The 57,671-nt window shown below is 39.5% G+C and carries 60 protein-coding genes (1 of these 60 cut by a window edge); 25 read left to right on the top strand and 35 right to left on the bottom strand.

Going from position 1 to position 57,671, the window contains the following annotated elements:
* From DS737_RS16265 to DS737_RS07570, 17 genes are all read right to left on the bottom strand, one after another.
* Positions 1–7 carry the 5' end (the start) of a type II secretion system protein gene (locus tag DS737_RS16265; RefSeq protein WP_042110486.1) on the bottom strand. It extends 338 nt beyond the left edge of the window, so the window shows 7 of its 345 coding nt (coding positions 1–7); it begins with the start codon at positions 5–7; its stop codon lies beyond the left edge, outside the window.
* A gap of 307 nt (positions 8–314) precedes the next feature.
* Positions 315–926: a type II secretion system protein gene (locus DS737_RS07645; RefSeq protein WP_005080458.1), complete on the bottom strand. Its 612-nt coding sequence runs from the start codon at positions 924–926 to the stop codon at positions 315–317.
* A gap of 14 nt (positions 927–940) precedes the next feature.
* Entirely contained in the window at positions 941–1,546 is a 606-nt protein-coding gene (locus tag DS737_RS07640; RefSeq protein ID WP_017394545.1) for a TetR/AcrR family transcriptional regulator, read from the bottom strand.
* Positions 1,547–1,587: 41 nt separating this feature from the next.
* A complete protein-coding gene (locus DS737_RS07635; RefSeq protein ID WP_113997230.1) occupies positions 1,588–2,361 on the bottom strand; it encodes a TatD family hydrolase in 774 nt (257 codons plus the stop codon).
* Positions 2,362–2,381: 20 nt separating this feature from the next.
* Positions 2,382–2,726, bottom strand: a complete 345-nt coding sequence (locus DS737_RS07630) for a PilZ domain-containing protein (RefSeq protein ID WP_004639306.1) — start codon at positions 2,724–2,726, stop codon at positions 2,382–2,384.
* 322 nt (positions 2,727–3,048) lie between these two features.
* On the bottom strand, positions 3,049–3,357 hold the full coding sequence (locus tag DS737_RS07625) for a hypothetical protein (RefSeq protein WP_004639308.1): 309 nt from the start codon (positions 3,355–3,357) through the stop codon (positions 3,049–3,051).
* A gap of 143 nt (positions 3,358–3,500) precedes the next feature.
* Positions 3,501–4,484: a DNA polymerase III subunit delta' gene (locus DS737_RS07620; RefSeq protein WP_004639309.1), complete on the bottom strand. Its 984-nt coding sequence runs from the start codon at positions 4,482–4,484 to the stop codon at positions 3,501–3,503.
* 1 nt (position 4,485) lies between these two features.
* The gene (kdsB, locus tag DS737_RS07615) at positions 4,486–5,247 is read right to left on the bottom strand and encodes a 3-deoxy-manno-octulosonate cytidylyltransferase (RefSeq protein ID WP_113997229.1); all 762 of its coding nucleotides are present in this window, start codon (positions 5,245–5,247) and stop codon (positions 4,486–4,488) included.
* A gap of 9 nt (positions 5,248–5,256) precedes the next feature.
* Positions 5,257–6,264: a tetraacyldisaccharide 4'-kinase gene (gene lpxK, locus DS737_RS07610; protein WP_113997228.1), complete on the bottom strand. Its 1,008-nt coding sequence runs from the start codon at positions 6,262–6,264 to the stop codon at positions 5,257–5,259.
* A 2-nt stretch (positions 6,265–6,266) separates the two neighbouring features.
* Positions 6,267–7,994: a lipid A export permease/ATP-binding protein MsbA gene (msbA, locus tag DS737_RS07605; RefSeq protein ID WP_005090356.1), complete on the bottom strand. Its 1,728-nt coding sequence runs from the start codon at positions 7,992–7,994 to the stop codon at positions 6,267–6,269.
* The gene (locus DS737_RS07600) at positions 7,991–8,419 is read right to left on the bottom strand and encodes an ExbD/TolR family protein (protein ID WP_005080448.1); all 429 of its coding nucleotides are present in this window, start codon (positions 8,417–8,419) and stop codon (positions 7,991–7,993) included. The genes msbA and DS737_RS07600 overlap by 4 nt, the downstream gene beginning before the upstream one ends.
* 14 nt (positions 8,420–8,433) lie before the next feature.
* Positions 8,434–9,063, bottom strand: a complete 630-nt coding sequence (locus tag DS737_RS07595; protein WP_005090353.1) for a MotA/TolQ/ExbB proton channel family protein — start codon at positions 9,061–9,063, stop codon at positions 8,434–8,436.
* Positions 9,064–9,121: 58 nt separating this feature from the next.
* Entirely contained in the window at positions 9,122–10,009 is an 888-nt protein-coding gene (locus tag DS737_RS07590; protein ID WP_004639315.1) for a ParB/RepB/Spo0J family partition protein, read from the bottom strand.
* On the bottom strand, positions 10,006–10,788 hold the full coding sequence (locus DS737_RS07585) for a ParA family protein (RefSeq protein ID WP_004639316.1): 783 nt from the start codon (positions 10,786–10,788) through the stop codon (positions 10,006–10,008). The genes DS737_RS07590 and DS737_RS07585 overlap by 4 nt, the downstream gene beginning before the upstream one ends.
* 18 nt (positions 10,789–10,806) lie before the next feature.
* Positions 10,807–11,442 carry a 16S rRNA (guanine(527)-N(7))-methyltransferase RsmG gene (gene rsmG / locus DS737_RS07580; protein ID WP_004639317.1) on the bottom strand — a complete coding sequence of 212 codons (636 nt, stop codon included), beginning with the start codon at positions 11,440–11,442 and terminating at the stop codon, positions 10,807–10,809.
* A 154-nt stretch (positions 11,443–11,596) separates the two neighbouring features.
* Positions 11,597–12,286 (bottom strand): N-acetylmuramate alpha-1-phosphate uridylyltransferase MurU, encoded by a 690-nt coding sequence (gene murU / locus DS737_RS07575; RefSeq protein WP_005090351.1) that lies wholly within the window; start codon positions 12,284–12,286, stop codon positions 11,597–11,599.
* Entirely contained in the window at positions 12,286–13,299 is a 1,014-nt protein-coding gene (locus DS737_RS07570; protein ID WP_113997227.1) for an aminoglycoside phosphotransferase family protein, read from the bottom strand. Before DS737_RS07570 ends, murU begins: the two co-directional genes overlap by 1 nt.
* A 118-nt stretch (positions 13,300–13,417) precedes the next feature.
* Here DS737_RS07570 and DS737_RS07565 point away from each other — a divergent pair, with 118 nt between their 5' ends.
* Together DS737_RS07565 and DS737_RS07560 are read left to right on the top strand one after the other, a co-directional pair.
* A complete protein-coding gene (locus tag DS737_RS07565; protein ID WP_113997226.1) occupies positions 13,418–15,889 on the top strand; it encodes an LPS-assembly protein LptD in 2,472 nt (823 codons plus the stop codon).
* Entirely contained in the window at positions 15,889–17,202 is a 1,314-nt protein-coding gene (locus tag DS737_RS07560; protein ID WP_113997225.1) for a peptidylprolyl isomerase, read from the top strand. Before DS737_RS07565 ends, DS737_RS07560 begins: the two co-directional genes overlap by 1 nt.
* 49 nt (positions 17,203–17,251) lie before the next feature.
* Here the strand turns inward: DS737_RS07560 and fba are convergent, their stop codons facing one another.
* The 3 genes from fba to DS737_RS07545 all read right to left on the bottom strand — a co-directional run bounded on the left by fba (position 17,252) and on the right by DS737_RS07545 (position 19,965).
* Positions 17,252–18,289 carry a class II fructose-bisphosphate aldolase gene (gene fba, locus DS737_RS07555; protein WP_005080433.1) on the bottom strand — a complete coding sequence of 346 codons (1,038 nt, stop codon included), beginning with the start codon at positions 18,287–18,289 and terminating at the stop codon, positions 17,252–17,254.
* A 210-nt stretch (positions 18,290–18,499) separates the two neighbouring features.
* On the bottom strand, positions 18,500–19,651 hold the full coding sequence (rhlB, locus tag DS737_RS07550) for an ATP-dependent RNA helicase RhlB (RefSeq protein WP_004639323.1): 1,152 nt from the start codon (positions 19,649–19,651) through the stop codon (positions 18,500–18,502).
* Between the two features lie 101 nt (positions 19,652–19,752).
* A complete protein-coding gene (locus tag DS737_RS07545) occupies positions 19,753–19,965 on the bottom strand; it encodes a cold-shock protein (protein WP_000126912.1) in 213 nt (70 codons plus the stop codon).
* Between the two features lie 377 nt (positions 19,966–20,342).
* Between DS737_RS07545 and DS737_RS07540 the strand changes: the two genes are divergently transcribed.
* The 5 genes from DS737_RS07540 to DS737_RS07520 all read left to right on the top strand — a co-directional run bounded on the left by DS737_RS07540 (position 20,343) and on the right by DS737_RS07520 (position 23,090).
* On the top strand, positions 20,343–20,585 hold the full coding sequence (locus tag DS737_RS07540; RefSeq protein ID WP_004639324.1) for a sulfurtransferase TusA family protein: 243 nt from the start codon (positions 20,343–20,345) through the stop codon (positions 20,583–20,585).
* A gap of 146 nt (positions 20,586–20,731) precedes the next feature.
* Positions 20,732–21,601 (top strand): RNA polymerase sigma factor RpoH, encoded by an 870-nt coding sequence (gene rpoH, locus DS737_RS07535; RefSeq protein WP_113997224.1) that lies wholly within the window; start codon positions 20,732–20,734, stop codon positions 21,599–21,601.
* 107 nt (positions 21,602–21,708) lie between these two features.
* Positions 21,709–22,074 carry a DUF423 domain-containing protein gene (locus DS737_RS07530; protein ID WP_005090342.1) on the top strand — a complete coding sequence of 122 codons (366 nt, stop codon included), beginning with the start codon at positions 21,709–21,711 and terminating at the stop codon, positions 22,072–22,074.
* A gap of 9 nt (positions 22,075–22,083) precedes the next feature.
* Positions 22,084–22,281: a sulfur carrier protein ThiS gene (gene thiS, locus DS737_RS07525; protein ID WP_005080426.1), complete on the top strand. Its 198-nt coding sequence runs from the start codon at positions 22,084–22,086 to the stop codon at positions 22,279–22,281.
* Between the two features lie 23 nt (positions 22,282–22,304).
* On the top strand, positions 22,305–23,090 hold the full coding sequence (locus tag DS737_RS07520) for a thiazole synthase (RefSeq protein ID WP_008941269.1): 786 nt from the start codon (positions 22,305–22,307) through the stop codon (positions 23,088–23,090).
* Between the two features lie 53 nt (positions 23,091–23,143).
* Here DS737_RS07520 and DS737_RS07515 read toward each other — a convergent pair whose 3' ends face one another.
* Genes DS737_RS07515 through yaaA form a run of 4 tightly spaced genes read right to left on the bottom strand, consistent with a single transcriptional unit; the run spans position 23,144 to position 25,324 of the window.
* Complete coding sequence (locus DS737_RS07515) at positions 23,144–23,599, bottom strand: NUDIX hydrolase (protein ID WP_113997223.1); 456 nt, start codon at positions 23,597–23,599, stop codon at positions 23,144–23,146.
* A 30-nt stretch (positions 23,600–23,629) separates the two neighbouring features.
* Entirely contained in the window at positions 23,630–24,247 is a 618-nt protein-coding gene (locus tag DS737_RS07510; RefSeq protein ID WP_113997222.1) for an HD domain-containing protein, read from the bottom strand.
* Positions 24,248–24,256: 9 nt separating this feature from the next.
* Positions 24,257–24,520 carry a hypothetical protein gene (locus DS737_RS07505; RefSeq protein ID WP_004653902.1) on the bottom strand — a complete coding sequence of 88 codons (264 nt, stop codon included), beginning with the start codon at positions 24,518–24,520 and terminating at the stop codon, positions 24,257–24,259.
* 21 nt (positions 24,521–24,541) lie between these two features.
* Complete coding sequence (gene yaaA / locus DS737_RS07500) at positions 24,542–25,324, bottom strand: peroxide stress protein YaaA (protein ID WP_113997221.1); 783 nt, start codon at positions 25,322–25,324, stop codon at positions 24,542–24,544.
* Positions 25,325–25,449: 125 nt separating this feature from the next.
* Between yaaA and DS737_RS07495 the strand changes: the two genes are divergently transcribed.
* Complete coding sequence (locus DS737_RS07495; RefSeq protein ID WP_005080415.1) at positions 25,450–26,079, top strand: alpha/beta hydrolase; 630 nt, start codon at positions 25,450–25,452, stop codon at positions 26,077–26,079.
* Positions 26,080–26,172: 93 nt separating this feature from the next.
* On the top strand, positions 26,173–27,246 hold the full coding sequence (locus tag DS737_RS07490) for a DUF2157 domain-containing protein (RefSeq protein WP_113997220.1): 1,074 nt from the start codon (positions 26,173–26,175) through the stop codon (positions 27,244–27,246).
* 3 nt (positions 27,247–27,249) lie between these two features.
* On the opposite strand, the gene DS737_RS07485 is transcribed toward DS737_RS07490, so the two are convergent.
* The 5 genes from DS737_RS07485 to DS737_RS07465 all read right to left on the bottom strand — a co-directional run bounded on the left by DS737_RS07485 (position 27,250) and on the right by DS737_RS07465 (position 32,203).
* Positions 27,250–28,479, bottom strand: a complete 1,230-nt coding sequence (locus tag DS737_RS07485; RefSeq protein ID WP_113997219.1) for a type II toxin-antitoxin system HipA family toxin — start codon at positions 28,477–28,479, stop codon at positions 27,250–27,252.
* Entirely contained in the window at positions 28,479–28,799 is a 321-nt protein-coding gene (locus tag DS737_RS07480; protein ID WP_005053745.1) for a helix-turn-helix domain-containing protein, read from the bottom strand. The genes DS737_RS07485 and DS737_RS07480 overlap by 1 nt, the downstream gene beginning before the upstream one ends.
* Before the next feature lie 450 nt (positions 28,800–29,249).
* Complete coding sequence (locus DS737_RS07475) at positions 29,250–30,710, bottom strand: aminoacyl-histidine dipeptidase (RefSeq protein WP_113997218.1); 1,461 nt, start codon at positions 30,708–30,710, stop codon at positions 29,250–29,252.
* 103 nt (positions 30,711–30,813) lie between these two features.
* Positions 30,814–31,197, bottom strand: coding sequence for a hypothetical protein (locus DS737_RS07470; RefSeq protein ID WP_004639344.1), 384 nt, complete (start codon positions 31,195–31,197; stop codon positions 30,814–30,816).
* 235 nt (positions 31,198–31,432) lie between these two features.
* Positions 31,433–32,203, bottom strand: coding sequence for a glutathione S-transferase family protein (locus DS737_RS07465; protein WP_113997217.1), 771 nt, complete (start codon positions 32,201–32,203; stop codon positions 31,433–31,435).
* Positions 32,204–32,561: 358 nt separating this feature from the next.
* Between DS737_RS07465 and DS737_RS07460 the strand changes: the two genes are divergently transcribed.
* The 7 genes from DS737_RS07460 (at position 32,562) to ychF (ending at position 40,190) form a co-directional block, all read left to right on the top strand.
* Entirely contained in the window at positions 32,562–33,773 is a 1,212-nt protein-coding gene (locus tag DS737_RS07460) for an SfnB family sulfur acquisition oxidoreductase (RefSeq protein WP_113997216.1), read from the top strand.
* Between the two features lie 13 nt (positions 33,774–33,786).
* A complete protein-coding gene (locus tag DS737_RS07455; protein ID WP_113997215.1) occupies positions 33,787–35,010 on the top strand; it encodes an SfnB family sulfur acquisition oxidoreductase in 1,224 nt (407 codons plus the stop codon).
* A complete protein-coding gene (locus DS737_RS07450; RefSeq protein ID WP_113997214.1) occupies positions 35,010–36,422 on the top strand; it encodes an LLM class flavin-dependent oxidoreductase in 1,413 nt (470 codons plus the stop codon). Before DS737_RS07455 ends, DS737_RS07450 begins: the two co-directional genes overlap by 1 nt.
* Before the next feature lie 24 nt (positions 36,423–36,446).
* Positions 36,447–37,277, top strand: a complete 831-nt coding sequence (locus DS737_RS07445; protein ID WP_008941280.1) for a MetQ/NlpA family ABC transporter substrate-binding protein — start codon at positions 36,447–36,449, stop codon at positions 37,275–37,277.
* A gap of 11 nt (positions 37,278–37,288) precedes the next feature.
* Positions 37,289–38,359, top strand: a complete 1,071-nt coding sequence (locus DS737_RS07440) for a methionine ABC transporter ATP-binding protein (RefSeq protein ID WP_113997213.1) — start codon at positions 37,289–37,291, stop codon at positions 38,357–38,359.
* Positions 38,340–38,999 (top strand): methionine ABC transporter permease, encoded by a 660-nt coding sequence (locus tag DS737_RS07435; protein ID WP_004639351.1) that lies wholly within the window; start codon positions 38,340–38,342, stop codon positions 38,997–38,999. The genes DS737_RS07440 and DS737_RS07435 overlap by 20 nt, the downstream gene beginning before the upstream one ends.
* A 99-nt stretch (positions 39,000–39,098) precedes the next feature.
* Complete coding sequence (ychF, locus tag DS737_RS07430; RefSeq protein WP_004639352.1) at positions 39,099–40,190, top strand: redox-regulated ATPase YchF; 1,092 nt, start codon at positions 39,099–39,101, stop codon at positions 40,188–40,190.
* A gap of 69 nt (positions 40,191–40,259) precedes the next feature.
* Here ychF and DS737_RS07425 read toward each other — a convergent pair whose 3' ends face one another.
* Positions 40,260–40,793 (bottom strand): Mpo1 family 2-hydroxy fatty acid dioxygenase, encoded by a 534-nt coding sequence (locus DS737_RS07425; RefSeq protein ID WP_113997212.1) that lies wholly within the window; start codon positions 40,791–40,793, stop codon positions 40,260–40,262.
* A 107-nt stretch (positions 40,794–40,900) separates the two neighbouring features.
* Between DS737_RS07425 and DS737_RS07420 the strand changes: the two genes are divergently transcribed.
* On the top strand, positions 40,901–41,605 hold the full coding sequence (locus DS737_RS07420) for a Crp/Fnr family transcriptional regulator (protein WP_113997975.1): 705 nt from the start codon (positions 40,901–40,903) through the stop codon (positions 41,603–41,605).
* A 94-nt stretch (positions 41,606–41,699) separates the two neighbouring features.
* Here the strand turns inward: DS737_RS07420 and DS737_RS07415 are convergent, their stop codons facing one another.
* Both DS737_RS07415 and DS737_RS07410 read right to left on the bottom strand, forming a co-directional pair.
* The gene (locus tag DS737_RS07415; protein ID WP_113997211.1) at positions 41,700–42,830 is read right to left on the bottom strand and encodes a CNNM domain-containing protein; all 1,131 of its coding nucleotides are present in this window, start codon (positions 42,828–42,830) and stop codon (positions 41,700–41,702) included.
* A gap of 138 nt (positions 42,831–42,968) precedes the next feature.
* Positions 42,969–43,433 (bottom strand): hypothetical protein, encoded by a 465-nt coding sequence (locus DS737_RS07410; RefSeq protein WP_004639355.1) that lies wholly within the window; start codon positions 43,431–43,433, stop codon positions 42,969–42,971.
* Positions 43,434–43,704: 271 nt separating this feature from the next.
* Here DS737_RS07410 and DS737_RS07405 point away from each other — a divergent pair, with 271 nt between their 5' ends.
* From DS737_RS07405 to dapC, 4 genes are all read left to right on the top strand, one after another.
* Positions 43,705–44,094, top strand: coding sequence for a tautomerase family protein (locus DS737_RS07405; RefSeq protein ID WP_005080383.1), 390 nt, complete (start codon positions 43,705–43,707; stop codon positions 44,092–44,094).
* 120 nt (positions 44,095–44,214) lie between these two features.
* Positions 44,215–45,432: a formate-dependent phosphoribosylglycinamide formyltransferase gene (purT, locus tag DS737_RS07400; protein ID WP_171287606.1), complete on the top strand. Its 1,218-nt coding sequence runs from the start codon at positions 44,215–44,217 to the stop codon at positions 45,430–45,432.
* Between the two features lie 54 nt (positions 45,433–45,486).
* Complete coding sequence (gene glnD / locus DS737_RS07395; RefSeq protein ID WP_113997209.1) at positions 45,487–48,153, top strand: [protein-PII] uridylyltransferase; 2,667 nt, start codon at positions 45,487–45,489, stop codon at positions 48,151–48,153.
* Between the two features lie 80 nt (positions 48,154–48,233).
* Positions 48,234–49,403, top strand: a complete 1,170-nt coding sequence (dapC, locus tag DS737_RS07390; RefSeq protein ID WP_113997208.1) for a succinyldiaminopimelate transaminase — start codon at positions 48,234–48,236, stop codon at positions 49,401–49,403.
* Between the two features lie 54 nt (positions 49,404–49,457).
* On the opposite strand, the gene DS737_RS07385 is transcribed toward dapC, so the two are convergent.
* Complete coding sequence (locus DS737_RS07385) at positions 49,458–50,075, bottom strand: LysE family translocator (protein WP_113997207.1); 618 nt, start codon at positions 50,073–50,075, stop codon at positions 49,458–49,460.
* Between the two features lie 151 nt (positions 50,076–50,226).
* Here DS737_RS07385 and DS737_RS07380 point away from each other — a divergent pair, with 151 nt between their 5' ends.
* The 3 genes from DS737_RS07380 to DS737_RS07370 all read left to right on the top strand — a co-directional run bounded on the left by DS737_RS07380 (position 50,227) and on the right by DS737_RS07370 (position 55,176).
* Positions 50,227–50,679 (top strand): Lrp/AsnC family transcriptional regulator, encoded by a 453-nt coding sequence (locus DS737_RS07380; RefSeq protein WP_004639361.1) that lies wholly within the window; start codon positions 50,227–50,229, stop codon positions 50,677–50,679.
* A gap of 164 nt (positions 50,680–50,843) precedes the next feature.
* Complete coding sequence (locus DS737_RS07375) at positions 50,844–52,034, top strand: efflux RND transporter periplasmic adaptor subunit (protein WP_075315691.1); 1,191 nt, start codon at positions 50,844–50,846, stop codon at positions 52,032–52,034.
* A 1-nt stretch (position 52,035) separates the two neighbouring features.
* Positions 52,036–55,176, top strand: coding sequence for an efflux RND transporter permease subunit (locus DS737_RS07370; protein ID WP_113997206.1), 3,141 nt, complete (start codon positions 52,036–52,038; stop codon positions 55,174–55,176).
* Between the two features lie 52 nt (positions 55,177–55,228).
* Here DS737_RS07370 and DS737_RS07365 read toward each other — a convergent pair whose 3' ends face one another.
* Together DS737_RS07365 and msrB are read right to left on the bottom strand one after the other, a co-directional pair.
* The gene (locus tag DS737_RS07365) at positions 55,229–55,717 is read right to left on the bottom strand and encodes a glutathione peroxidase (RefSeq protein ID WP_004639367.1); all 489 of its coding nucleotides are present in this window, start codon (positions 55,715–55,717) and stop codon (positions 55,229–55,231) included.
* Complete coding sequence (gene msrB, locus DS737_RS07360) at positions 55,714–56,133, bottom strand: peptide-methionine (R)-S-oxide reductase MsrB (protein WP_004639368.1); 420 nt, start codon at positions 56,131–56,133, stop codon at positions 55,714–55,716. Before msrB ends, DS737_RS07365 begins: the two co-directional genes overlap by 4 nt.
* Before the next feature lie 154 nt (positions 56,134–56,287).
* Here msrB and DS737_RS07355 point away from each other — a divergent pair, with 154 nt between their 5' ends.
* Entirely contained in the window at positions 56,288–57,523 is a 1,236-nt protein-coding gene (locus tag DS737_RS07355; RefSeq protein ID WP_004639369.1) for a pyridoxal phosphate-dependent aminotransferase, read from the top strand.
* The last annotated feature ends 148 nt before the right edge of the window (positions 57,524–57,671 follow it).

The following is a 57,671-nucleotide window of genomic DNA, read 5'->3' as shown; positions in this document are numbered from 1 at the left end:
CCACCATCACTTCAAGTAAGGTAAATCCTGAGCGAGGATTAGAGAAACATCGTTTCTCCTGAGCGCAAGACGGAGAGCTATGCTCGATATGGACACGATTAAATCGAGCAACGCTCGATCTGAGAAGCATCGCTTCGCAAGAAGACTGAGAAGCTATGCTTCGAGTTGCAGGATTAGAGAAACATCGTTTCTCCCTGAGAAGCCCAGCTTCGCAAGAAGACGGAGAGCTATGCTCGACGTGAGCAAGATTAAATCGAGCACTGCACGACCGCTCCGCAGAACGAAAAGCATTTTCTGGAAGACCTGATAAAGACTTAATTTTCATTAACCTTCCCCAAGTGATCCAATTCTAATTCATGTCCAATCGGCTGTTGAGCATAGTAAAATTGGATTCGAACAGGTCTCACTTCACCATTTCCAAACCAAATTAACTGTGGTGCTTGGCCACCCAATAAATCATCATTCTGCGCACGAGGGTAATTTTCATTATTTAAACTTTGCACACTAAATGAGACATTATTTGGTAATTGACGAGGTTTAAATTCTGTATATGGTTGCCATATACGATCTGCTTGTCGCACTCGCTCAAAGCTCTGATCATGATATTCAAACAAACTATAACTTAAGGGAGCGACATCTGTAGCATTTTGTATATTCAGAGCAAATACCTTGGCTTGATCTGTTGACTCTTTATTGATTTTCTTTAAATCAAGAATAAACATTTCTCTTGCTTGCATTGCTCGACGTTGGTCAACTCCACCAATATTCAGTACAACCAATGATGTCATAATCGTCATAATAACGATGACAACCATAATCTCAATCAACGTAAATCCTGAGGAGCGATTAAGTCGAGCACTGCTCGGCCGCTCCGCAATACAAGAAGCTTTAGCACTTTTTTTTCGACTAAAAGATTGATAGCTCATCGTTGCTGATCAACTTATGCACTGTATTCAGGAAGTTTCGGCATCGCTAATGCCTGTTCGATATAAGCAACTCGCAATGTATCTCTTGATCCAAGATAACGTTGATAGAAACTCGAATTTAGTATCACGGCAGCTCCATAAGTTAAAGACCAAATAGAAGCAAGATAGTCACGTGTGGTCATTGTGCTATTTATATCAGCTAAATAACTTTCCGTCATACGAATAATAATCCGCAAACGCTGACGTCGAATTTTATAAAGCTCGCTAAATAACAGTTGAATACCTTGAGCCGTTGTCGATAGGCGCTCTTCAATTTGATGAAATAAAGCGGTACGTTCAGGGTGATGTAAATGATGTAACATGAAAAAAGCTAAATGCTCAGGAAATCCCTTCTCCGTATCTTGAATCATCTCAAGCAACATTCTTTCGTTGCGAATAATCAGCAACATATATAATTCATCTTTACTTTGAAAGTGCTTATATAAAGTACCTTTTGCTAGATCCAATTCTGCCGCTAAGGCATCAAGGGTCATGCCCGCTTCACCATTTTCTAATAGGAGTTGCTCAGCGATTTGAAAAATTAATACTTCTCTTGCCCTAAATTGAGCTTGACGATCCATTTTCACGTGATAACTCTCTTTCCTAATACAACATAAACCGTTTATTTAAATTTCAAAAGATTTTCAAAATTTTGAGTCGTAATCAGACCCATTTCTTCAACTGATTTATGATATACATCTGCCAGAGCTTTGGCTACATAAGGAACGTATTTAGGTTCGTTGGTTTTACCACGATAAGGTACAGGAGCCAAATAAGGACTGTCTGTTTCGATAAGCACTCGATCAATCGGTACTTGCTTTGCAACGTCACGAATATCTTGAGCATTTTTAAAAGAAATAATGCCTGAGAAAGAAATATAGTATCCACAATCTAGAACAGCTTTTGCAGTTTCCCAATCTTCAGTAAAACAATGCAAAATCCCATGGGTTGATTGTTCCGCACGAATAATATCGACGGTATCATATTTGGCCGAACGTGTATGGACAACTACAGGTTTTTTTACTATTTTTGATGCTTGAATATGGCGTGCAAAACACCGCTTTTGCTCTGCGATGAAATCTTGGCTGTGATAGTAATCTAAGCCCGTTTCACCCAATGCCCAAACCTTATCAGACTGCGCCAATTCAACTAAATAATCCGTTGTAGCGCGCGCCATGATATGTTCATCCTCACAAGGATGTACACCTACTGTATATCCAACATCATCATGACGAGCAGCTATTTCAGCCAATTTCACATGATCATCAAGATCAACTGAAATTCCCATAAACTTTGAAACACCAGCAAGTCGAGCTTGTGCTAAGGCTTGATCTAAATCTCCATCATAAGGACTGAGATCCAACATGGTTAAATGACAATGTGTATCAACGAACACGCTTTCTTCCTACTCTTTATTTACATCGTATAACTTGGTCGTTCTAAAGCTTTTGAGCCTGCCAATATTCTTTCTGCTTCGTTCTTGTAATACACGCCTTTTTCTCCAACCAACTGGATCGCAAAGCCTTGTGGCTTAAAATGTGTTTGCTTATGTGAAATCCAAATCACTTTACCTGTAAGCGGAATCTTCTGCGCCTGCTCTGGTAAGGTTGCTAAAATAAATACTTCTTGTCCCATAGAAACTGCTTGTTTAGTCGGAACAAATAGTCCACCGCCCACCACAAAAGGCATATAACTTGATTGTAAAGTCGCTTTATCTGGAATATTGACCTGTATAATCCCACCCATCATTTGCTGCTGCATAACATTCCCCTGTTAAATCGCTAAATCACCAAAGTTTATGATCTTGATAACGCCTAGACATATAGAAAACACTATATATTTTTGTCGTCGTTTCTTTGGTTTACCGTCAAATTTAAAAATCTAAAGTTAATTTATCAATTGATTATAGAAAACAATATTCAAAACAACAAACTCTGTTTCAACGAAATGACAAGAAAAACTAAAAGATGATCCATTTATAGATAGCTTTAGTGCAAATAAGCTAAAATTTTCATAGATCAGAAAATAAAAAAACCATTCTTCTATTTTCAAAAAGAATGGTTTTTATGAGATGGATTTAAATTTACTTTTGTGTGCATTTATAATCAAAGTTGAGTTTGATCACAGCCTGATTCGTATGTCTTGTTACAACAGCGACTTGTTTTGCGCCAGCTTCAATCTGTAGTTTTCCACTGAACTGATATGCACCCTCGTTTTGTTTAGGATGGTTATATGAATAGCTATAAACACACTCATAAGATTGTGCCCCAAGATTCGAAGCATTGATCAAAATCGAAGAACCATCAATATTTGATTCAAACTTCGGCTCTGCCATAGCAATTACAGGCAGAGTGTAAAGTGATAACAGAACAGCAAATAGTCTTATTTTCATCACTATATTCCTTATTTTTTAATATTATTGTGAAGTAACTCACATTTTATATATTTTTAATTAGGATGACAGAACAAGAAACAATTTAAATACAATCTTTACATAAAACACCTAAAGCAATTTAAAGCAGGGTGGTTTTAAAACTAAATATTCATAAGTTGCATAAAAAGCTCATCCATAACTAATTGCGTTTGTACGTTCTGAGCAACCATCAACTTTTTTTGCTGTAAATCACTATAGATACTGAACAAAGCATCAAGCTCATAATGTTTTTCTAGTTCTTGAAAATCTAAATCAATATTTCTTAAAGGTTGTTTCAACTTGAAAGCAATCAAATCCCCTAATAAATATTCAAACATAGTCATGAATTCTGAAAAATTTAACTCTTTAGACCACTTATTAACATAATTTAAAGGCATATTTTTTTCAGCAACCAATTTCAGCCAATCAGCGACAAAAAAAGATCTTTTTTGTAGCCAATCACTTTTTTCAATTTCAATTGCTGTCAACGGCATATCATTCGCCAGATTAAGTAGCAATGAAATCTGATTTGGCATAACTTGTGGTATTTGTTGTTGTATATATTTCTCAGCTTCTTGTTGACTCAATCGATCCAAAGCGAAATGCTGTAACCGACTACGAATTGTTGCTGGCAATTTCAAATAATGATCAGCAAGCAGAATCAAAACAACTTTTTCACCTGGTTCTTCTAAAGTCTTTAGTAATGCATTTGCAGAAGCAATATTTAGTGCTTCTGCTGGTTCAATCACAACAACACGCCAGCCCTCACCCGTTTGTTGAACAAATGGCAATAAATCACGTATTTTTTCTATTTTAATCTTTGCATTTTGCTTTTTATTATCTTCATCCGTTGTGATATGTACATAGTTTGGATGAGTATCAGATTTTAACCATTGGCAACTCGAACACTCACCGCAAGCAGCTTGAGCTTGTTTATTCAAACATAATATCCAAGCAACGAAACGCGCTGTGAACTCATTTTTGGCACACCCTTTTTTGCCATAAAACAATAAGCCATGTCCAACTTCAGGAAATCTAGAACTGAGTAACTCCCATGTTTGCTGATGCCATGGATAAATCATCGTTGCTTGCGTATCTTCAATCATATTACTCAAACGCGCTTATTGGCATTGCATTAAGTCGATTCAAATCTACTTGTGTATCAACACCTGGTGGAAGATTAGCTTGAGCTACAGCAATCGCAATGCGATGACCATTCTCTAAAACACGCAACTGTTCTAAGCTCTCCAGAACTTCCAATTTACCTTGTGGCCATGTTACATACTCTTGTAATAATTTAACTCGATATGCATACAGACCTAGATGGCGATAGGCTTGACTATGTAGCTTAACCTCATCTTGTTTAGCACCATCACGATCATAAGGAATCGTTGCGCGGCTAAAATAAAGCGCTTCATTTCGATTCGACATCACAACTTTGACAATACTATCGCGCTGGAACTCATCTAAATGAATAATCGGCTCACACAACGTTGACATTGAACATTGAGGATTATCCACAAGCAATTGTGCCACTTGTTGAACAAGTAGCGCCGGAAGTAAAGGTTCATCGCCTTGAACATTCACAATAATATCGTCTTCCGCCCATCCTTTGATACGTGCAACCTCACTTAAACGATCTGTACCAGATGGATGATCAGCGCTCGTCAAAACCACATCCACGTCCTCAGCACGACATACCTCAGCAATACGAGGATCGTCAGTTGCTACACATAGATCATCAAAACCACCGACCTTTCTAGCCTGATCGACTACTCGTAGAATCATTGGACGACCATGAATCAACAAAAGTGGTTTCGCAGGTAAACGTGAGCTGGCAAAACGCGCAGGTATAACAATATGTTTCATGGTCTTTCTCTAAGAAAACTGAATACCAACTTGTTGCAATTGTTGCTTTAACAAGTCGTAGCAATCTGATGATAGAACAGCTTTAACGGGTACAACCCAAATAGCTGTATTAAACTCTGGATGCTGTTCCAATAGTTGTTTAAATTTTACCGCATCTTTTTCAGTGGTAATAATGGCATCATCTGAATCAAACATTAAATCTATAATTTCGTAATCATGATGATCAGGAAACTCATGCGCTTGAAATTGATGAACACCCAAACCTTTCAACGTTTGATAAAAGCGCTGTGGAAAACCAATCCCCACAACCGCATTAAAATATTGATTTGGATCAAACCAATCCACCTGGAGATCCGAGTTTAGTAAATATGGGTCACCAAGACCTAAATGCATATTTAGCTTAGAATCAGCATTTTTAGTATGTTGAATCACAGTACTGTTTTGCAATCTCGATTTGGGTTCGCGCAAATAGCCCTCTGGCAATAATTTTTCATTACCTAAACCACGATTTTGATCTAAAACGATCCATTCAATTTGACGTGCTAAAGCCCAATGCTGCAAACCATCATCACTGATAACCAAATCCAACTGAGCTGTTTTTAATAGCAACTCAATAGAAGCTTGACGATTAGGGCCAACAGCCATAGGTACCTGAGTTGATTGAACAATCAAACAAGGTTCATCACCCACTTTTGAAGGTGTAGCGTGTTGTTCAACAATTGCTGGAAAAGGTCCCTGACCACCATACCCTCGACTAATCACACCAACTCGTACACCATGTCGCTGTAAATACTTTACCAACTCAATCAAGAGTGGTGTTTTACCACTACCACCCACGGTAATATTACCAATCACCATCACTGGTATAGGGGCCTTGTATACTTTCTTCAAACCTAAAGTATACAAAGCTTGATTTAAGCAAAAGCCGAATCGATAGAGCCATGACAATGGACGCAAAACAATTAACCATGAGGCTTGTTGGTTCCAAGCATCTTGTATGCGTTGCGCCATCGACATACTTACTCTTCCTCAAAGTTACGTTGGTGAAGTTGATAGTACATCCCGTGTTTTGCTAACAACTCAGCATGAGTTCCTTGCTCTATGATTTGTCCTTTGTCCATTACAACGATCAAATCAGCATTCTCAACAGTTGAAAGGCGGTGTGCGATTACAATTGTTGTTCTACCTTGCATCGCCTCATCAAACGCACGCTGAATAAAATATTCAGACTCATTATCCAAAGCACTGGTCGCTTCATCTAAAATTAAAATTGGTGAGTCCTTTAGTATCGCACGTGCAATCGCGATACGTTGACGCTGGCCACCTGAAAGGCTTAAACCTTGCGCCCCTAGAACCGTGTCATAACCTTGCGGTAATGCCATAATAAATTCATGTGCATAAGCTGCTTTCGCGGCAGCAATCACCTGTTCATCACTCGCATTTTGTAATTGACCGTAAGCAATATTATCGCGTACCGAACGGTTAAACAGCACTACCTGTTGATTAACCATTGCGATTTGAGATCGTAGTGATAAAAGCTCTATTTGATCAATTGCTATATTATCCAAATAGATTTCACCACTACTCAACTCTTGGAATCGCGGCAGCATATTCACTAACGACGTTTTACCTGCGCCCGAACGACCCACTAATGCAATCGTTTGCCCTGCTTTTATATCCAATGAGAAATCTTTAATCGCATGAGTACCATCAGAGTACTGAAGATTAGCGCGCTCAAAGCGAATACTGCCTTTGAGTGCAGGTTTTAATTGCCCCTTATTTTCTTCTTCTGGTAAATCTAGTAACTCAAAAACTGAATGTGCAGCTGCTAAACCACGTTGTAATTTCTCATTGATATCAGTTAAGTTTTTGATTGGCTTTGAAATCAAACCTGCTGCCGTAATATAAGCAACAAATTCACCTGCAGATGTGTCACCTAACACCTGTGGGCGTAATGCTAACCAAAGAATGACTGCCATCGCACAGGATAAAATCAACTGTACCACTGGGCTATTAATATTCTGAACAATTACCATTTTCAAACCGCGACGTAAATTTTCTTCAGACGATTTATAAAAACGTTGTTGTTCAAAAGCTTCACCAGTGAAACTTTTCACTACAGAATTACCATTAATAGTTTCTTGAACCACATGGTTTACATCACCCATGGTGTTTTGCACTTGAATAGAAAGTTTGCGCATGCGTTTTGCTGCAACTCTCACCAAGACCCCAATCACAGGCATGAATACAAGGATACAGAGTGTTAAACGCCAATTGGTATAGAAGAGATAGCTTAACAATCCAATAACGATCAAACCGTCTTTTACTAAAGTCTGCAATGAGTCCGATGAAGCTGCAGTCAACTGCTCCACGTTATACATCAATTTAGCACTGATATAACCGACACTATTATCAAGATAATATTGGGCAGGCAATCTAAGTAATTTTGCGTACACTTCTTGGCGGATACTGAATACTAATCGACGAGAAATAACTGCCGAAAAGTATCCACCTAGAAATAAGCCTACACCACGAAAGAACATGAGTAATACGATTAAGGCAGGAAACCAATTTAGGTTTTCTCGGCTACCTTCTTGAATGGCATCAATAATGTATTTAAGCAACTTTGCAACAGAGACCTCTGTTGCGGCATTGATACTAAAACCAATCAATACAAATAAGGCGATACCCCAATAAGATTTTAAATAAGCTAGTAGACGAAAATAGACCTTAAAATCCTGACTCACTCAGTGAAACCTCTTGTTGGAACTTTAGTGCTAATGTTGACATTGACAAAACCGAGCTGACCAGCCACATCCATCACACGAATAACATCTTGATGTGCAGCATTGGCATCAGCAGCAATCACGAACATAAAATCACGACGATCTTGTGCAATCTGTTTGATCGCTGTGCTTAGATCAGCAACTTCCTTACTTGCCATCGCTTGACCGTTCACAGAATAATGCCCTTTTGAGTCTACCATTATTTCAATTTTGTGATCGAATTGTTTCGGTGGTACACCCTGAGCATCAGGCAGCGTCAAGTTTATGCGACTTTGCTGACTAAAGGTGGTAGAAAGTAGTAGAAACACCAAAATAAACAACATACAGTCGATCATAGGTGTCAAATTTATATGAATATCATCAACTTGAGCGCGTTTAAATTTCATCATCACACCTACGTTCAACTGGCGCGACGATGTTCTTGAACATGTGGGGTCTTTTTATGGAAAAGCGCCGCATGAAACAATGTTGACTGCTGTTCTAACTCAGCCACGTACTCATGAACGACTCGCTGAAAATAACGGTAAGCAATCATTGCTGGAATTGCAATCAACATCCCCACAGCTGTAGTAATCAGAGCCGTAGAAATTCCTGGCATCATCATACTTGCATTACCAGCCGACCCAACATCAACCACCAAGAACGCCTCAATAATCCCAAGAACAGTACCCAGCAGTCCAAGTAATGGCGCAATTGCACCTAAGGTACCTAAAAAATTTATGTTTTTTTCAAGATGGGTTATTTCTTCTGAAGCAGTAGCTTCCATTTGAGCACGAGCAAACTGCTCCCCCTGATCCTGATGATCATATCCAGCCTTTAGAATTCGTCCCAAAGCACTATGATTTATTTCAGGCTGTTCAAGAGTCGAGATAACATTCTCTACATCGGCACCTTTAACCAACAATGCTTGCGGTAAAACTTGTGAGCGTTTAAGACGAATATAACGCTCGATAATAATTGCAACCGTAAAAATTGATGAGAGAATAAGCGGCAGCATCAACCAGCCGCCTGCTTTCACAAGTTCCCACATATCATTCCCCAATAATATTTAAAAAATTATAAAAGGATGGTTTTTCAATGTTATAAGTTCAGTTAGGTAAACAAATATTTAAAATCCCATCCAACTCATCCAATGAGTGATAATGAATGACCATTTTCCCTTTACCTTTTTGATTATGATCAATTTTCACATTTGCACCAAAACGCTCTGACAGCTTTTGGGTCAATTGTTCAATATCTGGAGAAACTTGTACTTTCTCCTTTTCAGGCTTTGGTTCATTCCACTCACGTACTAACTGTTCAGTTTGACGTACCGATAAACTCTTTTCAATAACGATCTTTGCCACGTCCATTTGATCTTTTGCTTTTAAGCTCAAAATCGCACGTGCATGCCCCATATCGATTTGACCTTGCTGCATGAAATCTTTAATTGGATCAGCCAAACTTAATAGACGTAACAGATTACTTACTGTTGTTCGAGCTTTACCAACTGTCTCTGCAATTTCTTGATGACTCAATCCAAATTCATCGTGAAAACGTTGTAATGCAAGTGCCTGATCAATCGGATTTAAATCTTGGCGTTGAATATTCTCAATTAATGCTAATGCAATCGCTACCTGATCATTGAGTTCACGAACAATTGCAGGAATTTCAGTTAGTCCTGCTAACTGTGCAGCACGCCAACGACGTTCACCCGCAATAATTTCATATGGAAACTGTTCATCATCTACAGGACGAATAACGATGGGTTGCATCACGCCATGCTTTTCAATTGATGATGCAAGCTCTTGTAAATCTTGTTCTTGAATAAAACGACGAGGCTGATATTCACCACGTTTTAATAAGTTCACATCAATTTGCTTGAGTTGACCATGATCCAAGGCTTGTGCTTCAAGTTGCAATTTCTCTTTCTGAATTGAACCTAATAGCGCATCTAAACCACGACCTTTAGCCAATCCGCGTTTTTTGATGCTCATACAGCACTTCCTTTTTTGACTTTACTTTTCTTCAACATTTCCGCGGCCAAATTCAAATAGGCAACCGCACCTTTTGAGCTCTTCTCAAAATAAATGACAGGCAAACCATGTGCAGGTGCTTCAGCCAATCGAATATTTCGGGGGATAACAGTTTCGTATAACTTCTTGCCAAAATATTGGTCTAATTCAGCAGATACATCACGTGTCAACGCATTACGAGCATCATACATGGTACGTAATACACCAACAATTTCCAAGTTTGGATTCAATGCTTTTTGTATACGATCAATTGTTTGGGTTAAGTCAGCCAATCCTTCCAAAGCATAATATTCACATTGCATTGGAATGATCACACCATTTACGGCAGCCAAAGCATTCACAGTGATCAGACTTAAACTCGGAGCACAATCCACAATAATATAGTCAAATGATGCATCAATTTCTTGCAGCGCGTTTTTTAGAATAAACTCACGACCATCCTGTTCGGCAATAGTAAGCTCAACGCCAGCAAGTTCACGGTTTGCTCCCAAGACCTTGTAACCAACTTCAGCTTTTTGTATTGCAGTCTCGATTGGTACCTCACCTAAAAGCACGTCTGCCACTGTATAAAGTAAATCATTTTTTTGAATGCCAGACCCCATCGTCGCATTCCCTTGGGAGTCCATATCGACTAACAAGACACGTTTTTTCAAAATCGCCAAAGAAGCAGCAAGATTTACCGCTGTCGTGGTTTTCCCTACACCACCTTTTTGGTTTGCAATTGCTATAATCTGAGCCATAACTACCCTTAATATTTTTTATTGAATACGTTGAAGTAACAGTAAATGACGTTGCTCATCTAATCTTGGCACACGAAGTTCAATGATTTTACAAGAATACTCATCCTTCATCTGCTCCACCTCATCCTCAGGAATGAGACCTTTCATCGCTGCAATAATGCTTTGATCATGCATATAAGGCTGTGCAGCATTCACAAAATCTGTCAGAGATGCAAAGGCACGACTTGTAATGACATCGAAATGACCGAGCTCAGATATACTATCTTCGCTTTCTACTCGTGTTTGCACTGCAATTACATTTTTGAGCTTTAAATCTGCAATAAATTGCTTCAAAAACCGAATTTTTTTACCATTTGAATCTAGCAGTACACAGTCACGTTCTGGTTGACATAATGCAATGATCATGCCTGGCATGCCACCACCTGTGCCAACATCAAGTAAACGCCCAGCAGGTAAATCATTTAAGATACTCAAACTATCTAATAAATGTTTAACCAACATTTCTTTGGGTTCACGAATGGCTGTTAAATTATATGCCTTATTCCACAACACCAAAGCATCTTGATATTTCAACAAAAGTGTTAAGGCTTCTTCGCTTAGACTTAAACCTAAGGCTTGACTTCCTTGCTTTAATTCTTGAAAAAAAGGATGCATAACAGTGCGACATCTCGATAAATTTGCTGTGCAGTATACCTATTTCTGTCACAAGACACAGTAGGACTTGTTGAACGATTATGCAGTTAAACATGAACAAACACGATAAACTGCACAAACTATTAAGTTTTTTTAATACAGCTTGCTATTAACGCTAAGCAAACGCACCTTGTTGTATCTGTTGATCTAACTGCTGCAAACGCTCAGGAGTACCGACATCCACCCAAATTCCTTGCATTTTTTCAGCTGAAACCTGCTGTTCTAACATCGCTTCTTTCAATAATGGAGCCAATGGACGCTTACCACTCTCTAAGCCGATAAACATCTGAGGTGCCAACACCGCAACGCCACTATATGTTAGCGCTTCACCACATTGCTCTTGATCAAAAGTATAGGCCATATTGTTTGACAGAATAAAATCACCCTTTAAATGCTGTGGTGGATTATCAACCAAAACCAAATGTGCCTGTTTAGTCCCTAATTTAACATCCAGCAATGATGCGAAGTCCATTGTTGTCCAAACATCACCATTTACAAGAATGAATGGTTGATCACCAAGCAAAGGTAAAGCATTAATAATACCACCTGCTGTCTCTAAACCTTCCCCCTCGTGCGACCACAAAATATTTACGCCGAATTGAGTTCCATCACCTAAAGCAGCTACAAGCTTTTCACCCAGCCAAGCGGTATTGATTACAATCTCTTTTACACCGACTTTCTGCAATTTTTCAATATGCCAAACAATGAGCGGTTTCCCTCCCACTTCAAGCAAGGGCTTTGGTGTATGTAATGTAAGTGGTCGCATACGATTACCTAGACCAGCCGCCAGAATCATCGCTTTCATTAAGCAGCAACCTCGTATTCGCCATATTTCAATATGAACTTTGGCATAACCGTTTCACGTATAAAATGCATAAAGTCATTTAACTCATCATAACCTTGGCTTTCTTCAAGCAAATACCACATTACCCGTGGCAAATCCTTTAGATAGCCCGATTTACCATCACGCTCATATAAACGCACAAAGATGCCCAATATTTTTAAATGACGTTGAATCGCCATCAAATCAGCATCACGCTTGAATTGTTCAAAACTGCGATTTACTTTCGCTGCATCTGGCAACAACTTATAAAATACATTAAACCATTCGTGTACGCGCGCCGCATTCCATTGAACATAGGCATCACGTGTAATTGAAATTAGATCATAAGTATCTGCACCAATTACAGCATCTTGAAAATCAATGACACCCAGCTCTTGTTCATTATCAATTTTCATCAAATTACGACTATGAAAATCACGATGAACAATCACTTGCGGCTGACTTAAAGCTTCAATTGCAAGAAAATCGAATGCTTGTTCTATGGTTTCAAGCTGTTGCTCTGTTGGTTGAATTTTTAACGAAGGTAACATCCAATCGGTTAACAACCGCATTTCTGTCATTAATTTTTCATAAGAATAAACTGGCAACAACTCATGACCATTAATCTTTTGCAATTCGATTAGTTGTTTAAAACTCTGCGCATAATATTGATCCACTGTTGCATCATTGAGCAACGTCGATAGAACTACATCACCAAAATCCTCTAACAATAAAAAGCCATCTTCCAAATCTTTGGCAATAATATGCGGCACGCGCACACCATGCTGATCGAAAAACTCATCAATTGTCACGAATGGCGTACAATCTTCTTTTTCAGGAGGTGCATCCATAAGCATATATGTTTTGTTTTGTAAATTTATTCGCGCATAGCGACGAAAGCTTGCATCCCCTGCTAAAAAGCTGATCTCAAATTGATCAGATTGTAGAGTGGCTTGCAACCAAGTTTGTATCAATTGTTCACGTTGTGTATTCATTTGCAATAAAATCTAAAACTAGCTGAGATTTTGAGAGCTTAAGTGTAGCCACTTATCAACTTTTTCTCTATGATGCGACAATAATTAATTGTGAATTAGCATACTGGTTAATGAGACAATGAAACATCAGTTTAAATTTAATCCTTTAGCAACAGCTATTTTGACACTCTTGTGTGGCGGCACGATTCAAACAGGTTTCGCGGCTTCCACCACGTCTCATGTCTCTACACTAGACAATGCTAAACTCAAGGCTATCGCCGAAAAAAATCAAGTAAAACCAGATCAGGAAAGTTATGCTGGCGAACATTTTTTTCAACAATATTATGTAGATAAAACTGCGCCAGAAGCTCAACTGCGTAATAATCAGCATTTGAGTTCGTCCTTCTGCCAAGGTACATGGATTACTCCAATTAATCCTGCAACCAAGCCAGCTGATGCAAACAGCACTACATCTGTCATCACAGCAGATTATGGTCACTACAACCCGAACGGTGATTCAATTTTACAAGGCAATGTGGTAATTGACCAAGAAGGCCGCACCATTCGTGCTGACCAAGTCACGATTGACTCCACACAAACTCTTGCAAATGCTCAAGGTCGAGTTCAACTTGCTCAATCTGGATTGCTCACCCAAAGTGACCAAATTAACTATAATCTAAAGACCCAAACAGGCGATTTAAATAACAGCTTCTATATTGCTGAGCAACAACATGCGCACGGGCAAGCGAATCAAATATTGCGGAAAAACGAAAATCTACTCGTTTTAAAGGATGCAAGCTATACAGCATGCCCTCCAGAGCAAAAACCGGCTTGGAAAATTCAAGCCAAAGAAATTGAACTCAATCAAGATACTGGTCGCGGCGTTACTCGCGGCACCAAGCTGTATGTCAAAAATGTACCCGTGATTGCCGTTCCTTATTTCAACTTCCCAATCGATGATCGTCGCACCACAGGGATGCTCAGTCCAAATTTTGGCTATAGTAGTGATGGTGGCGCACAACTGTCAGTACCCATTTATCTCAATCTAGCCCCTAATTATGATCTTACACTTACACCTAGCTTTATGAGTAACCGTGGTGCCAAGCTAGATGCTGAATATCGCTACATGACTGAAAACTTTGGTTCAGGTCAAATCTGGGGTGGATATATACAGAATGATAAAGAGTACGAAAATAGAAAAAATCGTTCCGATCTACATTTTATCCACAACTGGAGAATTGATGATCAGTGGTCTACCAATCTAGAATACAATTACGCATCAGATAAAGAATATTTTTCTGACTTTAATAACAACCCAAACACAAGAACCGATTTAAACTTGCGCCGAGCATGGGAGCTTAATTATCGAAATGGCATCCCTGGTCTAAGAGCACAATTAAAAGTTGAAGATTTCCAAACACTTGATAAAGAAATCGATGACAAAGACAAACCTTATGCACGATTACCTCAATTCTTATTAAATTATGTCGCAGGTAACCCACAAGGATTACAGTATGAATTTAATAATGATACTGCGTATTTCAAAAAATCCATCAATGATGGATCTGCCTTAGAATCAAGTGGTACACGTATCTACAATCAATTTGCTGTACGATACAATCATATTACTCCATCATGGTTCTATGTTATTCCAGAGGCTTCTGTACGTAGTATCAATACATTCTACGATCAAGACTCTCAACAAGATCGTAGTTCTAATGATTTAGAAAAATCAGTTGTGGTACCTCAATTTACATTGGCTACAGGTTTAACTTTTGAAAAAGATGGTAAGTACTTACAAAGTATTTCTCCACGTGCTTTTTATGCTTATTCACCATATCGAAAACAGGATGATCATCCAAACTTTGATTCCACAACAGCATCGATCAATTACGATCAATTATTTAATCCATATCGCTTTTATGGACACGACCGTTTAGATGACAATAACTTCCTGTCACTAGGTGTAACTTATAGCCTCTTAGATACTGAAGGCTTAGAGCGTATCAAAGCCAGCGTCGGACAAAGTTATTATTTTAATGATCGTCGAGTCAGCCTCAACGAACAACTTGATGAATTTGATACACAGCGACGTACTGGGCCTGTAGTCAATTTGACTAGCCAACTTAATCAAAACTTTACCATTAGTGCTAACTCTGCATGGATGTCGAATGGCGACAATGCGCAACGTGATTTTCAAGCATATTATACTGGCGATAAAGGCAATCTTTATAATGTTGGTTATTTTTACCGCAAAGATATCAAAGACCGACAAAATGCCTACGATCAAGTTGTTGCATCCTTTATACAACCCGTAAAAGATAATTGGCGTATTATGGGTCATGCTCAGTATGACCTTGACAATAACCTCATGCGTGAGTATTTATTGGGCGTCAATTACGAATCTTGCTGCTGGGCTGTTTCAGTATACGGTCGCTCTTACTATAACGATCTGGATGATCCAAACTCTCCTGATGTGCGTAAGAAGAATGCCGTTATGGCCGAAGTTACGCTGAAAGGTTTAGGCGCTTTAAATACCAAACTATCTTCTCTGCTTGAGAATAGAGTTTTAGGTTTCAACAAAACTAATCAATCTTGGACACAACGTTAATGAAGATAAAACATTTTCAACATATCTTTAGAGCCACTGTTCTAGCAGCCCTAATTTCTTCATCAATGCATAGCTTTGCTCAACCTGCGGATGAGGTTGTCGCAATTGTAGATAGTAGTGTCATTCTTAAAAGCGACTTAGTACAAGGAATTGCTGAGGCTGAACACCAACTCAAGGCTCAAAATCAAACTGCCCCTCCAAAGCAATACTTACAAATGCAGGTTTTGGATCAACTGATTATTCGCCAAGCTCAATTAGAACAAGTAAAACGTTATGGCATCAAACCTGATGAAAATAGCTTAAATGCGGCAGTATTAAGAGTCGCCAATCAATCAGGTAGTAATTCATTATCTGCATTTCAACAAAAGTTAGATGCTATTGCACCAGGCACTTATGAAAATCTAAGAAACCGAATTGCAGAAGACCTTGCAATTGGTCGTCTTCGTCAACAACAAGTGATGTCACGTATTAAAATCAGTGATCACGATGTTGAAAACTTCCTAAAATCACCTGAAGGTCAAGCAGCTTTGGGAACACAAGTTCATGTTCTTCATATGCGTATTTCTGGTACGGACAATAATGAAGTACAAAAAGTTGCAGAAGAAGTCAGACGATCTCTTGCTACAAGTAACGATCCTAAGGCAATCAGCAGTAAATTATCGACAGGAACAGTAACAGTTGATGGCGCAGATATGGGCTTCCGTGCTTTATCTGAAATCCCAACCGAACTTGCTGCTCGCGTCACTCCACTACAAGTAGGACAAACCACTGGCTTAGTCAATGTTCGTGACGGAACGCATGTATTAAAATTACTTGAACGTAAACAGAATGATCAACGTGCACTTGTTCCACAATATAAAACACGTCACATTTTGATCCAAACATCTGAAGTTGTAAGCTCTGATCGCGCTAAACAAATGATTGATAGCTTATACAACCGAATTAAAGCAGGTGAAGACTTCGCAACTTTAGCAGCTACCTTCTCGAATGATCCAGGTTCTGCTCGTGATGGCGGCAACTTAGGCTGGGTCAATGCTGGTGTAATGGTGCCTGAGTTTGAAAAAGTAATGAAGGAAATACCTGTTGGCCAGCTCAGCGAACCATTCCAAAGTCAATTTGGTTGGCATATTTTAGAAGTAACAGATACACGCCAACAAGATATGACCAAAGAAGCGCAAGAACGTATGGCACGCCAAATCTTAGGTGAGCGTCAATTTGAAACGGAAGTAGATAGTTGGACTCGCGAACTACGCGCTAATGCCTACGTTGAAATCAAAGATGTAAATATGGACTCAAAAGCAGCGCAAAAATAATTTAACCAAAAAAAATAGCGGCAAATGCCGCTATTTTTATGCACCAAAATTATTTGTAACGATCAACCATTTTCTCTAGAGAGATCGGGCGAATCTTATCTGCATTACCTGCTGTACCAAAGGCTTCATAACGAGCAACACAGATATCTTTCATTGCCTCAACGGTTTCACCAAAGAATTTGCGTGGATCAAATTCACTTGGTTTCTCAGCCATCATACGACGCATCGCACCAGTAGAAGCCAAACGCAAATCGGTATCAATGTTAATCTTACGTACGCCATGTTTAATCGCTTCTACAAGCTGATCTACAGGCACACCATAAGTTTCTTTAATATCGCCACCATATTGGTTAATTACAGCCAACCACTCTTGTGGCACTGAGCTTGAACCATGCATTACAAGATGTGTATTTGGTAATGCAGCATGGATTTCTTTAATACGATCAATCGCCAAGATATCGCCTGTAGGTGGACGAGTAAACTTGTATGCTCCGTGAGAAGTACCAACTGCAATCGCTAAAGCATCAACGTTAGTATCCGCGACAAATTGGGTCGCTTCTTCCACCGAAGTAAGCAATTGAGAATGATCAAGCACACCCTCTGCACCCACGCCATCTTCTTCGCCAGCCAAACCAGTTTCAAGGCTACCTAAGCAACCAATTTCACCTTCAACTGAAACGCCACATGCATGCGCCATAGCAACAACACGACGAGTTACATCAACATTATAATCATATGATGTAGGTGTCTTACCATCAGCACCCAATGAACCGTCCATCATCACAGAGCTAAAACCCAATTGAATTGAACGCTGACAAACATCAGGGCTAGTACCATGATCTTGATGCATTACCACTGGAATATGTGGCCATTCTTCAATTGCAGCTAAAATAAGATGACGTAAAAAAGGTGCACCTGCATATTTACGCGCACCCGCCGAAGCTTGTACGATTACAGGTGAATTCGTCGCATCTGCAGCTAGCATAATTGCGCGCATTTGTTCTAAGTTGTTTACGTTAAACGCTGGTACGCCGTAGTTGTGTTCTGCAGCGTGATCCAAGAGCTGGCGCATCGAGATTAGAGCCATAATATCCTCCCAGGTAATGCGCCATATTCTACATGTTGATTTATTTCAATTCAGCAACTAATCACAGGATTTGAAAAAAAAACCTGAATCTTTTGTGTAATTTGCGTATCACAACACATTTAACAATAAAAAAGGCTAAATCCAATAATGATTTAGCCTCTAATTATTTCGTGCTTAGGCATCAAATACTAAAAAGAACCAATTCAATCCTTAACAGTATCCTTCAAGGCGTGTAAGCGGTAATTTTTTACCAATTGCTTTTTCAATTTCAGGTAAGTAAAACGCATCGTCTTCAGACAGGAAACTAATGCTCACCCCTTGAGCTCCTGCACGACCTGTACGACCAATACGATGCACATAATCATCAGATTGTTCTGGCAGCGTAAAATTCACAACATGTGAGACGCCATCAACATGAATACCACGTCCAGCTACATCTGTAGCAATCATGATGTTGTGTTTGCCTTGCTTAAATTGATCCAGCATTTTCAAACGCTTATCTTGTGCAATTTCACCAGATAACATCCCAACTTTGTAACCATCACGTTTCAAATGATCATATAAACGACGAACCTGATCTCGACGATTCGCAAAAATCATGACTTTATCAATCGGCTCATCACGTAGAATATCCTGCAACAATTTATACTTGTCTTCTTTTGCAACAACATATACACGCTGTTCAACGTCAACATTCGTTTTTTGCTCAGGTTCAATTTCAACAGTAACAGGCTCAAACAACCATTGACGAGCTAAATTCAGCACATCATAGCTAAATGTTGCAGAAAACATTAAAGTTTGACGTTGCTCTTTGGATGGAGAATAACGAACAATACGCTTTACCGAAGGAATAAAGCCCATATCCAATAATCGATCAGCTTCATCAATAACTAAAAACTCGATGCGATCCAGCCACACTTCTTTCTGCTCAACAAAATCAATTAAGCGTCCAGGGGTCGCAACAATAATATCAACAAAGTTTCGATCTAACATTTTCTTCTGTTTATCGAAGTCAACCCCACCCAACAACGTTACAAGGTGCAAGTTAGAAAACTTTGTCAGCGACTTTGCATCACTTTCAATTTGTAAAGCCAACTCACGAGTAGGCGCCAAGATTAGAGCACGTGGCTCACCACGAAAGCGTTGTTCTTGAATCGGATTATTTAACAAATCATTGATCACACTAATCAGAAAGGCAGCCGTTTTACCAGTCCCTGTTTGTGCGCGACCAATCGCATCATGCCCTGCTAGCGTATATTTTAAAACCTTTTGCTGAATTGGAGTCATTTGAGTAAAACCCAAAGCATCAATCGCCTTTTTCAACTGCGGATGTAATTTTAAGGTTTCAAAACCAGACGTCATATATGCTCTCAAACCATCAATGACCAAAATAAAGTCGTTATTATAAACAAAAACGCCCCAAATAACATTGGAGCGTTTTTATATCGCGTTAAAGCAACAAATTAGTCTAACGGCTGAACGTTTTCAGCTTGAAAACCTTTTTGTCCTTGAACTACGCTAAATTCTACACGCTGACCGTCACGTAAAGAACGGTGACCATCACCAACAATTGCACGGAAATGAACGAAAACGTCATCACCGCCGTTGCGTTGAATAAAACCAAAGCCTTTAGTGTCATTAAACCACTTTACTACGCCTTGTTCACGAGCTGTCATAAGTCAATCCTCAGATATTGAAAGATAAGGACCTTCCGGTGTTGCAAACAGCAGAGCCAACAAGGTTTTAAAATCTTATAATTTTAAAGCTTGTAATCATTCTGTAAAACTATCAACAATTTCCGGTTACATCCATTTGTTATAGGGTTTTTTACGATAAAACGAAATGAAACACTTCCTAAAACGCATCGAGCTTAACATGGGTTTATGACAATTAATAGACTTATTTTAAGTTATTTCCCATGCTTCTATCTGTTTATACTCATCATTTAGTTTATTTTACAGAAACACGGTTCTCCAAAAATAACTTGTTGAACTTCCTTTACGTATATAAAATCAAATGAGATAAATTCTGATATAAGCTATATCCAACCTTTATGACTATCTCACCCACTCATTCAGCTGAAGTTATCGACGCCTTAGGGCAACCTTGCCCGATGCCATTACTTATGTTGAAACGAGCACTAAAAAAAGCAACAGGTAAAAAAACCTACCTGTTAAAGTCTTCTGATCCACACAGTGAAATTGATGTAACACGATATTGCCAAATTCAGAATCTGCAATGCCAAACAAAAAAAATCTCAGAAAATGAGTTTCACTATCTGATTGAATCCATCTAGGTCTTGTGGAACTGCTATTCTTTGTTAAACTCTTGGTTACTCGTAAAGATAAATTTACATTTCTATACTCAAATTTCCTTAGTGATGAAGAACATTCGCATTAAGATGAAATTGTTGACTCAAATATCATCCTATAAGGAGACTCCATGACTACTGACAGCAGCAATCAATTGATGCCCCTGTCATTGTCTGCGCCTGGTGTAAACCTCGGTGCATATATCAGCACTGTCAATCAAATTCCAATTTTAACGGCCGAGCAAGAAAAAGAACTTGCTGAACGTTATTATTATGACCAAGATCTTGATGCCGCCAAATTATTGGTGATGTCACATCTACGCTTTGTTGTACATATTGCAAGAAGTTATGCAGGTTATGGATTACCACAAGGTGATCTCATTCAAGAAGGCAACTTAGGTCTCATGAAGGCAGTTAAGCGCTTCGATCCCAATATGGGCGTGCGCCTTGTTTCATTTGCTGTACATTGGATTAAAGCCGAAATTCACGAATATGTCATTCGTAACTGGCGTATTGTCAAAATTGCGACGACCAAAGCACAACGTAAATTGTTCTTTAATTTACGTAGTTTGAAGAAATCGAGTAAACGCCTGACTTTAGAAGAAGCGCAAGCAATCGCGAATGATTTAAATGTCACGGCAGAACAAGTACTTGAAATGGAAGGTCGATTGACCGCCTATGATGCTGCTTTCGAAGCACAAGGCGATGATGACGATGACACACCTCATACTGCGCCAGCTCTTTACTTAGAAGATAATCGTTACGATCCAGCACGCCTAGCTGAAGAAGAAGATTATGAAGAACAAAGTACGGCGGCATTACATCAAGCGATGGACCAATTAGATGATCGTTCTCGTAATATTTTACAGCGTCGCTGGTTAGACGATGATAAATCTACATTGCATGAACTTGCTGCTGAATATAATGTTTCTGCTGAACGTATTCGCCAGCTTGAAAAAAATGCAATGGAAAAAATCAAAACCGCCATGTCTGCGAGTTAAGATTAAATCAAACAAAAGGGCTTTCATGCCCTTTTGTTGTATCTGGCTTTGTTTAAACACCCGAATATGTTAACGTTGCTTATCAAATTTCTAGTTCCATTTTCATTATGTGGATAGCGATCTCTGCAATCAATCTTGCCCTTGCAGTTATGCTCGGAGCGTTTGGCGCACACGGACTCAAATCTTTTGCATCACCTGAGCAACTTGTTTGGTGGGGTACAGCAACCCAATACTTTTTCTATCACGCCCTCGGCTTATTAATTCTGAGTGTACTAAATAAAACTACACCAAGTTTTCCTATAAAAATTCCGTTTATTTTGATGCAAATTGGCATCCTCTTTTTCTGTGGTTCGTTGTACATTATGGCGCTCGGCTTACCTAGAATATTAGGTACGATTACGCCGATTGGCGGTGCCTTTATGATTGCAAGTTGGCTGTTAATTGCGTGGCAAGCAATCAAGCATACGAAATAAGGATTTATCATGCACATCTATCTAAATGGCGAGTCCACAGACACGTCATGTGAAAATTTACAGCAACTCATTCAAGACCTAGCCCTAGAAGGCAAGCGTTTTGCTGTAGAAAAGAACCAACAGATTATTCCGAAAAGTAGACTTGAGCAAACTGCAATTGCTCCTGAAGATCGTATTGAAATTATTCAAGCTGTTGGTGGCGGCTAATCGGCTAAAAATGGAGTAAGCCCATGCAAGATTCCCCTTTAATTATTGGTTCACGTACCTTCCAATCTCGTTTATTGGTCGGAACTGGTAAATATAAAGATTTAAATGAAACCGATTTAGCCATTCAAGCAAGTGGTGCAGAAATTGTGACCGTAGCGATTCGTCGAGTGAATATCGGGCAACATGCCGATCAGCCGAATCTGCTTTCAGTGATTCCACCAGAGAAATACACCATTCTACCGAATACAGCTGGCTGTTTTGATGCAGATAGTGCGATTCGCACCTGTATGCTGGCTCGTGAACTACTTGATGGTCACAATCTGGTAAAACTGGAAGTGCTCGGTGATGAAAAAACCTTGTACCCTAATGTGACAGCAACGCTTAAAGCAGCGCAGACCTTGATTGATGATGGTTTTGAAATCATGGTTTACACCTCGGATGATCCGATTGTCGCTCAAGAGCTTGAAAGCATGGGCTGTGTTGCGATCATGCCTTTGGGTAGCTTAATTGGTTCTGGTCTCGGTATTCTCAATCCACACACCATTTCCATCATCAAAGAAAATGCCAAAGTCCCTGTTTTAGTGGATGCAGGTGTTGGTACTGCGAGTGATGCTGCGATTGCAATGGAATTGGGTTGCGATGGCGTATTAATGAATACAGCGATTGCGGCTGCGCAAAATCCAATTTTAATGGCTTCTGCAATGAAGAAAGCAATTGAAGCAGGTCGTGAAGCGTTTTTAGCGGGTCGTATGCCTCGTAAGCGTATGGCCAATGCTAGCTCGCCTGAAACGGGTTATTTCTTTAAGTAAGATAAGTAAAAGTAAAGGGAGCTGTTGGCTCCCTTTTTTAATGCAATTATGATTTATCTTGATTCCAGATTAACAAGATGAATAACTTGCTCAGTTGATCGCAAAGCAAGATCATGTAAAACATCTGGTTTTAGCCGTTTCATCTCGCACTTTGGCATCCATGAAATCACTTGAGCTTCAGTCGCATCATCAAGATAAGAAGCTTTTGTTTGAATATCGCCTTTATAAATATAAAGAAATTCATGAAAATGTCGCCCCACAACGGGATCATAGAAAAAATTTTCAACAATCGCAAAAAGCACAGGCGAATTAAAATATTCTCCTGTTTCTTCAAGCACTTCTCGTTGAATTCCCTCTAGGGTCGTTTCTAAAAATTTTAATCGACCACCCACTAAAGAAATACTTCCATCAGGAAATGTAGAAACCAAAATCTGATCTTCATGCTCTATCCAAGCAGCCACACGAATATTAAGTTTTCCCTCTGCAATATCTAATGTTAAATCTTTCACTTACTGACTCAACTAATGAACTTTAATCATTTATTTTATTAAATTCTTTAAATTACTTTTCGCCTTTCGCTCAAAACTCTGTTGGAAATGTTCCGTTTGATAAAGTGATTCTGTCTGATAAAAATGCGCTAGAACTTCTTTTCTCTTAATCGAATAAACATCTGAATCTACCCAAGCATATTCCTGCTGGATCTGCTGTTCATATTCCGCAAAACGCGCTGGCGAAGTAGCTAGAATCGCCAAATCGATATCTAATAAAAACTGCAAATCCAACTCGTTCGTTAATTCATGATTTTGCGTCGCAATAATCCAGCGCTTGATCTTTTCAACAATCTCAACAGATAGGTCCTGAGCCATATACTTTTCAAACAGCTCAGCACTTTTCAACTCGTTATCTTTCGCTTGCGGATCATAAACCGCATCATGAAACCAGAGTGCCAACTCAACTGCATTCGCATCATTTAAATCAGCTCGAATCGAGTCAACTAGAACCAGACATTCATACAAATGTTGCAGCGTATGATAAGCCCGTTGCTTTTCATTATAGGCGGCAATCAACTTATTAAAAACTTTCTGCGGTTCAGAGAAATGATAATACTGATGCAGCGCAAACCATGATTTTTCTAATGTGGATAAATACTGCTGCATTGCTCATCCTCATTGGATTTCTTTATTCAGCCACTTCGCCAAGGATTCAGCATCTTTACGTTCTAGAAAAAGCTGATACAAGGTACAGGAACCAAACTCATGTTTTAGTTCCTGTTGACGCATAGGATGATTACCAAATCTGAATCGTCGAGTACCATCGCGATCAAGAGGCAATGCATACACCCCATAACTACGAGGTTCTGTCAAATGCCCTTTGATTCGAACTTGATCAGACGATATTGCATGTTTTAATAAAAGTTCTTTGGTTAACATCCCACCCTGCCCAAGGCAAATCTAAGCTGCGTGCTGCTCATCTCGCTTAAAGACCAACTCTTTATTCGATGAACTTTCAGCATCAAAGTAATACCCTTCACTATCAAATGCTTTTAATTGTTCTACTTGGTTTAATTTATTTTCAATCAAGTATCTTGCCATTAGACCACGCGCTTTTTTCGCATAGAAACTAATGACTTTATATTTTCCATTCTTCTGATCCAAGAATACAGGCTTAACAATTTCTGCCTTAATTTTCTTTTCATTCACAGATTTATAATATTCGTCAGAAGCTAAATTTACCAATACTTTTGCATCAATTTCAGCTAAATCTTGGTTAATTTGATCGGTGATAATATTGCCCCAGAATTCATATAGATTATGACCACGGCTATTCTTTAATTTAGTGCCCATTTCCAAACGGTACGGCATCATCAAATCCAATGGACGTAATAAACCATAAAGACCAGACAACATACGCAAATGCTGTTGGGCGAAGTTGATATCTTGGTCTTTTAGGTGATAAGCATCTAAACCTGTGTACACATCACCTTTAAATGCAAACAAGGCTTGACGCGCATTGGAAAAATCAAAATCTGCATTCCAGTCGCGAAAACGCTCTACATTTAAATTGGCAATTTTCTCACTAACCATCATCAAAGATGCGATTTCACTCGCAGAAAGCTTGCGACATACATCAATCAGTTGCTGTGATTGTTCTAATAAACGTGGCTGTGTATATGTATCTGTAGGCAGAGCTGTTGTGTAATCAAGTGTTTTCGCTGGAGAAATTAAAGCAAGCATAATCAATCAAAAATAAATTTAACTTGGTGAAACTATAACAGTTGATAATTTTTAATGCCAATTCGTGTTTTCATTCTTCATTATCGGTAAAATAGTGGATTCTTCCATTATCCATTGCGTATCTTATGTCTGAGCAAGTATTCATCCAAGGTCCTGTTGGTCAAATTGAAATGTTTGTAGATCAACCCCAAGGTGAAATCACAGGTTTTGCTGTTGTTTGCCACCCACATCCTTTACAAGGTGGAACACCTCATCATAAAGTCCCTGTCCTATTGGCTCAAATTTTTAATGAAATGGGATGTGTGGTTTATCGTCCTAGCTTCCGTGGTTTACAGGGTAGCGAAGGTACACATGATCAAGGTCACGGCGAAACTGATGATATTATGGCTGTGATTGAATATGCCCGTGCAAAACATGCTGGTTTAACTTTTTATGCCGGTGGCTTTAGTTTCGGTTCTCATGTATTGGCCAAATGCCAAGCACAACTCAGTGAAGACTTACGTCCAAAACAATTAGTGCTCTGCGGCTTACCAACAGGTTCTGTGGTGGGTTTACGTCATTACCAAACCCCTGCAATTGATGGTGATATTTTATTTGTTCACGGCGAGCAAGATGATATTACCCTCCTTTCAGACATGATCGCTTGGGCAAAACCGCAAAAACATCCCATCACGATTCTGCCGGGTGCCAATCATTTCTTTACAGGTTATCTAAAACAGTTGCGTCAAGTCATTAGTCGTTTTTTAAAACTGTAGACTTAACAACAAATTACTAAGAAAAATATACGTGTTTTGAACCCAATGTCTGTTATATCAGTATAGATGTACAGGCATTTAGGTTCTTTAATAATGAAATTAAATAAAAAACAGGGACTTTTTTTAAAGCAAACTATTGAGCACTGGCAACAACAAGGCACGATTACGCCTGATGTGGCCAATAAATTAAATCAAAGTTTTTCAATTCGGTCTTTTGACTGGGAACGACTCGCAAAATATTCGTTCTGGATTTCAATGATTTGCACAGTGATTGCAATAGCTGCCATCACACTTGATGATTACTTGATGAAGTTAATTGAAAAAATCTTTATCGATTCCAAAATCATTCCTTGTCTGATTTTTGCTACAGTTGCGGCGGCCTTTTATAGCTTTGCCTATCTTCGACGTAAAATCAAACCCTTACATCAATTTAGCAATGAAGCGATTATTTTCGCAGGCGTGCTTTCTACCGCAGCGTCTGTCGCCTATTTCGGTCAAGCGATTGATACTGGTAGTGGGCATTTCTCTTTGTTATTCTTACTCTCTACCATTATTTATGCCGCACTTGCCTTCTGGTTTCCTTCTAAACTGATCTGGGTGTTCTCTCTACTTTCACTCGGCTCATGGTTTGGGACAGAAACAGGCTATATGTCGGGTTGGGGTGCCTATTACCTAGGCATGAACTTCCCTTTACGCTTTGTCTTTTTTGGCGGTGCCTTGATTGGCTTAAGCCTGATATTTAAACGTTATGCGCATTTTAGAGATTTCGCCCATTCAACTTATGTCATGGGACTACTTTATCTGTTTATTGCTTTATGGATTCTCTCGATCTTTGGCAATTATGGTGACTTGGATAGCTGGTATAACGTTAAACAATATGAGCTGTTGCATTGGGGTATTCTCTTCGCATTTATTGCCATCATAGCAATTGTCTATGGTTTAAAACATGATGATGCCACCTCACGTGGTTTTGGTATCACCTTCTTATTTATTAACCTCTACACCAAGTATTTTGAGTTCTTTTGGGTTGGTATGCATAAAGCAATCTTCTTTATCATATTGGCGGCTTCATTTTGGTGGATTGGTCGACATGCTGAAAAACTTTGGAACTTGGAGTTTTTATCTAGCCAATCACAGCGTAAAAAAGATGATCCACAATCGAAATAACATCTAAGTTTTTAAATAACTCACGCCCATAGCAGAAATGACAATTTCTGCGTCATGGGGTGTGAGTTGAGCGCGATAATATTGAATCAACTCAGCTTCCCATCCAATCATCTCATCTAAAATCATTTGTGCTTGATCGAAACTTAATAAGAACTGATTTGCCATACTTAATACATTTTCCCGTCCCATTTGAGTACCATAAATACCGATCTGCATACTCAGACCTTGAGGCTTATATTCCTGATTTGGCACAATATCGAACAATGGAGCAATTCGCCAACGACCATTTAGATACATAAAAGCATGGTTCTTAGGATGATCATCATCGTTTCCAATCAAAATATTAAAAATCATCCGCCGAAATAATTCATGTATATCCTGTTGTGACATCCCTTTTCGATACATTTCATTTGCCATAAGTGGATATGACCAGCGTTGATGATTAGTGCTATTCCATTCTGCATCCAGTAACGTTAAACCACTTAACATCGGTAAGCGTTTAAATTTTTGACTTTGTAAATCATAAATACGGTCAAAACGTTCTAACAGTAATACATCTTTCTGTTCACTCTGTTGAGAAACTTGAATAAGTTGATGTTTAGCAACAACCAATCCCTTTTTTTCAGCAAAGCTTAAACAGGCAAATTCAACTTGCGGCACATTAATCAAATCATCCCGATCTTTTGGTTTAGCGAGATACAACTTATCTTGATCAACCAAAGTAATTTTAGGTCTAGCCCCTCCTAATGAAGTCGTTTGCGCCATGGCCAACTGGATTCGTGTAATCGCCTCGCCTTTTCGCATGGCAACACTAAAATCAAGAAAATCTGATAATTTAACTAAGTGCTGGAAATTTTCTAAAGTTGCTTTTTGAGTGACTGTTTTAATCTCACCCACACACAAATTCCCAAAACGGTCTGCATTTTTTGCTTTGATCAAAAAATCTAAGTCCGACCAAGGTGTATCTTTTTCTCTTGCATAAATTCGTTTGAGAATTACTTTCCCCCACGCATCAGGCATAATATCCATGACAAAATTTGGGATACCGTTATTAGTGGTGATCGTATAAGGTTCTTTTCGCCATGGATAGTGGATCTCATCTAACACCCAAGTTGTCGGATAACTCGGCGCATAAACAAATTGCCCAACACCATTTTCAACGGTTAAACGCCCAAGGGTCACAAAATCAGTTTGATCAGGAAGCTGAATATATAAATAGATCGTTTGTTTCATTAAAAATCATCCTCATCTATTCGTTCCAAACGAACTCGGCTTTTTTGGCTTTCTTTATTTTCTATTGCTGGAAGATTTTTTTGTAAATCAGTTAAAATATTCAAATACCATAGTGCTTTTACAACCACACCAAATTCGACTGAAAGGTCGCCTTTTTCAATACGCTTAACTGTTGATAGTGAAGTAGAAATTGCTTTAGCTAAATCACTTTGACGTAGCCGTTTCTCAAGTCTTTTTTGCTTGATCAATGTAGCCAACTGCTGGGTAAATAATTGCCCATCAAGTGGATAAAACTTATTTTTATGGTTTATTTCTGACACTTTATGTAGCTTAAAAGTTCATATATGAACTTAAATATAGCACAAAATATTTAAATTCCGCAGAATGATTATTAAAAATCACCCCAACTCAAGCCAAACCGGGCCAAATACTTTTTGACCCGGTCGCTGTCATTGGTGGTATTTCGTTGCTGGCGTGAAGCAGCAAAAGCCTTTCGCATTCAATTTATCTTACACTAGAATAGGTTTTTATTTTTAGGGGGATTACCGTGCAATTCTATTACTTCAACTAGTTTTCAAAAGTTAGATTTTCTTTTCAACAAAACTTTGGAAGTATACAAAATAGGTAACTTCGAAATAAATAGTATAGAACTAACAAAGGAGGGCGTGATATTTTCAATGCTTACGGAATCATCACAACACCTATAAATTAAATGATAAATGCCGAGCAGATGAAAGATGCTCAATCATGAGCTTCTTTACTATGAAAATTTATTTTACAGATTCCAGAGCCGTCACCAACAACTTCCAGCATTTCTCTAGAGTATCGACTCTAACCCGCTCACCCGGCGCATGTGCCCCTTGAATATCTGGGCCAAAAGACACCATCTGCAAATTTGGATAATGTTCCGCAATAATGCCGCACTCCAAGCCCGCATGAATCACTTTCAAGTTCGGTTCAATTTCAAATGCGCGCTGATAAGCCTGTTGTAAGCATTTCAATGCAGCTGAATCTGGATTTGGTGTCCAACCCGACACCAACGGCGTTAACTCAGACTGAATTTCAAAATTGGCAAAGTGCTGTTGGATATTCTGGGCAAATGTTAGTGCTTCTTGGTTCACCATAGAACGAACCATAATTAAAGTCTTCGCCTCATCTTTAGTCAATTTGACCACACCGATATTATTTGAGGTTTCAACCACATCAGCTAAAGCACTACTCCACTGGGCAATACCATATGGACAAGTTGCCAATGCTTGTAACCAAGCTTGTTGTTGATGCAGCACAATCACTTCATTGATCTGATTGGCATTTTGTTGAAAGGTAATTTGCAGTTGATCATCAATACCTTGTAGTTTTTGTTGCCATTCAGCTTGTGTAGCTGCAATTGCTTTTTCTAGACCAGCCAATTGGTCTATTTCAATTGCAATGGTTGCTACCGCTTCACGTGGAATGGCATTGCGCGCTGTTCCACCGACGAATTCAACCAGTCTGCCATTTGACTGCGATAAATTGTCATTGAGGAAATTGGCTAAAATCACGTTGGCATTACCACGACCAAGATGAATATCAACACCAGAGTGACCACCTTTTAAGCCTGATACAAATAAATCTACATAAATTAAATCACTAGGTGCTGTTTGATATTGGATAGGCTGTTGTACTTCAATATCAATACTCCCAGCACAACCAAGATAGAGTTCGCCCCATTCTTCGGTATCAATATTAAATAACCATTGCCCCGTTAAAATACCCGATTCAAGTAAACGAGCACCGCTCATTCCCGCCTCTTCATCAATCGTCAAAAGTACTTCAATCGGCCCATGTGCAATATCATTTGATTCTAATACCGCCAACGCCAGTGCAACTCCGATACCATTATCGGCACCCAACGTGGTATTTTCAGCAATCAGCCAGCCATCTTTTAATATTGGTCGAATCGGATCTTTAAAAAAGTCATGTTGCGTACCACGATTTGCCTGAGTCACCATATCCAGATGCCCTTGCAAAATCACACCTGCAACTTGTTCTTTACCAGCTGTGGCAGCTTTTCGAATAATCAGATTACCAATATCATCGACATAGGTTTCTATGTTGCGCTGTTCCGCCCAATCTTTGAGATGCTGTCGTAATTGTTGTTCATGTTTTGATGGTCGAGGAATCGTGCACAAAGTCTCAAAATGTCGCCAAACCATTTGGGGAGATAATTTAGAAAAATCGACCTGTATCATGCACATATACTCTCAAATAAAGCGTTTAAGCAAATATACACCATACACCGAAACGGTCATGATGTTAAATCACTTCATTTAAGATGGCATGTTGAAAACTAACTTAGCTTTTCCATACAAATTTAGAAAAACTATGTTCAGCTTTTAAACTATTTTCAACAGCTTGGGCCAATTGACGGATAATGCTTTGTGTTTCGATCTTTTCAAACCAAGCTTGTTCTTGCTGAGGATTTGCTGTGATCTCACACAAAATATGACCTTCAGAATCTTGCTGTGAACACAGAATTGAAAGAGGTAACTGATGATTATCGATACGCACTTCAATTTTTTCATGTTCATGGCGCATATGTTGGGCATCAAAACCGTATTGTTCTAATTGTTTATATAACAATGCAGCCACATATTCTTGCGTGATATAGCATTCATTAGGCGGATGATCAATTAACCCATGTTTAGGGCAATCTGCTATAAATTGCAATGTTTTCATGGTATTCCCTCTATTTTTATGTTTTTAGCTGGATCACAGCTTAAAACCGACTCGTACGGTATGAATTATTATATATACAATTGTGTTTTATTGATTAGCCGATTGTCTTACTTCTTTTATTAATTTGATAAATTTCGACCTGATTAGATATGTACATCCTCTGATCATTAATCTAATGAATTAAACCGAACATTTAATATCCAGCCTAATCATTAGATTTGAATTGTAAAATAAGTTAAAGACCGCGCCAATCCACACGGGCATTACGTTCAGTTGAGTAAATGCGTTGTACATATTGTCCAATCGGAAGATCTAACAAATAGTCATAATATTCTTTTAACTCTCCACCAAATTGATCAACACCATCATTTTCCAACTCCCAAGGTGTCCCCTTAATCACCAACAACGGTGCAAGCATGGAACAAACAGATATATCAGCTAATCCTAAACGATCACCCACTAGATAACGACCTTGATTGTCAATCAAACGTTGATTTAAGTCCGTAATTAACTCTGTCATACATACTTTGGAATGGGCGACTTTTTCTGGATTTAATTGATAATTTGAAGCCACCAAACTCTTAAGAATTGGTTTTGAAAATTTCTCAAATTGACGCAAATAACCTTGCTCTCCCATCATAATTTCAAGTGGATGGTCGCTAGTGGAAAGTGCTTGTGCCAATGACCATCGACGTACATGAATACCCAATTCATTTGCAAGCGCATCTATTTCAATAGCTTGTTCACGTAATTGTTCATCACGCCGTAGTAAGGCATGCTCAGGATATGTACTATCAAGGTACAGAGCGATTTGCGTTGAATCTGCAATCCACTGCTTATCGTCCTTCAACATCGGCAAATAGTTTTGCCCAGACTTTAAATAGGTAAACGCACGATGAAAACCCGGAATTAAATTATGTGCCACATAATCCAATTCTTTATGATCTAGCAACCAGCGAGCTTTTTCACAATAATGAGATAAAGGAAATTGGTATAAAACCCGCATAAACACTCCAAATTTATTTTTCTATTCGCTCAAACATAAGCTTTTTGATACTTTAGAAGTAAAAGTGAATGATTACAATGTCGTTTTTGCTCTATCTTTTTTAAATTTTGGCTAAAAATATTTATATGTTTTTAAGGTGAAAATATTCATTTACTTCATAATAGTATAGACCTTAAGAATTAAGAAAACGTCTTAAAGAGTTAAATATTTGTTTTACCATTAAATTCCATATTACTTTTTATGTGCTTTTTCTCAAAAAAAATGCTTAATAATTATTATGATATCTAAGTCAAAACTTCTAATTTAGTTGAAAAGTAATTTTTATGTAAAGTCCCTCTTATCTATTAGAGGTGTTTACATGTCCAGTAATCCATCAGTGATCCAAACTCCAGTACAACTGATTTTAAATGATCAGCAGACCATTAATGCTGCCTATCAAGTTGCTGACTTTGCATTAGAAGAACGAAATAAACGAGACCAAAATCGTATTTTGCCAACGGAACAAATCAATCAGTTTAGTCAAAAGGGTTTAGGCGGTATTCGTATTCCAAAACAATATGGTGGTGCTTTTGTCTCCAACAAGATTTTGGCCCATGTGTTTCGTATTTTGAGTAAAGCCGATGCCAATGTAGGTCAAATTCCACAAAACCAATTCGGACTACTCAATTTTATAAATATCACCGGTTCAGAGACTCAAAAGCAGTTTATCTACGCTCAAATACTTGCAGGTAAACGTATTGCCAATGGTGGACCTGAAAAAAACTCCAAAGATACCAAAGCCATTCAAACCACTTTAACATTGGAAAATGGTCAATTTCTTTTAAACGGGGAAAAATTTTACTCTACAGGAACCAGTTTTGCAGATTGGTTAGCGATTCGCGCATTACATCCAGATGGCTATACCGTATTGGCGATCGTTGATCGACATGCTTCGGGCGTTGAAGTGATTAATGATTGGAATGGCTTTGGTCAACGTACTACAGCCAGTGGAACGGTAAAGCTACACAACGTCGTCGCTAATCCAGCCCTATTTTTTGACGAGCGCATTATTGCCGACACCCCAAATGTGCGTGGTGCTTATTCTCAACTGTTGCAGGTTGCGATTGATGTTGGCATTGCTGAGGCTGCCTTTGATGACACCTTGTCTAGCATTCGTAAAGCACGTCCAATTATTGATGCAGGTGTAGAAAAGGCCAGTGAAGAACATTACACCCTACAAGAAGTCGGCAAACTCAATATCCTGCTCGATGCAGCCATTTTATTGTTGGATGAGGCAGCAGAATATCTGGATGAACTTGATCAACTTACTGAGATTTCTGCTGATCAAGCTGCTCACGCCTCTATTTTAGTGGCGGAAGCAAAGATCTATGCCAATGATGCAGCCCTGCATATCTCCGAAAAATTACTCGAACTTGGTGGCAGTCGTGCCAGCCTGAGCCAACATAATCTTGATCAACATTGGCGCAATGCTCGCGTACATACCTTACATGATCCTGTGCGTTGGAAATTCCATGCCATCGGTGATTATTACCTCAATGGTACACACCCTGCCCGCCATGCCTGGATTTAAGGAGCAAATCATCATGACCTCTTATCAAGAATTACAAGGTTTTGCCAAAACCAATTTTAAAGCAGCCCATATTATCCAAAGCGATGCCGAAGCCCTAGAAATTGCCACGCAACTCAGTCAACAGTTTAAACAAGCGGCGGTTGAACGTGATGCCAATCGAAACTTGCCGTTTACTGAAATCGAAGCCTATAGTCAGTCAGGTTTATGGGCGATTACTGTACCTAAGCAGTATGGTGGCGCAGAAGTTTCCAGTTTAACTGTTGCCAAAGTGATTGCGCTGTTTAGTGGTGCAGATGGTTCAATCGGTCAGATTCCACAAAACCATTTTTATGCACTGGAAGTATTACGTAATACCGGTACCGAATCACAAAAGCAGCGTCTCTATCAGGAAGTGTTACAAGGTGCACGGTTTGGTAATGCGCTGGCGGAATTTAAAACCCGTACCTCAGCTCATAAACAAAGCACCCTAATCCCAAGCGAAAACGGTTATCTGATCCAAGGGGAAAAATTCTATTGCACTGGTAGCCTATTCGCCCATCGTATTCCAACCCTAGTGCTTGATGAAACGGGCAATGAGTTTTTAGCCTTTGTACAAAGAGATAGCCAAGGTTTAGAACTGATTGATGACTGGTCTGGCTTTGGGCAACGGACTACGGGCAGCGGTACAGTCAAATTTAATCAGGTCTTTGTTGCCAAAGAGGATGTGATTCCTTTTGATACTGCCTTTAAGCAGCTATCTTTGGTGGGGCCATTTGCGCAAATCATGCATGCAGCGATTGAAGTCGGGATTGCTCGTGCTGCTTTTGAAGAAACACTGGAGCGTGTGCGTGTCGCCCGCCCTTGGATTGACGCAAATATTGATTCCGCTACTCAAGACCCCTTAACCCTGTCTGAGCTTGGTCGTGTGGCAACCGATGTCAAAGCCAGCGAACTTTTACTGAAACAAGCAGCCCAATCTGTAGATACTGCCAAACAGGATCTCAATCCAGAAAGCTTAGCCAAAGCCTCAATTGATGTCGCCAAAGTTCGTGCGCATAGTACTGAAACGGCATTAAAGGCATCATCTAAATTGATTGAATTAGCTGGCAGTCGTGGTAGTCAACGTGCTGATGGTCTTGATCGTCATTGGCGTAATGCGCGTGTACACACCTTGCATGATGCTGCACGCTGGAAATATTACTTTATCGGTAATTATGTGTTGAATGGCGTACTGCCTCCACGTCGGGGGACTTTATAATGAGCCAAACGACTGCTAAAAAAATCTTGTTAAATGCCTTTGATATGAATAGTGTTGGTCATATCAATCATGGTTTATGGACGCATCCGCGTGATCAATCACATCGCTTTAATGAGCTGAATTATTGGACTGAATTGGCACAGACCTTGGAACAGGGTCTGTTTGATGGTCTATTCCTCGCCGATATTACGGGTGTATATGATGTCTATCAGAATGGCATCAATCTCACCCTGAAAGAATCGATTCAGTTACCAAGTCATGATCCCTCTACCCTGATTTCAGCCATGGCTTTGGTCACGCAAAATTTGAGTTTTGGTGTCACAGTCAATCTCAGCTACGAACAGCCCTACCAGTTTGCACGGCGTTTTGCCAGTCTTGATCATTTAACCCAAGGTCGTTTGGGCTGGAATATTGTCACTGGCTATTTGGACAGTGCCGAACGCCTGATTGGACAAAAAGGCTTAAAAGATCATGATGCACGTTATGATCAGGCCGAGGAGTTCTTACAGCTTTGCTATCAATATTGGGAAGGTTCCTGGGAAAATGACGCCTTAAAGAAAGATAAGCAACAGCGTGTTTTTACTGACCCCAATAAAGTCCACTTGATCAATCATCAAGGTCAATATTACCAAAGCCAAGGTGTGTTTCAAGTTGCGCCTTCGATTCAACGTACCCCAACACTCTTCCAAGCAGGTGCTTCACCGAAAGGACTACAGTTTGCCACGCGTCATGCCGAATGTATTTTTATTGGTGGTGATCAACCCGAAAAGATTCGTCAACAAGTCAATAAAATACGTCTACAAACAACACAGCAAGGTCGAGATCAAGATGCGATTAAAATCTTTGTCGGCATTACCGTGGTTGTGGCTGAAACACATGAACTTGCCCAGCAAAAACTGGCTGAATATCGTCAATATGCCAGCCCTGAAGCAGGATTAGCGCATTATGCCAGTTCCGTCGGCATCGACCTTGCTAAGTTTGAGGATGATGAAGCGATTCCCTATCAAAAGAGCAATAGCATTGCTTCCGTTAATGAGAAGTTTAAAGAACAGCGCATCAGCAAAAATGATCTGAAAGCACAGCATGTTTTGGGTGGACGTTATCCGCTTATTGTTGGCAGTGGTGCTGAAGTTGCTGAATATCTCATTGAACTACTCGATCAAACTGGCATTGATGGTTTTAACCTAACTCGTACGGTTGCACCTGAATCACACCATGATTTCATTCGACTGGTGATCCCTGAGTTACAGCAACGTGGACGTTATAAAACTGAATATGCCACAGGTTCATTACGCAATAAGCTTTTTGCCCAAGGGGACCATTTAGCTGCCAGCCATCCTGCTGATCAGTTCCGATGTAGCAAATATAAAAATAGCAACGAATTGAAAATAATTGAAAACCTAAGTGCTTAACTAAATAAAGAATTGGAGAAATATATGGCTCAAACAGCCTCTAAAAAATGGCTCGGTATTGGCTTGGTCGTTGTTGTTGCGATTATTACCTTATTGATTTGGAATAAACAAAGACAGAACCAAAGTAGTGAACTGGTGATTGGAATTAGCCCTTCTTTTGCTCACCCACTGCAAATTGCAGCGGATGAAGCCAAACAGCAAGGTTTAAATGTCAAATTGGTTGAGTTTTCCGACTGGAATACGCCTAACATTACCTTAAATCATGGTGATATTGATGCGAACTTTTTCCAGCATCAGCCCTTTTTAGATAATGCCATTAAAGAAACTGGCTTTAAATTAAAGTCATTTGCTGCGGGTGCAGCTTCGCATGTTGGACTGTATTCAAAAAAATATAAAAGTTTTGATGAACTGCCAAATGGTGCAACTGTTGCGATTCCGAATGATCCTGTCAATCAAGGTCGTGCACTCCTGCTTTTACAACAAGCCAAGCTGATTGAACTTAAAGACAGTAATAATCACCTTTCTGCACTCAAAGACATTACCGCAAATCCGAAGAACCTGAAATTTACCGAAGTTGAAGGCCCTCAAACTGCACGTGCTATTGATGATGTTGATCTCGCTTTTGGCTATCCACATTACTTACGTTTAGCCAAAACGGCTGATCCTGAAAGTGCCTTATTGTTTGATGACAATACCAATAAACGTTATGCGATTTTATTTGTGGTGCGTGATGATTATCAGGACAAAGACAACAAACTACAGAAGTTTGTCGAGATTTATCAAAACTCAGCAAAAGTGAAAGCGGCCTTGGATAGCGATTTTGGTCCAACGCTATGGTTCCCTGGTTGGAAATAAGGAGAACGATGATGGTGAGTTTTGGTTCACAGGTCGATTTTTCAGCCCCACATCTGAAAATACGCGGTTTAAATAAGTTTTATGAGGTACAGGGCCAACGCTTACATGCCTTAAAAGACATTCATCTCGATATTCCCAAAGCACAGATTGTTGGGATTATTGGAAAAAGCGGTGCGGGTAAATCCTCCCTACTCCGCACCCTCAATGGACTGGAGTCAATTGATACTGGCAGCATCCTGATTCATCAACAAAATATTGCTGAACTCAGCCATGCCGAGTTGATCAAAACTCGGCAGAAAATTGGCATGATTTTTCAGCATTTTAATTTGATGTCTGCCAAAACAGTATGGGAAAACGTGGCTTTACCGCTACGTATTGCGGGTTATGACAAAGCTGAGATTGAACAACAGGTCAGTGAGGTACTGGCGTTGGTGGGATTAGAAGCAAAGAGAAATGATTACCCAGCTCAACTGTCTGGTGGACAGAAACAACGGGTTGGTATCGCGCGGGCCTTGGTTTCTCAGCCTGAAATCCTGCTCTGTGATGAAGCCACTTCCGCACTGGATCCTGAAAGTACCGCCAATATTCTGTCCTTATTAAAACAGATCAACCGTGACCTTGGTTTAACCATTGTCTTGATCACCCATGAAATGCAGGTCATCCAAGAAATTTGCGATCAAGTGATTGTGATTGATCAGGGTAAAATCGTTGAAGCTGGGCAAGTCTGGTCAGTATTTTCCAATCCACAACAACAAATCACACAGGAATTACTCAACTTTGAACAGGTGAATTTACCCTTTGAGTTGAGCCAAACCATTTTGCCTGAGAGTACGCATCAGATTTTAAAATTGAAATATGTCAGTGAATCGAAATCGGTGCCTGATTTATATGAACTATTGGATGGCTTTAATAGCCCCATTCAGGTCTATCACAGTCAGGTAGATAGCATTCAGCAGCGTACCATCGGCTCATTGATCATCGGGATTCGCAATCTCGACTTTAATCTGAACAGCGCCCAATTTGCAAAACATCCTGCAATAACACAACTTGAGGTGATCGGTTATGTACAATCAACTCATTGATCTGTTACTCACAGGCACTACCGATACTTTAATTATGGTCGGTGTTTCTGCGATTCTCGCCTTTTTGATTGGTCTGCCAATTGCCTTAATTTTAGTGAGTACTGCTGATTTTGGGATTTATCCTTCCAAGAAAATCAATCAGTCTTTAGGCTGGGTGATTAATATTACCCGTTCTGTACCCTTTCTGATTTTAATGGTGGCTTTGATTCCATTTACCCGCTGGATCGTCGGCACCAGTTACGGCGTCTTGGCTGCGATTGTACCGTTGACCATCGCCGCTATTCCGTTCTTCGCCCGTATTGCGGAGGTCAGCCTACGTGAAGTCGATCAAGGGTTGATTGAAGCAGCACAAGCAATGGGCTGTAACCGCAAGCAGATTCTTTGGCATGTATTGCTTCCTGAAGCTTTGCCGGGGATTGTTGCAGGCTTTACCGTGACCATCGTCACCATGATCAGCTCTTCTGCCATTGCAGGTGCGATAGGTGCAGGCGGTTTGGGCGATATTGCCTATCGTTACGGCTATCAACGTTTTGATATGCAAGTCATGCTGGCGGTGATTTTAGTGCTGATTGTTTTGGTCATGTTAGTACAAACGACAGGCGATAATATTGCTAAACAACTCGATAAACGCAAAGTTTAAGCTCGAAATAAAAAACCGCACTCGCCATGACCTGACTTTGTCATGGCTTTCATGTAAAATCAGCAGCAATTTTTAAATAACACATTTGTGAGTGGTTTCATGGGTTTTAATTGCGGTATTGTTGGTCTGCCAAACGTAGGTAAATCTACATTATTTAATGCATTAACAAAGGCAGCGATTGCTGCTGAAAACTTTCCGTTCTGTACCATTGAACCAAACACAGGCATTGTCCCTGTTCCAGATCCACGTTTAGACAAACTTACAGCAATTGTTAAACCACAACGTGTTATTCCTACTACCATGGAATTCGTTGATATCGCAGGTTTGGTTGCTGGTGCTTCAAAAGGTGAAGGTTTGGGTAACCAATTCCTTGCAAACATTCGTGAAACTGATGCAATCGCACACGTAGTACGTTGTTTTGAAGATGAAAACGTGATTCACGTAAATGGTAAAATTGACCCATTAGATGACATCGCAACCATCAATACTGAACTTGCACTTGCTGACCTTGATACTGTTGCAAAAGCATTACTACGTTTAACTAAAGCAGCAAAAGGTGGCGATAAAGAAGCAATCGCAACCAAAGCAGCTTTAGAAAAAATCCAACCTTTACTTGACGAAGGTAAACCAGCTCGCGCCGCTGACCTTTCTGATGATGAACGTAAAGCTGTTCGTGGTTTTGGTTTAATGACACTTAAACCAACTATGTATATTGCAAACGTTGCAGAAGATGGTTTTGAAAATAACCCTCATCTTGACGCAGTAAAAAAACTTGCTGCTGAAGAAAATGCGATTGTTGTACCACTTTGCAATCAGATCGAAGCTGAAATTTCATTACTTGAAGATGAAGACCGTGCTGAATTCTTAGAAGCAATGGGTATGGAAGAGCCAGGTCTAAACGTGGTGATTCGTGCGGGCTATAGCTTACTTGGCTTACAAACCTATTTCACTGCTGGCGTACAAGAAGTTCGTGCTTGGACAGTTAAAGTGGGTGCGACTGCACCACAAGCTGCTGGTGTGATCCACACTGATTTTGAAAAAGGTTTTATTCGTGCTGAATGTATTTCTTACGATGACTTTATTCAATACAACGGTGAAAACGGCGCGAAAGAAGCAGGAAAATGGCGTCTAGAAGGTAAAACTTATGTCGTTCAAGACGGTGATGTCCTTCACTTCCGCTTCAACGTATAAATCAAAGTTTTGATTTCCAAACCGCCAATTTGACCTGATTGGCGGTTTTTTTATTCATTCAACACAACATTAAGAGATAGTTTGCGTTTTCATATCCATTGCCGCACGCTTCATTTGGGCTTCTTTTAAAATACGCTGATGTAATGGTTTGCGGAAACCCAGCATAAAAATAAATTCAGCTAAAACAAACAATGGTCCGATGGCTAAACCAATCAAATCATCAACAAATGCAGGTTTTTTCTTCTCAAAATAATGCCCAATGAATTGAAATACCCAACCCACTACGAAAATACCAATACTTGCTCCTAACCAACTCCACATCGGTAATGCTGCTATTTTGACTGCAAGTGGATATACTGCAATAAATATAATCAGCATTAAAATCCCAAATAGCTTATCCAGTGAAATATAGTAAATCGTACTTAATAGGATCAGTATCGATGCCAAAGTCACTGAAACGCTAGAAATTTCCACGTAAGCGCGAGCAGTTAAGCATAAAATTGAAAAAACAATTAAAGGAATCCCTATAAAATGGGTCAAAATATTATTTCGATCTAAGTGATAAGCCGCGTATTGACTTAGTAGACGTTCCAAATTTGTCATTTCTCATTTCTCCGATTACTTCTATATGTTATTAATCTATAAGAAAACAAAAGACAAAGTTGTCATGTAGCTGACAAATGGAACTAAATTTTGAGAAAGGAAACATCGTGTTAGATCCAATTTATATTCACCATTTGCAGCAAAATGCTTGGTTTAGTCAGCTTACAGAACCTTTTCAGCAATTTGTTATTGAGTACGGTAAAAAACTCGTCATTGAAAAAAATGCCGCTGTATTCCATGCCCAAGATCAATTTGATGGCGTATATGGTGTGCTTGAAGGTTCAATTAGCTTGGGTTACATCGATGTAAATGGTAATGAGGCAATTGCTGCAATTGCTGAGCCAATCATGTGGTTTGGTGAAATCTCTTTAATCGATAACCAACCACGATCACATGATGCGATAGCACTTAAAAAAAGCGTTGTTCTGCAAATTCCCGGAGAGCCTCTAAAAGAGTTCTTATTAAAAAATCCGTATTATTGGTACTACTTCGCCTTACTAACCAGCCAAAAACTTCGTTATGTTTTTTTAGAGCAAATTGCAATTCAAACTCAAACAATCAGCCAGCGTCTTGCTCAACGCTTGTTATTTATATTAGAAGGTTACGGTAACCGCTCATCGATTCAAGATCTAAATATTCAAATATCACAAGATCAACTAGCCAATATGCTCACAGTGTCGAGACAAACGGTGAATCAAGAACTTAACCACTTCGAAAAACAAGGCGTGATTCAATTGGGCTTCAAAAAAATACAGGTGATTGATTTAAACAAATTAAAATTATTATCTACAAAAGGTACTTTAATTGATTAAAACCTGTGTAATGTAAGTATTGTTTAAAAACGATTACACAGGTTATAGATTCACAGTTCAATGCCAACAAGCGATCGACACAGATTTAAAAAATCTATTTAAATGGCGACTCTAAATGAATCCCCATCTTTCCAACACGCTTTTCCCAAAGCTGTCTTGCCAATTTTTGCATATCCTCGACTTTGTCACCTTCATCAAGAATTTCAATCCCTAAAAGCGTTTCAACAACATCCTCTAAGGTCACCACACCTTTGGTATCTCCATATTCGCCAACGACCAAAGCAATATGCTGTCGTTGTTCCAATAAGATTTCCATTAATCTAGATAAAGGGGTCTTTGCCATGACTGTGATCAATTCACGACGAAATTCATTAATAGAATGTTCGCCCTGTTCTTTGTTCTTTGCCACTAACAAATCTTCACGTAACACAAAACCCACTACGCTATCTAGATCATCTTCATAGATTGGTAAGCGTGAAAAATTTGAGACAGTTGGTATCGCAAGTGCTTCATCCACCGTTAGATCTTTTTGTAAGGCTGAAACAACAATTCTCGGTGTCATTACCGTACTGGCATCAAATGATTTGAATAAAAAGAGGTTTCTAATGATTTTAGACTCTCGATCATTCAACATCCCTTCTTCTTTACCAATACCCGCCATCGCTACGAACTCATCACGACTGAATTGTTGCGCTTTTTTATCGCCAGAAATGAGTTTGGTTAACTTTTCTGAAACAACAATTAATGGGTACATAGTTTTAATAAGGAAATTGACATAAATACCTGTAAAGGAAGCCAATTGGCGCCAATATACAGCACCAAGTGTTTTAGGAATGATTTCTGAAAGGAACAGAATCAATAAGGTCATGACTGCGGAGAAAACACCGAACCACACTTGACCAAATACTGAGATCGCCTTAGCACCAGCACCTATCGCACCGACAGTATGAGCTATGGTATTTACGGTTAGAATCGCAGCCAAGGATTGATCTATATTATCTTCTTTTAAACGTCTTAACTGTTCAGCTTTTTTAGGATTGGTTTCCTTTAAGCCCGCAATATAACTTGGCGTAATACTGAGTAATGTTGCTTCAGCAATCGAACATAAAAAAGAAAAAAATAATGCTAAAACAACATATAGCAATAAGAGTAATGCGTCACCACTAAGGGCTGAAGCAAAAGAAAATTGTCCAAAAGTTTCTGAAATTAAACTGGGAGTATCCATATGAGAACTTGGCTTTTAACCACAGGTTCCTTATACAATTTAGGAAATTTATCCTACGTTCTCCATGGCTATGAGTCAATCATTTCAACAAAATTTCAGAACTATTTCTTTACAATTTATAACCTTAGGAATAGTAAACTATTTGGGCGAGGTATTCCCTAGTGCTGGATTATCAATCGCACCTTTACACTGGTTTTTGTCTCTTTCATAGTCTGCTTGCTTTTGAGTTGCGCTGTTGGCATTGGCGAGCACATCTCTAGCCCAACTATCTAGACTAGTAAGCGCTTTTCGGCACAACGCGTATTTTCCTTCAGTAACCGAATCGGTCATTTTGACATTGATTCGCCAATCAGTACTCAATTGGCGCAGCGGCTTTCTTACTTCTTCTTCTATTTCATCGATTTTCTTGTCATAAACAAGTGAATCAATCTCATTGATTAATTGCCAAGCTGCATTTGCATATGCAGTTGCATCATTTGTCAGTTTCGGCGCAGGTTTGATCTCAACCTTTTTTTCAGGTTCATTATTCCCATTACCACATGCAATAAGTAATAAGGGGGTACATAACACCATTGCGCTGATACAGCTTTTTTTCTTTAACATCTGAAAACAGTCACCAAAACTTTTGCGACTAATGCTAGTCAATTTAGAAATAATTCTCAATCTTTGTTACTGATTTATCAATCATACCAGCGAACCAATGACTAGACTGATGTAGTATGTTGACTTATTCTCTTAAATTAGCTCCTCCCAATCATCATCTTTTAACAACAATTTCTTTTGTTACTCTCAATATGTGAAAAAGAATAAAGAAGGTATAAAGCATCATTTCAAATCTTACATAAACTGTTATAACTTATGGAGTAAATTACTTATGTCACAAATAAAAATTTATGCATTAAATCAAACGATCACGCAATTTAGACCGAGATTGTCTGAAGCCATTCATCAAGCATTAGTGACAAGTTTAGCTTATCCAATTGAAAAGAAGTTTCAGCGCTTTATTCCTATGGAACCAGAAAACTTTGTTTATCCAGATGATCGCAGCGATCATTACGTCATTATTGAAATTTCCATGTTTGAAGGCCGATCAATCGAGGCAAAACAAAAACTCATTCAAACCATATTTTCAAATATCCAAAACTTGTGTGATATATCACCACAAGATATTGAAATTACTATTTTTGAAACACCGAAAAATCATTGGGGGATTCGTGGAAAAAATGCTGATGAATTAGAACTGAATTATGATGTCAATGTCTAAGCAGATTGCGGGTATTTAGTTCACACTTTTTTGTCTAACAAAAACCATGTTTTTTGTCTAACACAAGCTTAATTCCGTAAAAAGTTCTGCTATGCTTAAACACAAATTACTCAGGATAGGATTATTCGCATGAGCGTCACTCTAGGAACTCCACTTCAATCTTCTGCATTTAAGGTTTTACTGTTAGGTTCTGGAGAGCTAGGTAAAGAAGTTGTTATTTCTCTACAGCGCTTAGGTGTCGAAGTCCATGCTGCAGATCGTTATGATCATGCACCTGCAATGCAAGTAGCGCATTACGCTTATACGCTCAATATGGCTGATCCTACTGAATTAAAAAAACTCATCGAAACAATTCAACCCAATTTAATTGTTCCTGAAATCGAAGCGATTGCAACTGAAGTGCTCGTTGAGATTGAACAAAATGAAATAGCAACTGTAATTCCTTCTGCAAAAGCCGTTAACTTGACCATGAACCGAGAAGGTATTCGTCGTTTAGCAGCAGAGGAACTTGGTTTACCAACTTCCGCTTATCGTTTTGCCAACACCCTTGAAAGCTTCCGAGCTGCCTGTGATGATATTGGCTATCCAAACTTTGTTAAACCTGTAATGTCTTCATCTGGTAAAGGTCAATCTCGCGTAAAAAGCTTCAATGAAGTTGATGCAGCATGGGAATATGCAATGCAAGGTGGACGTGTCAATCAAGGCACAGTTATTGTTGAATCGCAAATTGATTTCGATTTTGAGATTACCTTACTGACAGTCCGCGCCAAAAATCCTGAAACAGGTGAAATCGAGACTCATTACTGTGATCCAATCGGCCACCGTCAAGATGCTGGTGATTATGTAGAAAGTTGGCAACCTCAACCGATGACAGCAACTGCATTACAAGAGTCAAAACGGATTGCCAATAAAGTCACTACAGCATTGGGCGGCTGTGGTATTTTTGGTGTAGAGTTATTCATCAAAGGTGATCAAGTCTGGTTTAGTGAGGTATCTCCTCGTCCACATGATACTGGTCTTGTAACTTTAGCTTCTCAATTTCAAAGTGAATTTGAGTTACATGCGCGTGCAATCTTAGGTTTACCTGTGAATACAGCACGTCATAGTACTGCTGCGAGCGCAGTGATTTATGCAGGTGTGGATGCAAACAACTTAAGCTTCTCTGGCGTAAATCTTGCTTTAGCAAACCCAAACACGGACTTGCGTCTCTTTGGTAAACCAGAAGGCTTTAAACGTCGTCGCATGGGTGTCGCGACTGCACGTGCTGAAACCACAGATTTGGCACGTGAGTTAGCACAACAAGCAGCTGACCAAGTGAGTGTAGAAACAAACGCTTAAATAATCCTAACCCCTCTTGCAATCAAGAGGGACTTTGATAGAAGACCCATTTTCATGATCAATACATCTCCATTGCTAAACTACGTGACCAGTCATCATGATATTCAAGCTATTAATCAATGGCGAACAGATGTAGAAAAGCAGTTACAAGAGAGCTATGAAAATGGTCAGTCGATTCGTGATGTCATCAAAGCAAGATCAAATTCTATCGATGAAGCACTTATATTCCTTTGGAATCATGCTGGATTAGATCAAACTGAATTGGGTTTATTTGCTGTTGGTGGTTATGGTCGCCATGAGATGCTTCCGTATTCCGATACGGATATCATGATTTTATCTGAAGATGAAATAAGTGAAGATCAAGAGAAACTTATTTCCACATTTATTTCATCACTTTGGGATGTTGGCAACTTCAAACCGGGCATTAGTGTCCGCACCATTCAAAACTGTGTTGAACAAGCGAGTAATGACTTAACCGTTGCAACAACATTGATTGAGGCTCGCTTAATTACCGGCAATGAACAACTTGCAAAATGGCCTCGTCGAATTGTTGCGCAAACATGGACGGATCAAACGTTCTATGACGCAAAAATGCAAGAACAAGCAAAACGCTATGCTCAACATAACAATACAGAAAGTAATCTAGAACCTGATATTAAAAATGCACCCGGTGGTATTCGAGATATTAATCAAATTGGTTGGATTGCAAAACGTCATTTCCGTGTAAACCGTATTTATGATCTTGTACATCTTGGTTTTATTACTGAGTTCGAACTAGCTGTATTAGAAGAAGCGGAAAGCTTTTTGTGGGAAATTCGCACCCATTTACATCGTCTCGCCAAACGTGATGAAAACCGCTTATTGTTTGAATATCAGAGAGATATTGCTGCAAAATTTGGTTATGTGCGAGAAGAAGGTCAACCTGTAAACTTTGCAGTTGAACAATTCATGAAGCGTTATTATCGCACAGCGCAACAGGTCTCTACCCTGAATGAAATGCTACTGGCGTATTTTAATGAATCCGTGATTACCCCTCGTTTACCAGACTATGAACGTCACATTATCGATATTAATGAACGTTTTAAAATCGTAGATGGCAAATTAGCAGTACAACATCACAAAGTGTTCTCAGAAGAACCGAGTGCTATTTTAGAATTATTCTATTTACTGGCAAACCGACCTGAAATTACCGGTATACGTGCACGTACTCTACGTTTGTTAGTACTTGCTGCAAAACGTATTGACCAACGTTTCCGTGACAATCCTGTACACCAAGCACTATTCATGTCTATTATTCGATCACCGCATCGTCTATATGAAACAATGGTTTCAATGAAACGTTATGGTGTATTGGGTAATTACATTCCAGCTTTTGGACAAATCACCGGATTAATGCAATACGATTTATTCCATATTTATACCGTCGATGCACATACTTTATTGCTACTACGTAATCTAAGTCGCTTTAAAGAACCTGAATTTGCCAAAGAATTCCCTGTTGTAAGCTCCGTTTTCCAACGAATTGCACGCCATGACATTGTTTATCTAGCCGCAATTTTCCATGATATTGCAAAAGGGCGTGGTGGTGATCATAGTGAACTCGGTGCACTCGATGCTATCGAATTCTGCCGTACCCATGGTTTTACTGAACGCGAGTGTAAACTGGTTGCATGGTTGATCAATAATCACCTTCTCATGTCACTCACGGCGCAGAAAAAAGATATTTCTGATCCAGATGAAGTCAAGGAGTTTGCTGAAAAAATCGGTGATATGGAGCATCTTGATTATCTCTATACACTAACTGTAGCAGATATCAATGCAACCAATCCAAAACTATGGAACACTTGGCGCGCTTCGCTCATGCGTCAACTCTATACTTATTCACGTGATGTGATTCGCTCTGGTTTGGGTCGTCCTGTTGATTACCAAATGCTGATTGAAGACACCAAATTTGCTGCCAGTGAATTATTGGTTAATGATTTCTCCCTCGCCGAAGTTGAAAAAGTTTGGCAAGAGCTTGGTGATGAATATTTTGTCAAAGAGTCAGCCAATGAAATCGCATGGCACACTCAAGCAATATTACAACATGGCGATAATCCAAAACCTTTGGTTCTACTCCGTGCGCACCGTAACGCTGCTGATGATGCGGTTCAGATCTTTATTTATACACGCGATCAACCGAACTTATTTGCAACAACGGTAGCTGTTCTTGATCGTATGAATCTCGATGTTCAAGATGCTAGAATTATTACAGCATCTACTGCTTTTAGCTTAGATACTTATTTGGTGCTTGATCGCTTTGGGACGTTATTGACCGACCCAGAGCGAGAGCGCAAAGTTAAAGCTGCTTTAGTTGAGGCATTGAGTCACCCTGATCAATATCCGGGTATCATGCAACGTCGTATTCCTCGTCATTTACGTCATTTTGATATACAAAACACGGTTGATATTGTACTCAACCCTGCTTTACAACAGCATATGGTTGAAATCTCAACACTAGATCAACCGGGCTTATTGGCTCGTATTGGTGGATTATTCATGTTGCAAGGCTTAGATATTCATTCTGCCAAAATTGCAACGCTTGGTGAGCGCGCAGAAGATATTTTCTTTGTCACCAAGAAAAATGGTGTATTGCTCACCGATGAAGAAGTAAAGACTTTTGCTGAAACATTAAAAGCAGCATTGGATGAGGCTTCTAATCAAATTTGTAATCCATCTTAAAAACACTTTGCGGAGTTGTAGCTCCGCATCCCCTTTTTCAAAAGGGGGAACTTTTCATTCTTACTTTTGGTAACGTTTAAATGAACTCAAGCTTGTCTCTATTGCATCCTTATCCTTTTGAAAAGTTAAATCAACTTTTTAAAGATGTGCAACCTGCCAACTTACCATTGATTCCACTCTCAATTGGTGAGCCAAAACATCCAGCACCCGAGTTCGTTAAACAAGCCATTATTGATAATTTCGCACATTTATCTACATACCCAAATAGTAAAGGCTTACCAGAGTTGCGCCAAAGTATTGCACAATGGCTAACAAACCGTTTTCAATTGAACACTATCAGTGCAGAAGATCATATTCTGCCTGTCTCTGGAACACGTGAAGGTATTTTTTCGTTTGTGCAATCACTCATCAAACGTGAAGATCAACCTTATATCGTGATGCCAAATCCGTTCTATCAAATATACGAAGGCGCTGCACTACTTGCAGGTGCTAAACCTTATTTCATCAATTGCAATGAAGAAAATGGCTATTTAGGCGATTTTGATGCCGTCCCAGCTGAAGTTTGGGAAAAAACAGCATTATTGTTTGTGTGTACACCGGGTAATCCAACGGGAACCGTACTGTCAAAAGACCAATTTAAAAAATTAATCACTTTGTCAGATCAATATAATTTTGTGATTGCATCTGATGAATGTTATTCGGAACTTTGGTTTGATCAAGCACCTGTTGGACTATTAGAAGTTTGCGCAGAAATGGGACGTGATGATTACAAGAATTGCATCGTATTCCACTCACTTTCTAAACGTTCCAACTTGCCGGGTATGCGTTCTGGTTTTGTGGCTGGTGATGCAGCTTTATTAAAACCTTATCTGCAATATCGCACCTATCATGGCGCTGCAATGCCAGTTCAGCATCAATTAGCATCCATTTCAGCTTGGAATGACGAAGCACACGTTGAAGAGAATCGTCAACAATACCGTGCTAAGTTTGATTTATTCCAATCTGAGCTTGGTCATCTGCTACCTTTACAAAAACCAGATGCAGGCTTCTATTATTGGTTAAAAGTAGATAATGATGAAACTTTTGCCAAAATGCTCATGGAAAAAGCCCACATTAAAGTTTTGCCTGGTCGTTATCTTTCTCGAGATACTGAACAAGGTAACCCAGGCGAAGGTCATGTTCGAATGGCGTTGGTTGCAGATTTGGCACAATGTGAAGAAGTGGTCAAACGACTAAAATCAATTCTTTAATTTAGATGACCAAAGGAATCTATAATCTATCTATAGATTCCTATTTTCATTTTCTCAAACTTGCCCGACCACTAAAATTAAAGCAATTAGTACCATCAAGCCACCTGAAATACGACTCACAATTTTTACTGCTGTTGGCCGTGTTCTCAATAATTTTTTTGCTGCCACACCTACCAACATATACACCACAGCACAACTCAGTAAATGAATCATCCCTAACATCATGATTTGTACAATTGGAGAAAGTGCCATTTTCGGATGTATAAATGGTGGTAACAACGCAAAAAACAAAAGAAGTACTTTAGGATTTAAACCGCTAATCCCCACACCTTTAATCAACCATGCTTTAGCATTCATTAATGATTGATTTTGTCCATCAGTGTGTGAAATAGTTGCTGGCTGCAATAACAGATGAACTCCCATCCACAGTAAATATCCCGCACCTAACACTGTCATTACCGTCAGTAGAATCGGAAAATGGTTTAAGAGTGAGCCTACACCTGCAGCAACACATAAAATTGCAATCAAATGCCCTAAAATCAATCCTGTAACGGCGGTACTAACAAACTTTCCCTCAATACCTGCCAAAATTGCATACGCCCAATCTGCACCGGGTGTAAGCACAAATAGAATTGAAACACTCCAAAAAGCTAATATCACACTTAATTCCATAAAGCAGCCCTATTCCTCAATAACATGTCACTTTTCAGCTTTGATATTTATACCAATTGATAAATATTGCTTTGAGATAGTAGGCTTTTATGATTAAAATGTTATTCTAATTACTTCTATACATTTAAAATTAAAAGGTAGTTTCTTCTAAATGGATCGCATTGATAAGAAAATTATTGCTGAACTACAAGCAAATGGACGATTATCTATCACTGAATTGGCAGAAAGAGTTGGACTCAGCCTATCTCCATGTCATCGTCGTGTGAAAGCACTGGAAGAATCAGGAATTATCAAAGGCTATCATGCAGATTTGGAAGCATCCAAAATTGGTTTGAACTTTTCAGCAATTATTTTCGTCACTTTAAAAGATGGGGACAAAAAGGCATTATCTAGTTTCGAAGAAAAAGTCAGTGAAATTGCAAATGTAACGCAAGCTCAACGTCTATTTGGCAATCCAGATTACCTCCTACATGTAGTCACCAAAGACTTAGCAAGTTTCCAAAAATTATATGATGATAGCTTGTCAGCCCTACCTAACGTACAACGCCTCACCTCCACAATTGTCATGAAAAATGTGGTATTTAATCGTTTATTGCCACTTTAACCCAAAAAACCTCATAAAACGAATGAATATCATATAGATAGGGTAAAGAAACCGTCCTCTACCAATGTTTACTGGCAAGACTGAAATCTGTCATCGAACACTTGACCATCTGTTGAAATCTTGGTCTATACTTAGCCATCACACAATTTGATGACTATGGAAAGATGGCTTCTCAAACTTCTCAAAAAACCAATAAAAAAGTTTGGCTTTTATTTGCAATCATCGTTGGTTTGGTCATTATTCTCATTACCTTAAGGTTTACTGAGACTACTAAAAAATCTACAACCGACAGTCCGCCTAACACAGCTAAAAAGACGGAGCAAAAACCTGCACTCACAGTAACAGTCGTTGAGCCAGTATTACAAAACTGGAAACAAAGCTTTACTGCCAATGGCAATGTCGCCGCATGGCAAGAAGTGGTAATTGGTAGTGAGTTATCTGGTCAACGTCTCACTCGAGTCAATGTTAACGTTGGTGATCAGGTTAAACGTGGACAGGTTTTAGCCGAAATAAATAGCGATACGATTCGTGCAGATCTTGCAGCATCCAAAGCCAGTTATGCAGAAGCTCAAGCAGTTCTTGCAGATGCAGCAGCTAATCTTAAACGTGTTCAGCAGCTAAAAAATACTGGCGCTATCTCAGTTCAAGAGTCTGCGCAATATCAAACATCTCAAGCGACCGCCCAAGCACGCTTAGATGCAGCCAAGGCACAAATTGAAAGTAATGAATTGCGTTTAACCCAAACCAAAGTTGTTTCCCCTGATAACGGCGTGATTTCTGCTCGTAGTGCAACTGTCGGGTCTTTAGCTCAAACAGGACAAGAATTATTCAGGTTAATTAGAGATCACCGCTTAGAGTGGCGGGCTGAAGTAACCACAACCGATCTCTATAAACTAAGACAAGGTATGGACGCTGAAATTATTTCTCCAGACCCTACTCAACCGAAAATTAAAGGTAAAGTGCGAATGATCGCACCTGTTATCGACCCACAAACACGCTATGGGATTGTGTATGTCGATTTACCTTCGACACAAGCTGTTCGTATGGGTATGTTTGTTAAGGGTGAATTTAATCTGGGAGAAAAATCGGCACTTACTCTGCCTCAAAGTGCATTATTACTTCGTGATGGTTTTACTTACATTTTCACAGTTGACCGTCATAACCGTGTGACTCAGCAAAAAGTAACCATAGGACGTCGTTTAGGTAATCGTGTTGAGATTCTAGATTTACCTGCAAATGTCAAAGTTGTCTCATCGGGTACAGGCTTTTTAAGTGATGGAGATCTCGTGAGCATCGCGAAAGAAATTCCTGATACACCGCTTAGTCAAAAACTTGTTACTCAGCAGGAGCGTTAAGATGAATGTTTCTGCATGGTCAATTCGTAATCCGATTCCCAGTATTTTACTATTTATCATGTTGGGTTTAGCGGGTTTGTTATGTTTTCACTGGATGAAAATCCAACAATTCCCCGATATTGAACTTCCAATGGTAACCGTGACGGCAGCACTTCCGGGCGCGGCTCCCCCACAATTGGAAACGGAAGTTGCACGTAAAATTGAAAACTCGATTGCAACTTTACAAGGCCTCAGAAATCAATATACCAATATTCAAGATGGCGTAGTGAGCGTCACAGCCGAATTCCAACTAGAAAAACCACTCCAAGAAGCCGTAGATGATGTACGGAATGCGGTTTCTCAAGTACGCTCAGATTTACCTGCGGATTTAAGAGATCCAATTGTCAGTAAAATTAATTTATCTGGCTCACCCATCTTAACTTACACCATCCAATCTCCAAAAATGGATGAAGAAGCACTCTCATGGTTTGTCGACTATGATATTTCACGTGCCATGCTCCAAGTGAAAGGAGTTGGTGCGGTATCACGTGTTGGTGGTGTCACACGACAAGTTGAAGTTGAGTTAGATCCTGAAAAATTACTCGCACTCAATGCAACGGCAACCGATATCAGTCGTCAGCTACGTCTACTCCAACAAGATGCTTCAGGCGGACAAACCAAAATAGGTGGCAGTGAACAGTCGATCCGTACAATCGCTACAGTACAAACAGCAGCAGAAATTGGTGCGATGGATATTGCACTCAGTGACGGCCGCCACATCCGGCTCGATCAAGTTGCGACAATTCGTGATGGTATTGCAGAGAGACGCTCAGCTGCGTTATTGAATGGAAAACCAGTGATCGGTTTTGAAATCACGCGTAGCAAAGGCGCAAGTGAAGTTGATGTTGAAAAAGGCGTTATCCTTGCATTGGATAAACTCAAAGCATCTCATCCTGATCTTGAAATCACCGAGGCATTTAACTTTGTTCAACCTGTTGAAGAAAACTATAAAGGTTCAATGGCACTACTTTATGAAGGTGCCCTGTTAGCTGTACTTGTCGTGTGGTTATTCTTGCGTGATTGGCGCGCAACAATTATTGCTGCAACGGCCTTACCACTCTCAATTCTACCTGCCATGATTGGCATGTATTATCTAGGTTTTACTTTAAATATTGTCACCTTATTGGCTATGTCTTTGGTTGTCGGCATCTTAGTCGATGACGCAATTGTAGAAATTGAAAATATTATTCGGCATCTGAGGATGGGCAAAACACCTTATGAAGCGGCGATGGAGGCTGCTGACGAGATTGGTCTTGCAGTCATTGCTACAACGTTTACCCTAATCGCCGTCTTTTTACCAACCGCCTTTATGAGTGGTATTGCAGGTAAATTCTTTGTGCAATTCGGGTGGACAGCATCACTTGCTATTTTTGCATCGTTGCTTGTGGCCCGTTTGCTAACCCCAATGATGGCAGCCTATATTCTAAAACCTTGGGTGGGAAAAATTGATCACCCATTACAGAATGGCTCTGTAAATGACCAAGGAGAAACCGGACTAGCCAAAGATCGTGAAAATGATGGACAAGTCATGCGCAGATATATGCGATTGGTGACTTGGTGTATTCGCCATCGCTGGATCACCTTATTTGGTGCAATCCTGTTTTTTATCGGTTCACTGATGCTTATTCCATTACTACCAACTGGTTTCGTTCCGCCTCCAGATACTGGACAAACCCAAGTACGCTTAGAATTAACACCGGGTTCACAGTTTGCTGATACATTAAAAACTGCAGAATACGCCCGCAACTTAATTAAAGATCATCCTGAAATTAAAAGTATATATACTACCATCGGTGGCGGTGCAGCAGGTACAGATCCCTTTGCTGGTGGTGCATCAACTGAACCACGTAAAGCAACCTTAACCATTCAAACAACTGAACGTAAAAATCGTAGTGCAAGTCTTCAGCAAATCGAAGATCAAATCAGACAAAGGCTTGCCCCTCTCCCAGGTGCAAGGATTCAAGTCGGTATCGCTGGAAACAACAGTCAATATCAATTGGCTCTTTCAGGTGATGATCCCGAAGCACTGATTTCAACAGCTCGACAATTGGAAAGAGAGTTACGTACGATTCCGAATATCGGTAGTGTAAATTCAAGTGCTGCATTAATTCGCCCAGAACTAGTGATCCGTCCTGACTTTGCAAAAGCCGCTGATCTAGGGGTTACCACCTACGATATTGCTGAGACACTTCGGATTGCGACTGCGGGTGACTTTGATCAAAACTTGGCAAAACTAAATCTATCGCAACGGCAAGTTCCCGTAGTCATTAAACTTCCTTTATCAGCTCGACAGGATCAAGAGTTGATGAAACGTCTTATTGTCAAAGGTAGTCGTGGCCCAGTCATGCTCGGCACTATTGCTGAAGTCAATATTGAAAGTGGTCCTTCGCAAATTGATCGCTTTAATCGTATGCGTAATATCAATTTAAATATTGAACTTAACAACCAGCCTTTAGGTGATATTGCAGCCCAAGTTGACCAATTACCGACCATGCAAAATCTGCCACCGAGCGTGACACGTACTAACATTGGTGATGCAGAAGTTATGCAAGAGTTATTTTCTAGCTTTGGTCTCGCCATGCTAACAGGCGTATTGTGTATCTATGTGGTTTTAGTACTTTTATTTAAAGATTTCTTACAGCCGATCACCATTTTAGTAGCATTACCATTGTCATTAGGCGGCGCTTTCGTCTTACTCCTTTTAGCAAAAAGTAGCTTTTCCATGCCGAGTCTAATTGGATTAATCATGCTAATGGGCATCGCAAGTAAGAACTCTATTTTATTGGTTGATTACGCCATCATTGCACGTAATGAAAAGGGTTACTCTCGTTTCAATGCCTTACTCGATGCCTGCCATAAACGTGCACGACCGATTATCATGACCACATTGGCGATGGGTGCTGGAATGTTACCTATTGCTTTAGGTGTGGGAACTGATCCGAGTTTCCGCTCACCCATGGCAATATCAGTAATTGGCGGATTGATCACCAGTACATTCTTATCCTTGTTGGTTATTCCCGTAGTTTACACATTTATTGATGATATTCATCAAAAGCTGTTTAACTTCAGAAAGAATAAACCCTTACCAACAGAAACTTCCTAGTAAAAAATTAAAAAGACGGTTTCATTACCGTCTTTTTTAACAATAGGAATATCTATGACTTCGCTAATGCTTTTTCAATATCCGCTTCCAAAGCTTCTGGCTTAGTTGTTGGTGCGTAGCGACCCAGAACTTCACCATTGCGTCCAACTAAGAACTTAGTGAAATTCCATTTGATATTACGACTACCTAAAATTCCTTTTGCCTCACGGGTTAAGAAACGGAAGATCACATGTGCTTCAGGTCCTTTAACGTCTACCTTGGCAAACATGGGGAAATTAACACCATAATTGCGCTGGCAGAATGCCCCTATTTCCTTATTCGTACCTGGATCTTGTCCACCAAACTGATTGCATGGAAAACCTAATACCTCTAAACCTTGAGATTTATATTTTTCATAAAGTTTCTCAAGTCCCGCAAATTGTGGTGTAAAACCACATTTACTTGCTGTATTCACAATCAGCATCACCTTTCCTTTGTAATCAGAAAGTGCTTTTATTTCTCCCTCTAACAACTCAGCTTCGAACTGATAAATGTTACTCATGGGTAAGTTTCCTCGTCATTTTTTTCTTCTGTTTTAAGTTGTAATGATGCTGAATTTACGCAATAGCGTAATCCAGTCGGTTCTGGGCCATCTTCAAACACATGCCCTAAATGTGCATCGCAATCATGGCAAACAATTTCTGTTCTAACCATGCCATGTGAAGAATCGTCATGCTCCTCTATGGCTAAATTATCAATCGGTCGATAAAAACTTGGCCAACCAGAGCCACTGTCATATTTAGTTTCAGAAGAAAATAATTTCGCACCACAGCAACGACATACATAAATCCCTTTTTGTTTACTATTCCAATATTGTCCAGTAAACGCTGGCTCAGTACCCTTTTTACGGGTAATGCGATATTCTTCTGGTGATAACTCTCTTTGCCATTCTCGGTCAGTTTTATTGACTTTTCCCATGAAAAAACTCCTTTAAATCTATGAGATTCAATGTCATGCTTCATGCTTTCCATATTTACGCTAGTCCTTGATAAATTTCTAGCGAAATTTCAAAATAGATTGTGCGTTTTCGGTAATCTATTTTTTCTTAACTTACAAAACATTGGATGGAATTATGTCCGTTATCAGTAACACTACGCCACGAGAAATTAAGAAATCATCTAAGCTCGAGCATGTTTGCTACGACATTCGTGGACCTGTGTTACGAGCCGCCAATGAAATGGAAGAACAAGGGCACAAAATTATTAAGCTCAATATCGGTAACCCTGCACCATTTGGTTTTGAAGCACCGCAAGAGATTATCAATGACGTTGCTTTAAACTTACCCAATGCAATTGGTTACACCGATTCTAAAGGTATTTTCCCTGCACGTAAGGCAATCTGCCAGTACTACCAACAGAAAGGCATCTTTGATATGCACGTCAACGATGTGTATGTTGGAAATGGTGTTTCAGAACTTATCGTTATGGCAATGCAAGGCTTGCTAGACGACGGCGATGAAATGTTAGTTCCGATGCCTGACTATCCATTATGGACAGCGGCAGTGAATCTGTCTGGTGGTACAGCAATTCACTACAAATGTGATGAGGAAAACTACTGGTATCCCGATATTGCCGATATGGAGAGTAAAATCACGCCCAATACACGTGGGATCGTGGTAATCAATCCAAATAACCCAACAGGTTCAGTCTACCCTCGTCACGTTTTGGCGCAAATCGTTGCTTTGGCAAAAAAATATGATTTGATTTTATTTGCTGATGAGATTTACGACAAAATCATATATGACGGTATAGAACACGTTTCAGTTGCGGCATTGGCTGGCGATCAACTCTGTGTGTCATTTAATGGCTTATCTAAAGCATATCGTATCGCAGGTTATCGTGCAGGCTGGATGGCGATTACAGGTAACAAGGCCCGTGCTGCTGATTATATCGAAGGTCTAGACATGTTGGCTTCGATGCGTCTATGTGCGAACCATCAAGCTCAATATGCGATTCAAACAGCTTTGGGTGGTTATCAATCGATCAATGACTTAATACGTCCAGGTGGTCGCCTGTATGAACAACGTAATATTGCGTGGGAAATGCTAAACGAAATCCCTGGTGTAAGTTGTGTTAAACCAGAAGGTGCAATGTACTGTTTCCCTAAACTTGATCCAACAGTGTACGCAGTTGAAGATGATGAAGCGTTAATGCTTGATTTATTAAAAGCAGAAAAGGTTTTACTCGTGCAAGGTACAGGCTTTAACTGGCCAACGCCTGATCATTTCCGTGTGGTATTTTTACCTGCAGAAAATGAGCTTCGTGAAGCAATTAACCGCTTAGGTCGCTTCCTAGCCACACGTCGTTAAGCAAAAAAATTAAAGCAATGTCTGTACAAGACATTGCTTTTTTTAATTTTAGAATAGTTCGTCTGTCATTACACAAAATTGCACCAAGATGATGCACCTATATTAAACCCCCAAAAAAATTAAAATAAGTACCTAATATTATTTAAAT

It is taken from the genome of Acinetobacter haemolyticus, from assembly GCF_003323815.1.
Taxonomy (GTDB): domain Bacteria; phylum Pseudomonadota; class Gammaproteobacteria; order Pseudomonadales; family Moraxellaceae; genus Acinetobacter; species Acinetobacter haemolyticus.
The sequence above is the reverse complement of the archived record's forward strand: the minus strand, read 5'-3'. Positions and strand labels throughout refer to the sequence as shown.

Coding starts and splice junctions, on each gene's coding strand:
- DS737_RS07645 (WP_005080458.1), bottom strand. CDS start 926: ATGAGCTATCAATCTTTTAGTCGAAAAAAAAGTGCTAAAGCTTCTTGT.
- DS737_RS07640 (WP_017394545.1), bottom strand. CDS start 1,546: ATGGATCGTCAAGCTCAATTTAGGGCAAGAGAAGTATTAATTTTTCAA.
- DS737_RS07630 (WP_004639306.1), bottom strand. CDS start 2,726: ATGCAGCAGCAAATGATGGGTGGGATTATACAGGTCAATATTCCAGAT.
- DS737_RS07625 (WP_004639308.1), bottom strand. CDS start 3,357: ATGAAAATAAGACTATTTGCTGTTCTGTTATCACTTTACACTCTGCCT.
- DS737_RS07620 (WP_004639309.1), bottom strand. CDS start 4,484: ATGATTGAAGATACGCAAGCAACGATGATTTATCCATGGCATCAGCAA.
- kdsB (WP_113997229.1), bottom strand. CDS start 5,247: ATGAAACATATTGTTATACCTGCGCGTTTTGCCAGCTCACGTTTACCT.
- lpxK (WP_113997228.1), bottom strand. CDS start 6,264: ATGTCGATGGCGCAACGCATACAAGATGCTTGGAACCAACAAGCCTCA.
- DS737_RS07600 (WP_005080448.1), bottom strand. CDS start 8,419: ATGAAATTTAAACGCGCTCAAGTTGATGATATTCATATAAATTTGACA.
- DS737_RS07595 (WP_005090353.1), bottom strand. CDS start 9,063: ATGTGGGAACTTGTGAAAGCAGGCGGCTGGTTGATGCTGCCGCTTATT.
- DS737_RS07590 (WP_004639315.1), bottom strand. CDS start 10,009: ATGAGCATCAAAAAACGCGGATTGGCTAAAGGTCGTGGTTTAGATGCG.
- DS737_RS07585 (WP_004639316.1), bottom strand. CDS start 10,788: ATGGCTCAGATTATAGCAATTGCAAACCAAAAAGGTGGTGTAGGGAAA.
- rsmG (WP_004639317.1), bottom strand. CDS start 11,442: ATGCATCCTTTTTTTCAAGAATTAAAGCAAGGAAGTCAAGCCTTAGGT.
- murU (WP_005090351.1), bottom strand. CDS start 12,286: ATGAAAGCGATGATTCTGGCGGCTGGTCTAGGTAATCGTATGCGACCA.
- DS737_RS07570 (WP_113997227.1), bottom strand. CDS start 13,299: ATGAATACACAACGTGAACAATTGATACAAACTTGGTTGCAAGCCACT.
- DS737_RS07565 (WP_113997226.1), top strand. CDS start 13,418: ATGAAACATCAGTTTAAATTTAATCCTTTAGCAACAGCTATTTTGACA.
- DS737_RS07560 (WP_113997225.1), top strand. CDS start 15,889: ATGAAGATAAAACATTTTCAACATATCTTTAGAGCCACTGTTCTAGCA.
- fba (WP_005080433.1), bottom strand. CDS start 18,289: ATGGCTCTAATCTCGATGCGCCAGCTCTTGGATCACGCTGCAGAACAC.
- rhlB (WP_004639323.1), bottom strand. CDS start 19,651: ATGACGTCTGGTTTTGAAACCTTAAAATTACATCCGCAGTTGAAAAAG.
- DS737_RS07545 (WP_000126912.1), bottom strand. CDS start 19,965: ATGACAGCTCGTGAACAAGGCGTAGTAAAGTGGTTTAATGACACTAAA.
- DS737_RS07540 (WP_004639324.1), top strand. CDS start 20,343: ATGACTATCTCACCCACTCATTCAGCTGAAGTTATCGACGCCTTAGGG.
- rpoH (WP_113997224.1), top strand. CDS start 20,732: ATGACTACTGACAGCAGCAATCAATTGATGCCCCTGTCATTGTCTGCG.
- DS737_RS07530 (WP_005090342.1), top strand. CDS start 21,709: ATGTGGATAGCGATCTCTGCAATCAATCTTGCCCTTGCAGTTATGCTC.
- thiS (WP_005080426.1), top strand. CDS start 22,084: ATGCACATCTATCTAAATGGCGAGTCCACAGACACGTCATGTGAAAAT.
- DS737_RS07520 (WP_008941269.1), top strand. CDS start 22,305: ATGCAAGATTCCCCTTTAATTATTGGTTCACGTACCTTCCAATCTCGT.
- DS737_RS07510 (WP_113997222.1), bottom strand. CDS start 24,247: ATGCAGCAGTATTTATCCACATTAGAAAAATCATGGTTTGCGCTGCAT.
- DS737_RS07505 (WP_004653902.1), bottom strand. CDS start 24,520: ATGTTAACCAAAGAACTTTTATTAAAACATGCAATATCGTCTGATCAA.
- yaaA (WP_113997221.1), bottom strand. CDS start 25,324: ATGCTTGCTTTAATTTCTCCAGCGAAAACACTTGATTACACAACAGCT.
- DS737_RS07495 (WP_005080415.1), top strand. CDS start 25,450: ATGTCTGAGCAAGTATTCATCCAAGGTCCTGTTGGTCAAATTGAAATG.
- DS737_RS07490 (WP_113997220.1), top strand. CDS start 26,173: ATGAAATTAAATAAAAAACAGGGACTTTTTTTAAAGCAAACTATTGAG.
- DS737_RS07485 (WP_113997219.1), bottom strand. CDS start 28,479: ATGAAACAAACGATCTATTTATATATTCAGCTTCCTGATCAAACTGAT.
- DS737_RS07475 (WP_113997218.1), bottom strand. CDS start 30,710: ATGATACAGGTCGATTTTTCTAAATTATCTCCCCAAATGGTTTGGCGA.
- DS737_RS07470 (WP_004639344.1), bottom strand. CDS start 31,197: ATGAAAACATTGCAATTTATAGCAGATTGCCCTAAACATGGGTTAATT.
- DS737_RS07465 (WP_113997217.1), bottom strand. CDS start 32,203: ATGCGGGTTTTATACCAATTTCCTTTATCTCATTATTGTGAAAAAGCT.
- DS737_RS07460 (WP_113997216.1), top strand. CDS start 32,562: ATGTCCAGTAATCCATCAGTGATCCAAACTCCAGTACAACTGATTTTA.
- DS737_RS07455 (WP_113997215.1), top strand. CDS start 33,787: ATGACCTCTTATCAAGAATTACAAGGTTTTGCCAAAACCAATTTTAAA.
- DS737_RS07450 (WP_113997214.1), top strand. CDS start 35,010: ATGAGCCAAACGACTGCTAAAAAAATCTTGTTAAATGCCTTTGATATG.
- DS737_RS07445 (WP_008941280.1), top strand. CDS start 36,447: ATGGCTCAAACAGCCTCTAAAAAATGGCTCGGTATTGGCTTGGTCGTT.
- DS737_RS07440 (WP_113997213.1), top strand. CDS start 37,289: ATGGTGAGTTTTGGTTCACAGGTCGATTTTTCAGCCCCACATCTGAAA.
- DS737_RS07435 (WP_004639351.1), top strand. CDS start 38,340: ATGTACAATCAACTCATTGATCTGTTACTCACAGGCACTACCGATACT.
- ychF (WP_004639352.1), top strand. CDS start 39,099: ATGGGTTTTAATTGCGGTATTGTTGGTCTGCCAAACGTAGGTAAATCT.
- DS737_RS07425 (WP_113997212.1), bottom strand. CDS start 40,793: ATGACAAATTTGGAACGTCTACTAAGTCAATACGCGGCTTATCACTTA.
- DS737_RS07415 (WP_113997211.1), bottom strand. CDS start 42,830: ATGGATACTCCCAGTTTAATTTCAGAAACTTTTGGACAATTTTCTTTT.
- DS737_RS07410 (WP_004639355.1), bottom strand. CDS start 43,433: ATGTTAAAGAAAAAAAGCTGTATCAGCGCAATGGTGTTATGTACCCCC.
- DS737_RS07405 (WP_005080383.1), top strand. CDS start 43,705: ATGTCACAAATAAAAATTTATGCATTAAATCAAACGATCACGCAATTT.
- glnD (WP_113997209.1), top strand. CDS start 45,487: ATGATCAATACATCTCCATTGCTAAACTACGTGACCAGTCATCATGAT.
- dapC (WP_113997208.1), top strand. CDS start 48,234: ATGAACTCAAGCTTGTCTCTATTGCATCCTTATCCTTTTGAAAAGTTA.
- DS737_RS07385 (WP_113997207.1), bottom strand. CDS start 50,075: ATGGAATTAAGTGTGATATTAGCTTTTTGGAGTGTTTCAATTCTATTT.
- DS737_RS07380 (WP_004639361.1), top strand. CDS start 50,227: ATGGATCGCATTGATAAGAAAATTATTGCTGAACTACAAGCAAATGGA.
- DS737_RS07375 (WP_075315691.1), top strand. CDS start 50,844: ATGGCTTCTCAAACTTCTCAAAAAACCAATAAAAAAGTTTGGCTTTTA.
- DS737_RS07370 (WP_113997206.1), top strand. CDS start 52,036: ATGAATGTTTCTGCATGGTCAATTCGTAATCCGATTCCCAGTATTTTA.
- DS737_RS07365 (WP_004639367.1), bottom strand. CDS start 55,717: ATGAGTAACATTTATCAGTTCGAAGCTGAGTTGTTAGAGGGAGAAATA.
- msrB (WP_004639368.1), bottom strand. CDS start 56,133: ATGGGAAAAGTCAATAAAACTGACCGAGAATGGCAAAGAGAGTTATCA.
- DS737_RS07355 (WP_004639369.1), top strand. CDS start 56,288: ATGTCCGTTATCAGTAACACTACGCCACGAGAAATTAAGAAATCATCT.